The sequence below is a fragment of the Nitrosomonas aestuarii genome (assembly GCF_003046585.1).
GTDB classification, from domain to species: domain Bacteria; phylum Pseudomonadota; class Gammaproteobacteria; order Burkholderiales; family Nitrosomonadaceae; genus Nitrosomonas; species Nitrosomonas aestuarii.
Genome location: NZ_QAAE01000017.1, coordinates 1 through 56084, shown reverse-complemented (window position 1 = coordinate 56084; position 56084 = coordinate 1). Strand labels below are relative to the sequence as shown.

At 45.5% G+C, this 56084-nt stretch carries 68 protein-coding genes and 1 tRNA gene (1 of these 69 running past the window's edge); 39 read left to right on the top strand and 30 right to left on the bottom strand.

Annotated features, from left to right (window positions below; translation table 11 throughout):
- From tsaB to rplS, 7 genes are all read left to right on the top strand, one after another.
- Positions 1–7 carry the end of a tRNA (adenosine(37)-N6)-threonylcarbamoyltransferase complex dimerization subunit type 1 TsaB gene (tsaB, locus tag C8R11_RS12720; protein WP_107796024.1) on the top strand. It extends 665 nt beyond the left edge of the window, so only the last 7 of its 672 coding nucleotides appear in the window; the start codon falls outside the window, past its left edge; its stop codon occupies positions 5–7.
- On the top strand, positions 4–465 hold the full coding sequence (gene rimI, locus C8R11_RS12715) for a ribosomal protein S18-alanine N-acetyltransferase (protein WP_107796023.1): 462 nt from the start codon (positions 4–6) through the stop codon (positions 463–465). Before tsaB ends, rimI begins: the two co-directional genes overlap by 4 nt.
- Positions 462–1184 (top strand): uracil-DNA glycosylase, encoded by a 723-nt coding sequence (locus C8R11_RS12710; RefSeq protein ID WP_107796022.1) that lies wholly within the window; start codon positions 462–464, stop codon positions 1182–1184. The genes rimI and C8R11_RS12710 overlap by 4 nt, the downstream gene beginning before the upstream one ends.
- 121 nt (positions 1185–1305) lie before the next feature.
- Positions 1306–1578 carry a 30S ribosomal protein S16 gene (gene rpsP, locus C8R11_RS12705; RefSeq protein ID WP_090698891.1) on the top strand — a complete coding sequence of 91 codons (273 nt, stop codon included), beginning with the start codon at positions 1306–1308 and terminating at the stop codon, positions 1576–1578.
- A 19-nt stretch (positions 1579–1597) separates the two neighbouring features.
- Positions 1598–2134, top strand: a complete 537-nt coding sequence (gene rimM, locus C8R11_RS12700) for a ribosome maturation factor RimM (RefSeq protein ID WP_244907678.1) — start codon at positions 1598–1600, stop codon at positions 2132–2134.
- A gap of 11 nt (positions 2135–2145) precedes the next feature.
- Positions 2146–2922, top strand: coding sequence for a tRNA (guanosine(37)-N1)-methyltransferase TrmD (gene trmD, locus C8R11_RS12695; protein ID WP_107796021.1), 777 nt, complete (start codon positions 2146–2148; stop codon positions 2920–2922).
- A gap of 20 nt (positions 2923–2942) precedes the next feature.
- Positions 2943–3371: a 50S ribosomal protein L19 gene (gene rplS / locus C8R11_RS12690; protein WP_090698897.1), complete on the top strand. Its 429-nt coding sequence runs from the start codon at positions 2943–2945 to the stop codon at positions 3369–3371.
- A 93-nt stretch (positions 3372–3464) separates the two neighbouring features.
- Here the strand turns inward: rplS and arsC are convergent, their stop codons facing one another.
- The 8 genes from arsC to C8R11_RS12650 form a co-directional block, all read right to left on the bottom strand.
- Positions 3465–3812, bottom strand: a complete 348-nt coding sequence (arsC, locus tag C8R11_RS12685; RefSeq protein ID WP_090698900.1) for an arsenate reductase (glutaredoxin) — start codon at positions 3810–3812, stop codon at positions 3465–3467.
- A 134-nt stretch (positions 3813–3946) separates the two neighbouring features.
- Positions 3947–4474, bottom strand: a complete 528-nt coding sequence (locus tag C8R11_RS12680) for an invasion associated locus B family protein (RefSeq protein WP_090698901.1) — start codon at positions 4472–4474, stop codon at positions 3947–3949.
- 99 nt (positions 4475–4573) lie between these two features.
- Positions 4574–4831 carry a DUF2024 family protein gene (locus C8R11_RS12675; RefSeq protein WP_090698904.1) on the bottom strand — a complete coding sequence of 86 codons (258 nt, stop codon included), beginning with the start codon at positions 4829–4831 and terminating at the stop codon, positions 4574–4576.
- Positions 4832–5009: 178 nt separating this feature from the next.
- Positions 5010–5699, bottom strand: coding sequence for an O-methyltransferase (locus C8R11_RS12670; RefSeq protein ID WP_107796020.1), 690 nt, complete (start codon positions 5697–5699; stop codon positions 5010–5012).
- Positions 5700–5754: 55 nt separating this feature from the next.
- Positions 5755–6972, bottom strand: a complete 1218-nt coding sequence (locus tag C8R11_RS12665) for an O-antigen ligase family protein (protein WP_244907677.1) — start codon at positions 6970–6972, stop codon at positions 5755–5757.
- A 143-nt stretch (positions 6973–7115) separates the two neighbouring features.
- A complete protein-coding gene (locus tag C8R11_RS12660) occupies positions 7116–8384 on the bottom strand; it encodes a hypothetical protein (protein WP_107796019.1) in 1269 nt (422 codons plus the stop codon).
- A gap of 183 nt (positions 8385–8567) precedes the next feature.
- A complete protein-coding gene (locus C8R11_RS12655; protein WP_107796018.1) occupies positions 8568–9326 on the bottom strand; it encodes an FkbM family methyltransferase in 759 nt (252 codons plus the stop codon).
- A gap of 20 nt (positions 9327–9346) precedes the next feature.
- Entirely contained in the window at positions 9347–10537 is a 1191-nt protein-coding gene (locus tag C8R11_RS12650) for a hypothetical protein (protein ID WP_342352476.1), read from the bottom strand.
- A 444-nt stretch (positions 10538–10981) separates the two neighbouring features.
- On the opposite strand from C8R11_RS12650, the gene C8R11_RS12640 reads away from it, so the two are divergent.
- The 7 genes from C8R11_RS12640 (at position 10982) to C8R11_RS12610 (ending at position 17687) form a co-directional block, all read left to right on the top strand.
- Positions 10982–11731 carry a 3-deoxy-manno-octulosonate cytidylyltransferase gene (locus C8R11_RS12640; RefSeq protein ID WP_107796015.1) on the top strand — a complete coding sequence of 250 codons (750 nt, stop codon included), beginning with the start codon at positions 10982–10984 and terminating at the stop codon, positions 11729–11731.
- Positions 11732–11748: 17 nt separating this feature from the next.
- Positions 11749–12510, top strand: coding sequence for an HpcH/HpaI aldolase family protein (locus tag C8R11_RS12635; protein ID WP_107796014.1), 762 nt, complete (start codon positions 11749–11751; stop codon positions 12508–12510).
- A gap of 17 nt (positions 12511–12527) precedes the next feature.
- Positions 12528–13466, top strand: coding sequence for a phosphoglycerate dehydrogenase (locus tag C8R11_RS12630; protein WP_107796013.1), 939 nt, complete (start codon positions 12528–12530; stop codon positions 13464–13466).
- A complete protein-coding gene (locus tag C8R11_RS12625; RefSeq protein WP_107796012.1) occupies positions 13456–14409 on the top strand; it encodes an NAD-dependent epimerase/dehydratase family protein in 954 nt (317 codons plus the stop codon). The genes C8R11_RS12630 and C8R11_RS12625 overlap by 11 nt, the downstream gene beginning before the upstream one ends.
- Before the next feature lie 29 nt (positions 14410–14438).
- A complete protein-coding gene (locus tag C8R11_RS12620) occupies positions 14439–15077 on the top strand; it encodes an HAD family hydrolase (RefSeq protein ID WP_244907676.1) in 639 nt (212 codons plus the stop codon).
- 6 nt (positions 15078–15083) lie between these two features.
- On the top strand, positions 15084–15788 hold the full coding sequence (gene pgl, locus C8R11_RS12615) for a 6-phosphogluconolactonase (RefSeq protein ID WP_107796011.1): 705 nt from the start codon (positions 15084–15086) through the stop codon (positions 15786–15788).
- 441 nt (positions 15789–16229) lie between these two features.
- Positions 16230–17687 (top strand): tetratricopeptide repeat protein, encoded by a 1458-nt coding sequence (locus C8R11_RS12610; protein WP_107796010.1) that lies wholly within the window; start codon positions 16230–16232, stop codon positions 17685–17687.
- 377 nt (positions 17688–18064) lie between these two features.
- Here C8R11_RS12610 and C8R11_RS12605 read toward each other — a convergent pair whose 3' ends face one another.
- From C8R11_RS12605 to C8R11_RS12595, 3 genes are all read right to left on the bottom strand, one after another.
- Positions 18065–18883, bottom strand: a complete 819-nt coding sequence (locus tag C8R11_RS12605) for an NYN domain-containing protein (protein WP_107796009.1) — start codon at positions 18881–18883, stop codon at positions 18065–18067.
- A 213-nt stretch (positions 18884–19096) separates the two neighbouring features.
- The gene (locus C8R11_RS12600; protein ID WP_107796008.1) at positions 19097–21301 is read right to left on the bottom strand and encodes a RelA/SpoT family protein; all 2205 of its coding nucleotides are present in this window, start codon (positions 21299–21301) and stop codon (positions 19097–19099) included.
- A 266-nt stretch (positions 21302–21567) separates the two neighbouring features.
- Positions 21568–21906 (bottom strand): hypothetical protein, encoded by a 339-nt coding sequence (locus C8R11_RS12595; protein WP_107796007.1) that lies wholly within the window; start codon positions 21904–21906, stop codon positions 21568–21570.
- A 151-nt stretch (positions 21907–22057) separates the two neighbouring features.
- Between C8R11_RS12595 and C8R11_RS12590 the strand changes: the two genes are divergently transcribed.
- The 3 genes from C8R11_RS12590 (at position 22058) to C8R11_RS12580 (ending at position 23831) form a co-directional block, all read left to right on the top strand.
- The gene (locus C8R11_RS12590; protein WP_107796006.1) at positions 22058–22663 is read left to right on the top strand and encodes a hypothetical protein; all 606 of its coding nucleotides are present in this window, start codon (positions 22058–22060) and stop codon (positions 22661–22663) included.
- A gap of 124 nt (positions 22664–22787) precedes the next feature.
- Complete coding sequence (locus C8R11_RS12585) at positions 22788–22988, top strand: YjfB family protein (RefSeq protein ID WP_107796005.1); 201 nt, start codon at positions 22788–22790, stop codon at positions 22986–22988.
- Between the two features lie 183 nt (positions 22989–23171).
- On the top strand, positions 23172–23831 hold the full coding sequence (locus C8R11_RS12580) for a peroxiredoxin (RefSeq protein ID WP_107796004.1): 660 nt from the start codon (positions 23172–23174) through the stop codon (positions 23829–23831).
- A gap of 90 nt (positions 23832–23921) precedes the next feature.
- Here C8R11_RS12580 and C8R11_RS12575 read toward each other — a convergent pair whose 3' ends face one another.
- Complete coding sequence (locus tag C8R11_RS12575) at positions 23922–24851, bottom strand: malate dehydrogenase (RefSeq protein ID WP_107796003.1); 930 nt, start codon at positions 24849–24851, stop codon at positions 23922–23924.
- 72 nt (positions 24852–24923) lie between these two features.
- Here C8R11_RS12575 and C8R11_RS12570 point away from each other — a divergent pair, with 72 nt between their 5' ends.
- On the top strand, positions 24924–25502 hold the full coding sequence (locus C8R11_RS12570; protein WP_107796002.1) for a hypothetical protein: 579 nt from the start codon (positions 24924–24926) through the stop codon (positions 25500–25502).
- Positions 25495–26670, top strand: a complete 1176-nt coding sequence (locus C8R11_RS12565; RefSeq protein ID WP_107796001.1) for a calcium-binding protein — start codon at positions 25495–25497, stop codon at positions 26668–26670. The genes C8R11_RS12570 and C8R11_RS12565 overlap by 8 nt, the downstream gene beginning before the upstream one ends.
- A 37-nt stretch (positions 26671–26707) precedes the next feature.
- Here the strand turns inward: C8R11_RS12565 and guaA are convergent, their stop codons facing one another.
- On the bottom strand, positions 26708–28270 hold the full coding sequence (gene guaA / locus C8R11_RS12560; protein ID WP_107796000.1) for a glutamine-hydrolyzing GMP synthase: 1563 nt from the start codon (positions 28268–28270) through the stop codon (positions 26708–26710).
- Between the two features lie 12 nt (positions 28271–28282).
- Complete coding sequence (guaB, locus tag C8R11_RS12555; protein WP_107795999.1) at positions 28283–29746, bottom strand: IMP dehydrogenase; 1464 nt, start codon at positions 29744–29746, stop codon at positions 28283–28285.
- 193 nt (positions 29747–29939) lie between these two features.
- On the opposite strand from guaB, the gene C8R11_RS12550 reads away from it, so the two are divergent.
- A complete protein-coding gene (locus C8R11_RS12550; RefSeq protein ID WP_090698957.1) occupies positions 29940–30410 on the top strand; it encodes a DUF4124 domain-containing protein in 471 nt (156 codons plus the stop codon).
- A 27-nt stretch (positions 30411–30437) separates the two neighbouring features.
- The gene (locus tag C8R11_RS12545) at positions 30438–31076 is read left to right on the top strand and encodes a hypothetical protein (RefSeq protein ID WP_107795998.1); all 639 of its coding nucleotides are present in this window, start codon (positions 30438–30440) and stop codon (positions 31074–31076) included.
- A gap of 128 nt (positions 31077–31204) precedes the next feature.
- Here the strand turns inward: C8R11_RS12545 and C8R11_RS12540 are convergent, their stop codons facing one another.
- Positions 31205–32338 (bottom strand): PD40 domain-containing protein, encoded by a 1134-nt coding sequence (locus C8R11_RS12540; RefSeq protein WP_107796031.1) that lies wholly within the window; start codon positions 32336–32338, stop codon positions 31205–31207.
- Positions 32339–32660: 322 nt separating this feature from the next.
- Between C8R11_RS12540 and C8R11_RS12535 the strand changes: the two genes are divergently transcribed.
- Together C8R11_RS12535 and C8R11_RS12530 are read left to right on the top strand one after the other, a co-directional pair.
- Positions 32661–33098 (top strand): secondary thiamine-phosphate synthase enzyme YjbQ, encoded by a 438-nt coding sequence (locus C8R11_RS12535; protein WP_219908609.1) that lies wholly within the window; start codon positions 32661–32663, stop codon positions 33096–33098.
- Positions 33099–33262: 164 nt separating this feature from the next.
- Positions 33263–33808: a tetratricopeptide repeat protein gene (locus tag C8R11_RS12530; protein WP_107795996.1), complete on the top strand. Its 546-nt coding sequence runs from the start codon at positions 33263–33265 to the stop codon at positions 33806–33808.
- A gap of 74 nt (positions 33809–33882) precedes the next feature.
- Here the strand turns inward: C8R11_RS12530 and C8R11_RS12525 are convergent, their stop codons facing one another.
- Together C8R11_RS12525 and C8R11_RS12520 are read right to left on the bottom strand one after the other, a co-directional pair.
- Complete coding sequence (locus C8R11_RS12525) at positions 33883–36552, bottom strand: calcium-translocating P-type ATPase, PMCA-type (RefSeq protein WP_107795995.1); 2670 nt, start codon at positions 36550–36552, stop codon at positions 33883–33885.
- 39 nt (positions 36553–36591) lie between these two features.
- Entirely contained in the window at positions 36592–37773 is a 1182-nt protein-coding gene (locus C8R11_RS12520; RefSeq protein WP_244907675.1) for a glutaredoxin family protein, read from the bottom strand.
- 332 nt (positions 37774–38105) lie between these two features.
- Here C8R11_RS12520 and C8R11_RS12515 point away from each other — a divergent pair, with 332 nt between their 5' ends.
- Together C8R11_RS12515 and C8R11_RS12510 are read left to right on the top strand one after the other, a co-directional pair.
- Positions 38106–38615, top strand: coding sequence for a protein tyrosine phosphatase family protein (locus C8R11_RS12515; RefSeq protein ID WP_107795994.1), 510 nt, complete (start codon positions 38106–38108; stop codon positions 38613–38615).
- Between the two features lie 346 nt (positions 38616–38961).
- A complete protein-coding gene (locus tag C8R11_RS12510; protein WP_107795993.1) occupies positions 38962–39171 on the top strand; it encodes a hypothetical protein in 210 nt (69 codons plus the stop codon).
- Here C8R11_RS12510 and C8R11_RS12505 read toward each other — a convergent pair.
- The 3 genes from C8R11_RS12505 to rnr all read right to left on the bottom strand — a co-directional run bounded on the left by C8R11_RS12505 (position 39168) and on the right by rnr (position 42834).
- Positions 39168–39524, bottom strand: a complete 357-nt coding sequence (locus C8R11_RS12505; RefSeq protein WP_181258254.1) for a hypothetical protein — start codon at positions 39522–39524, stop codon at positions 39168–39170. The two genes, C8R11_RS12510 and C8R11_RS12505, sit on opposite strands and share 4 nt — an antisense overlap.
- A gap of 249 nt (positions 39525–39773) precedes the next feature.
- Positions 39774–40547: a 23S rRNA (guanosine(2251)-2'-O)-methyltransferase RlmB gene (rlmB, locus tag C8R11_RS12500; RefSeq protein WP_107795992.1), complete on the bottom strand. Its 774-nt coding sequence runs from the start codon at positions 40545–40547 to the stop codon at positions 39774–39776.
- Positions 40548–40599: 52 nt separating this feature from the next.
- Positions 40600–42834, bottom strand: coding sequence for a ribonuclease R (rnr, locus tag C8R11_RS12495; RefSeq protein ID WP_107795991.1), 2235 nt, complete (start codon positions 42832–42834; stop codon positions 40600–40602).
- Between the two features lie 63 nt (positions 42835–42897).
- Here rnr and C8R11_RS12490 point away from each other — a divergent pair.
- Positions 42898–42982: transfer RNA gene (locus C8R11_RS12490), tRNA-Leu, on the top strand.
- A gap of 484 nt (positions 42983–43466) precedes the next feature.
- Positions 43467–44219 (top strand): sulfotransferase, encoded by a 753-nt coding sequence (locus C8R11_RS12485; RefSeq protein ID WP_107795990.1) that lies wholly within the window; start codon positions 43467–43469, stop codon positions 44217–44219.
- A gap of 184 nt (positions 44220–44403) precedes the next feature.
- On the opposite strand, the gene C8R11_RS16790 is transcribed toward C8R11_RS12485, so the two are convergent.
- From C8R11_RS16790 to C8R11_RS16535, 5 genes are all read right to left on the bottom strand, one after another.
- Positions 44404–44541, bottom strand: a complete 138-nt coding sequence (locus tag C8R11_RS16790; RefSeq protein WP_244907674.1) for a hypothetical protein — start codon at positions 44539–44541, stop codon at positions 44404–44406.
- Positions 44538–45044, bottom strand: a complete 507-nt coding sequence (locus C8R11_RS12480; protein WP_244907673.1) for an alpha/beta fold hydrolase — start codon at positions 45042–45044, stop codon at positions 44538–44540. Before C8R11_RS12480 ends, C8R11_RS16790 begins: the two co-directional genes overlap by 4 nt.
- 176 nt (positions 45045–45220) lie before the next feature.
- Positions 45221–45394 carry a M14 family metallopeptidase gene (locus C8R11_RS16545; protein WP_219908608.1) on the bottom strand — a complete coding sequence of 58 codons (174 nt, stop codon included), beginning with the start codon at positions 45392–45394 and terminating at the stop codon, positions 45221–45223.
- Between the two features lie 78 nt (positions 45395–45472).
- Positions 45473–45640 carry a M14 family metallopeptidase gene (locus tag C8R11_RS16540; protein ID WP_219908607.1) on the bottom strand — a complete coding sequence of 56 codons (168 nt, stop codon included), beginning with the start codon at positions 45638–45640 and terminating at the stop codon, positions 45473–45475.
- A gap of 20 nt (positions 45641–45660) precedes the next feature.
- Complete coding sequence (locus C8R11_RS16535; RefSeq protein WP_219908606.1) at positions 45661–45900, bottom strand: M14 family zinc carboxypeptidase; 240 nt, start codon at positions 45898–45900, stop codon at positions 45661–45663.
- A gap of 394 nt (positions 45901–46294) precedes the next feature.
- Here C8R11_RS16535 and C8R11_RS12470 point away from each other — a divergent pair, with 394 nt between their 5' ends.
- Genes C8R11_RS12470 through C8R11_RS12460 form a run of 6 tightly spaced genes read left to right on the top strand, consistent with a single transcriptional unit; the run spans position 46295 to position 48334 of the window.
- Positions 46295–47098: a UDP-2,3-diacylglucosamine diphosphatase gene (locus C8R11_RS12470; RefSeq protein ID WP_107795989.1), complete on the top strand. Its 804-nt coding sequence runs from the start codon at positions 46295–46297 to the stop codon at positions 47096–47098.
- A 28-nt stretch (positions 47099–47126) separates the two neighbouring features.
- Entirely contained in the window at positions 47127–47324 is a 198-nt protein-coding gene (locus tag C8R11_RS16785; RefSeq protein ID WP_244907672.1) for a patatin-like phospholipase family protein, read from the top strand.
- Positions 47325–47564, top strand: coding sequence for a hypothetical protein (locus C8R11_RS16780; protein WP_244907671.1), 240 nt, complete (start codon positions 47325–47327; stop codon positions 47562–47564).
- Between the two features lie 5 nt (positions 47565–47569).
- Positions 47570–47698 (top strand): hypothetical protein, encoded by a 129-nt coding sequence (locus C8R11_RS16775; RefSeq protein ID WP_244907679.1) that lies wholly within the window; start codon positions 47570–47572, stop codon positions 47696–47698.
- A gap of 18 nt (positions 47699–47716) precedes the next feature.
- Entirely contained in the window at positions 47717–48100 is a 384-nt protein-coding gene (locus C8R11_RS16770) for a hypothetical protein (RefSeq protein WP_244907670.1), read from the top strand.
- The gene (locus C8R11_RS12460; RefSeq protein WP_107795988.1) at positions 48101–48334 is read left to right on the top strand and encodes a hypothetical protein; all 234 of its coding nucleotides are present in this window, start codon (positions 48101–48103) and stop codon (positions 48332–48334) included.
- 35 nt (positions 48335–48369) lie between these two features.
- Here C8R11_RS12460 and C8R11_RS16530 read toward each other — a convergent pair whose 3' ends face one another.
- The 4 genes from C8R11_RS16530 to C8R11_RS12445 form a co-directional block, all read right to left on the bottom strand.
- Positions 48370–49053 (bottom strand): PhoH family protein, encoded by a 684-nt coding sequence (locus tag C8R11_RS16530; RefSeq protein ID WP_219908605.1) that lies wholly within the window; start codon positions 49051–49053, stop codon positions 48370–48372.
- 38 nt (positions 49054–49091) lie between these two features.
- Entirely contained in the window at positions 49092–49436 is a 345-nt protein-coding gene (locus tag C8R11_RS16525; protein WP_219908604.1) for a PIN domain-containing protein, read from the bottom strand.
- Positions 49437–49757: 321 nt separating this feature from the next.
- A complete protein-coding gene (locus tag C8R11_RS12450) occupies positions 49758–50162 on the bottom strand; it encodes a nitrogen regulation protein NR(II) (RefSeq protein ID WP_107795987.1) in 405 nt (134 codons plus the stop codon).
- A gap of 468 nt (positions 50163–50630) precedes the next feature.
- Positions 50631–50789 carry a hypothetical protein gene (locus tag C8R11_RS12445; RefSeq protein ID WP_219908603.1) on the bottom strand — a complete coding sequence of 53 codons (159 nt, stop codon included), beginning with the start codon at positions 50787–50789 and terminating at the stop codon, positions 50631–50633.
- 126 nt (positions 50790–50915) lie between these two features.
- Between C8R11_RS12445 and C8R11_RS12440 the strand changes: the two genes are divergently transcribed.
- Both C8R11_RS12440 and C8R11_RS12435 read left to right on the top strand, forming a co-directional pair.
- Complete coding sequence (locus C8R11_RS12440; RefSeq protein ID WP_107795986.1) at positions 50916–51401, top strand: transposase; 486 nt, start codon at positions 50916–50918, stop codon at positions 51399–51401.
- 87 nt (positions 51402–51488) lie between these two features.
- Positions 51489–51911, top strand: a complete 423-nt coding sequence (locus C8R11_RS12435; RefSeq protein ID WP_342352475.1) for a transposase — start codon at positions 51489–51491, stop codon at positions 51909–51911.
- Positions 51912–52000: 89 nt separating this feature from the next.
- Here the strand turns inward: C8R11_RS12435 and C8R11_RS16235 are convergent, their stop codons facing one another.
- On the bottom strand, positions 52001–52177 hold the full coding sequence (locus C8R11_RS16235; protein WP_219908602.1) for a hypothetical protein: 177 nt from the start codon (positions 52175–52177) through the stop codon (positions 52001–52003).
- Positions 52178–52358: 181 nt separating this feature from the next.
- Between C8R11_RS16235 and C8R11_RS12430 the strand changes: the two genes are divergently transcribed.
- From C8R11_RS12430 to C8R11_RS12410, 4 genes are all read left to right on the top strand, one after another.
- A complete protein-coding gene (locus C8R11_RS12430) occupies positions 52359–53195 on the top strand; it encodes a PEP-CTERM sorting domain-containing protein (RefSeq protein WP_181258251.1) in 837 nt (278 codons plus the stop codon).
- A gap of 584 nt (positions 53196–53779) precedes the next feature.
- Positions 53780–54145, top strand: coding sequence for a hypothetical protein (locus C8R11_RS12425; protein ID WP_107795983.1), 366 nt, complete (start codon positions 53780–53782; stop codon positions 54143–54145).
- A gap of 535 nt (positions 54146–54680) precedes the next feature.
- The gene (locus C8R11_RS12415; RefSeq protein WP_090699020.1) at positions 54681–54944 is read left to right on the top strand and encodes an RNA recognition motif domain-containing protein; all 264 of its coding nucleotides are present in this window, start codon (positions 54681–54683) and stop codon (positions 54942–54944) included.
- Between the two features lie 979 nt (positions 54945–55923).
- On the top strand, positions 55924–56084 hold a 161-nt coding region (locus C8R11_RS12410), incomplete at its 3' end, for a methane monooxygenase/ammonia monooxygenase subunit C (protein ID WP_280523906.1).

Sequence of the window (56084 nt, the reverse complement as noted above, 5' to 3'; positions counted from 1 at the left end):
ACGATGAACTCCGACACACAACTTAATCCCGACATCAGAGTGATGCGTGAATCCGACTTAAGTCAAATTATACTGCTTGAACGTGAAATTTTCCTGTTTCCATGGTCTCTGGAAAATTTTGCAAGCTCGATAAGAGCAGGTTATCTTTGTCGGGTAATGGAAGAAAAAAGTGCCATTCTTGGTTACAGTATTATGATGGTGGGACCGGACGAGGCACATATTCTGACGTTTGGCATAGGCGCTCAATGGCAGAAAAAGGGATTGGGGGAAAAGTTACTAAAATACCTGATTCAACTCGCCGACGAGGAACATGCAAAATCAGTGCTTCTGGATGTTCGCGAGTCAAACCATGGGGCCGCCAAACTCTATAAACAATTAGGCTTCCAACAAATAGCTACTCGCAAAGGTTATTATCCGGCGATGTGCGGACGTGAAGACGCTCTGGTAATGCGGTTAGTGCTATGAATGCACACCGGAGAATCGTTCTTAAAGAACTTGGTTTAACCCCACTATGGCGTTTAAGGCCAGAAGCAGCAGCGCATCAAGCGCCGACAAAGGTGGCCGTTACCGAGCAAGCGCAAACAGATGCGCCAGTACACGTTGACAGACAGAAGCCGGAAATCGGACAAATGGACTGGGAACAATTGGCTTCAACTGTCGCCAATTGCACTGCCTGTCCGCTCAGACAGGGTTGCACACAAACCGTTTTTGGCGTGGGCGACAGAAATGCAGATTGGATATATATTGGCGAAGGACCCGGCGCCAGAGAAGATGCCGTTGGAGAGCCTTTCGTCGGACAAGCCGGAAAATTACTGGACAACATGCTGGCAGCCATCCAGCTTAAACGCGGACATAACGTATATATTACCAATATCGTCAAATGCCGCCCGCCCAATAACAGAAATCCTGGCGAGGATGAAGCACGGCAATGCGCCCCTTATCTTGCCAGACAAATTGAATTGATCAAACCAAAGCTGATTGTAGCACTTGGAAAAGTGGCCGCACAAAACCTCTTGGGAAGCCAGGACAGCATTGCCAATTTACGGGGCAAGATTCACAGTTTTTCAGGCATCCCATTGATCGTCACTTACCACCCCGCGTATTTATTACGTGCGCTGCCAGAAAAAGCCAAAGCCTGGCAAGATTTATGTACCGCCCGCGAATTAATGCGTTCGCTGTCATAGACACTTCTACTTGGCATTGTCAGAACAAGACAAAAACTTGCTTTCACTTTGAAATTGCATGTAGAATTGAGGGTTACACAAATTCAGTATATTTGTTTTCATAAGGCAAACAGACAAAATTATGGTCATAATTAGATTGGCACGCGGTGGTGCAAAAAAACGCCCGTTTTTTAATATGGTTGTTGCGAATTCCCGTGACGCACGAGATGGTAGATTTATTGAACGTGTTGGTTTTTACAACCCTAGAGCAATTGGTGGCGAAGAGACTTTGCGTATACACCTTGAACGGGTCAATTACTGGCAATCACAAGGTGCGCAAGTGTCCAGCACTGTCAACAGACTGTTAAAGCAATTTGCGGCAACGAACAAGGCGGCACCTGCAAATAACGCGTAACAAAAATCCTGCAGAACACATGACTGCCATGATTATCATGGGACATGTGGCCAATGCTTTTGGGATACATGGCTGGATAAGAGTTTATCCATATACGGAAGAATCCGATGGATTGCTGGGTTACGAATCATGGTGGTTAGGTAAAAACAATAATCACTGGCATGAAATGCAGCTAATTACCGGCCGCGCGAATGGCAACCTGCTGGATGTAAAATTAAAAGAATGCGATAACCGGGAACAGGCACTACAATTGAAAGGAATGCAGATTGCAATTCCTCGAAATACGCTTCCCGGATTATCGGAAAATGGAGAGGAAGGCTACTACTGGTCTGACCTAATTGGCACCGAAGTCATTAATTTATATAACGAAAAGCTTGGGACAGTAATTGGATTATTTGAAACAGGCGCAAATGACGTGTTACGTGTACAAAACGGTGAATCTGACTCACAAGAATTACTGATTCCGTTCATTGAGCAAACATTCATAAAAAAAGTAGATTTGAAATGCGGTCGCATCATTGTTGACTGGAGTCCGGACTGGAGTCCGGATTATTGAGGTTTAGTGCAATGCCCTATGAGTGCGATGCCATTACATTGTTTCCGGATATGTTTGACGCCATTACAGAACATGGAGTAACAGGAAAAGCTAACAAAAACAATCTATTCCATCTTAATATATGGAATCCGCGCGATTTTACCGCAGATAACTATCGCACAGTTGATGACAGCCCGTATGGCGGCGGGCCTGGCATGGTCATGATGGCTAAACCACTGGAAGATGCCATCGTCAATGCCAGAAAGCGGCAACAAGCGCTTGGCATCGATAATACGGAAGTCATTTACATGTCTCCGCAGGGCCAGCGACTTGATCATAAAATGGTGGAGCGATTAAGCCAATCGCCAGGCATCATATTACTCTGCGGGCGATATGAAGGAATTGACGAGCGTTTGATTAGTCGTCAAGTGGATACTGAGATTTCAATTGGCGACTATGTATTATCAGGTGGCGAACTTGCAGCCATGGTATTAATTGACAGTATAATAAGATTGATTCCGGGAACACTGGGCGACCCTGAATCAGCAACTCAGGATTCATTTGTGAACGGGCTTTTGGACTATCCGCACTACACCCGTCCTGAAAATTATTATGACAGTCGCGTTCCGGAAGTATTGTTATCGGGCAACCATGCTAATATACGCCGCTGGCGTTTACAACAGGCTTTGGGCAAAACCTGGTTGAAACGCCCGGATTTAATTAAACTAAAAGAAACACAAGGCATTACAAAAGAAGAAGAAAATCTTCTTGAAGAATTTAAAAAATCCTGCAAGGACCAGACAAAATAAACAGTAAATAGGAAAATGTTATGAACTTGATTAGTCAATTAGAAGCGGAAGAAATCAGTCGCTTAAACAAAGAAATACCCGTCTTTGCGCCGGGGGACACGGTTATAGTCAACGTCAATGTTGTTGAAGGAGACCGCAAACGGGTGCAAGCTTATGAAGGCGTTGTCATTGCAAAACGCAATCGCGGCTTAAATTCGGCATTCACAGTTCGCAAGATATCCAGTGGAGAAGGTGTAGAACGTACTTTCCAGACTTATTCGCCACTCATTGCAAGCATAGAAATTAAACGCCGCGGTGATGTTCGCCGGGCAAAGCTTTACTATCTGAGAGACCGTTCAGGAAAATCTGCGCGCATTCGAGAAAAACTGCCAGCACGTGTAAACAAGCAAATTACAACGAGTGCGCCAGTAAAGCAGAAGCCGCAATCACAGGAAGAAACTGCAGAATAAAAGTAACCATAAAAGGACTGACGGATTAAGGATAAGTACTTAGTCCAAAAAAACCGCATATGACGTGTCTGTCATATGCGGTTTTTTCATCAATTACAGCAAGTCCTTGACATTTTCAGGCGGGCGGCATATTCGCGCTTCATCACCGCGCACAACGATCGGACGTTGCATCAAATCCGGATTATCGACCATCAGTTTAATCAAATCATCATCCGGGATTGCATTTAAATCCAAATCACGCGCTGCAGCCTCATCTGCACGTAACACCTCTCGCGCAGATAGATTTAGTTTTTGAATCAATTCGCGCAGCTTATTGACGGTTAGAGGTGTTTCGTAATAATTGACGGATTCGTAGTCTTGACCACTTTCATCCAGTATTGCCAGTGTGCCGCGACATTTACTGCAAGTCGGCTTCTGATAAATTGTTATTTTATCACCCATGTAACACATTGCTCCTTTCACTTCCACCCGCAATTATCATCCTGACGTTGACTCGAAACAATATCATGACAGCGGATAAATATCGATTACTCAACAAGCATGCTGCGCCTTTACTTTTGTACTAACTTACCATTTTATTTAACGCCGCATTCCTCAGAAATCGCTTTATATGCAGCTGAAGAACCTTTTAATCCGAAAGTATCCGTTGTCAACGTCCCGCGCGAGGAAGTACCTTTAACCACCAATGTATTTCCGCGCTTAATCGCGTCAGCCAGTTTGTTATCAGTACCTTGATCCGGTGCCCAGGCAGAATCATCCTGTGTAAAAAGAGTGAAATTCTGATTATTGACACTGACAGCAACTTCACTGCCTGCTTTATAGGTATAACCTGCGATATAACTGAATACATTTTTACTGCCTTCTGCCGGCCGATGTGTTATTAAAGCAAAGATATCGCCGCGTTTTGTGTAGTCACCCAGGTCTTTTGTGGGCTGACTGACCATATAGCAAACTTTGCCATTGTTCTCCATGAATTTATAAGCCGTCCAATCACCATGCTGTCCCAGCAGTTCGGGCTCAGATGCTTGAAGTGAGCTCATCGCGCCACATAAAAGAATAATAGTGCCTGTCAAAAAAAGCCTGTTCAATTGTCGATACTTCATAATGGAAACCTTGAGATTGATTAGATCACTGAGCTTTCTAAATTAAACTCAATTTTCAGAAAATGAACTGGCCAGGTTAGACCAGTTCAGAAGAATAAATTATGCACACCCTTCCATCTTGTAGATGTAGTAACCGTCTTTGTTGATCGCATCAACTACTTCCGGCGGCGCACTCTGGCTATGACAAAAACTGCACTCCTTACTGGTCACGACAGCATCAGCCTCATCAATGGAAGTCAGCCATTCTTTCGCATATTCAACGGCTTTTTGATCATCTTTAACCGCTGTAAAAACATCAAAGTGCATGATATGTCCATCTTTGGCTTTCACATAAGTATCATAAACATGAATCTGCATATTTTTCCTTATTTCTAAATTTTCAACTGATTAAAACTCTGAAGCATCTTAGCGCAACACCACCTCAAATAGAGACTGCCTTGCTTCTCCAGAAGGTGGTTACTATATCAATTAATACAGCAAACCGCCACGATATTAAATCGATTACAAGAAAAGAATTTAATTTAAAAACATTATACTATCCATCTTTCCTGCGCGCGACAATAACACCGTCACGCACCGGATTGATGAAAGCATCAAAATCCGGATCATTAAAAATCATCTGATTATGCGCAACAATTGCTTCTGTCCAGCCCAGCACAATATCCGTATAACTCTCAACAGCCACACGACCATGCCACAACACATTGTCGGCAATATAAAGTCCTCCGGGACGAATTCTCTCCCTTGCCATTTTCCAGATTTCCGGATACTCTCCTTTGTCGACATCGTTATAACAGATATCAAAGGAGCCGTCGGTCTGGGCAAAAATATCGCCAGCCATGCCCACATTGAATTCTATTCGATCCCATAAACCGGCTGATGCGAGGAACCGTTCGGCACGGCCCTTGTTTTCACCGTTGCCATCACTGCAGATGACCCGCCCATCCGTTCCAACCGCACGTGCAAACCAATAAGCAGAATAGCCATAACCACTGCCGAATTCAAAAACATGTTTGGCACCGATCATTTTTGCCTGTGTCTCCAGAAAGACTCCAACCAGTCTATTAACAATTGGAAAGCTTTTTTGTACGGCCAGTTCTTCCATTTCCAACAAAACAGGGTGGTCTGTGTTCTCGACCAAACCGCGCATATACTCTTCTATGGCAGGGTGCACAGGCACAATGACGCTCGGGTTTTCTGAAGTGGGGGGTTTTATATCAACCATTTGATTCTCCCGGAAAAAACATTCATACTCGCTGATTGAATAATCGAGGGTTCTTTCAAACGATAAGCGTAGTATGTACTGTCGATTTTAGCTTGTCAGCGTCAATTTTCATTTTGTTCTGCCAGCTCACAAACATCGCCGTAACAACCAACAACAAAACCGGCGCTCTATTATAAAGCATAAAGGTATCTGTCAATCCTGCCAAGAACACAAACACCATCAATGCAGCTCCAAAAATTGAAAGTCCGGATATTTTAAAGGAACGATACCAACTCCACAAAAGGAATGCAAACACAAGCAATCCAAGCAATCCAAGGTGCATTCCCATTTCTATCCAATCATTATGAAAATGCGACGTATCCTGAAATTCCGGCAATTCTTTATAAACACCCCCCTTATATGTCAAGATGTTACTTTCAAAGTAACTTGCCGGCGAACCTGTTCCGTGCCCCAGTAACGGTTGTCTGCTGATCCCATCAAGCCCGACATCCCATATTGCCAACCGGTATCCGACACTGGTTTTATAATTTCCTTGCTGCAATTGCACGATATCTTGTTTAAATTGTGCGATCCTGTGTTGAAATACACTGCTGTTTACAGCAAAAATAATACAAACAAGCATGATCGACGTCATCAACATCAGATATTTTTTTACGTTTATCCGGTATTGCAGAAATATCAAAAAAGAAACTGTAATCAATGTTGCAATCAGAAGACCGCGCGCACTCTGATTGAATTGTATAAAAAAAAGTAAAAAAGCAATCACCCAGAATAGCACCCGGAACAGAACCGCACGACTAGCCCCTGCAAAATAAACAGCCACCACGACGCCGATTCCAAGTATTGCCGAAAAACCCAGGTAAGAAATATTTAACAGTGTAATTCCCTGCGCACCTGTGAGCAGCCATTGGTGAACCCCTATTGATACAACGCATGCATAACCAGTCAGCAGGGTGACGAAAACAAATTGCAGCCGTGCTGCATTCAAAAGTGAAAAAAAGGGGATATAAATTAGCAGTACAAAATATTTCATCCACTTCAGACGGTTATCTCCTGAAAAATCACTCCAAAGCAACCCGGCTGCAAGTGCAAGACATAATATCAGGATCGCCTGAACGAGCGGCTCATGTAATAGTCGTTTGAATTTTTTCAGACCGCCGTCCAGAAACCATGCCAGAACGAGTATGGGAAATGAGAGATACGTAAAATTCTTTACCCAAAGCATCAAACAAAAAAATAGCAGCGCAAAACGGATAAAAATTTCACGTTGCATACTGTTCAGAGGAATTAAAGTGGACAATCGATTGTATATTTTTTGCATGGATAGCCGATTGAAGTTAGATTCCCAGACCATAATTTAAATGTAGATTGCATAAAATCCGGCAATCCACGGAGCATTATCAACGACCATCGGGATCAAAAACGCTGCGCCTGACGCTCCAGCAAAGCCACATAATTGGACAGCACGTCTTTTCCACCCGCATCAATCATTTCTTGCATAAAGAGCTGACGGTGTGGCTCTTTATAAAAGGTGCACGTACCCGTCGTCAGAAATGTATCAATCATTTTATACACATCGTCACGGCAGCGTAGCTCCGTTTCCGGCATATAAACAGCTGCAGCCGACCGGCTTGCATGTAAATAATCGGCTGACAAAACTGGTTTGCCGGCTTTGATCGCCTCATAAACTACCGAAGTTGCCAAATCAATAATAACGTCGGCCCAGTTCATCAGATGTATCGAGTGCGTCCCACCATCCGCCACAGTGACATTCGAAAGCTTTTTTAACGCCGTATTTTTAATCAGGGGTTGTTTCCAGCCGCCGCGTGTATGCGGCTTAATAATCACCTCAATATTCGGAAAAGCAGCAATTAACTGTACAACTTCTGCAACTTCCTCCCAGAAGGTCGTATAACGCGCCTTTCTGAGAAAAATGACAATTTTTAGCTGACTGTCAGAACGCATTAACGAGGACGGCGGCATAATCTCTTTGAGCTTAGTCAGCCATTCATCGCAGTAACGTGGAGAACCCAATACTTCAATCTGATCATCGCGTAGTAGTGTACGAAATCGTTTAGAACACAGTTCATTCGGCACGACAACTTTATCGAACATGCCTGCAGCCGAAAACGAAACATCAGGTTTTAAAAACCACTCGCCGTGACGGATGAGTTGGCTGGCATGGGGACTGTCGCCATGTGGCAGCGACACAGTTCCCAGTTTTTTATTTCGTGCCTGTGCAATGACAACAGCAACCCATTCGACACAAATCGCTGAATTGCGCTCAATCCAGTCAAAAACAACGACACCCTGCTCACCCGCAGCGAAGCCATAATCTAAAATATGCCTGACAGTGCGCAGCCAAACGGACTGCCGCTTTTCAAAATTATATATGCCGGCCAACACTCTGATAGCAGGCCCAAAAAATGATACATGCGAACTGCGAACCAATAACAGCGTCTGAAATCGCCACATCACAAAGTCGAAACGGGACAGCAATTTCCTGATATGAATTATCTTCACGCCCTTGAGTTGTTTCAGAAAAACCAGGCGAAAGTCACTTTCCAATGAAGATTTACCGATTAAAATCACATTACAACTATGGCCTGCATTAACCCACTTAAAGATTACCGGCGTAATATGATCTATATCATTATTGTGACGAAGAAAAAAAAGTGCTTTCATATGAACGAGTGGATTAATTGGCTTGGTCGAACTTAACAGGTTGTTGAAAACCTATCTGCGTTCCCCGTTACAATGCAAGAAAACAGGCTCAAAAATACATATTTCGATCGATACAAACGCCATTTTCCGCTTTTTTCGTCTTGTAGATTTTATATTCAACGACCTGCTGAAATTTGTGCATTGTTATCTTTCAAAAATAAAACAGGTTTCTCCCCAGTTTCGGGTCGTTTTATGTTTTACCTGAAAACCCGCTGCATTCATCAACTGCACTGCTTCATTCTGTTCTTCTGTCGTACCCAGCTCGATGATGACAGAAACCAATTGCGGATTCCTAAGTACATTCTCAGCACCTTTTAAAATGGAAACCTCAATGCCATCCACATCAATCTTTATATAATTCGGATAGGGAAAACCCCATTTACTGCATAAATCATCCAATGTCGCACCAAACATACCCTGAACATGGGTTGCAGGCTTTTTCAAATAACGGACATCCTCTTTGCCAAACTGGGACCGATTCCCACCCGGTATGAATTTAGGAATATATAATTTAGAAAATTCAGTTTTTCCAGAAACCGCAATACAATAGGCAGAAATAAAAGCCGCGAGATTGTTGATAAAAATATTTTTATTCAGTGAATAATAGTTGTTACTTTGCGGCTCGAATGCGTAGACCTGAACAGATTTGCCATATTTTTTCGCCGGATACAGAGAATACTGGCCGATATTGGCACCGATATCAAAATAACAGCAATCCGGCTTAAATTGATCCAGCCAGTCCAGCGTATCGGGTTCCTTAATGGAATAAGTTCTGGCCCGTTTGAGAACACGCCAGTGGTCAACGGCAATACTTATCGGCAGACCTCTTACCCTGATACGGGTAAAACCTCCGATTAATTGATAAACTGCAACCACGCAATTTTTAAAGAAATTCGCGAACATCTGTACCGTCTCAGTTTAGCTTATTGATCCTCATCTCGATCAATTTTTCCGGCTGATTCATGCAATAACGCTACATAGCGCTGCAAAACGTTTCCGTTCGGTACATCCAGAATTTCGTTCAAGAAGTGTTGACGATGCGTCTCATCATAAAAATGATCGCAACCATGCGTTAAAAAATGATTGATCTTTTCGTACACATCATCCCGGCAACGCAGTTCCGTTTCGGGCATGTAATGCGCTACGGTCGAGCTTCCCGCAATCAGATAATCCGCAGCCAATACGGGTTTTTTCGTTCTGACTGCTTCAAAAATTACAGAAGTAGCCAGATCAATAATAACATCCGCCCAGTTCATCAAATGTGTCGAATGCGCTTGATCATCGGCAATACTGACATTCGACAAGCGTTTAATCGTCTCATCTTTTGTCAGAGACTGCTTCCATCCGCTGCGTGTATGCGGCTTGATGACTATTTCTGTTCCAGGGAATTCCGCAATCATGTGAACAACTTCAGCGACTTCTTCCCAGAAAGTGGTAAAATTCGCTTTCCTTAGAAAGATGACAACTTTAAGCCGACTGTCTGAACGTGCTATGGGTGACGGCGGTAATATCTCAGGCAGTTTGGCCAGCCATTCTTCACAAAAACGCGGCGAGCCCAGTACAGCAATCTTTTTTTCATCGAGAAACGGACGAAAGCGTTTTGCACATAACTCATTAGGCACGACCAGACGATCAAAAATATTTGCGTTCGAGAACACGGTATCAGGCCCAATATGCCGTTCACCCCGGCGAATCAGCTGATTAATATGCGGACTGTCTCCATGCGGCAACGATATTACGCTAAGTTTCCGGGCATGCGCCATTTCTATCAGAATCTTTATCCATTCAACACTGATAACCGAATTTCTTTCAACCCAGTCAAAAGTGATGACGCCGCCACTGGTATTTTCAAAACACCGGGTTAACAATACCTCGGTTGTTTGCCGCCACAACCGCTCACGCCGCTTTTGATCATAACGCTCGGACAAGCGCTGTGCCAATACACCTAATAAGGGTAGGCGCCTGACGTTCCCGGTTAGCATGTACATCTGCAGACGCCACTTGATAAAGCGCCGCCAGCCCAGTACTTCTCTGATATGCGCGACATGCACACCGGGCAGTTGTTTTAAAAATTGAATGCGATAATCACGTCGAAATTTAATTGAACCAATCAAAACAACATTGCATTGATGTCCCGATTTCGCCCATTTGTAAATCACAGGTGTGATATGGTCTATATCATTATAATGACGAAGAAAAAATAGGGCTCTCATTCCCTGGACATGAATGTAAATGAATTAAAGATGGAGAACATTTTAAAATTTTGCTGATAATTGCAGCATAAACCACACCACGGAAATGCCCACAAAACAAACCGCGTCAATTCTACACGTGTGGTCATTACTTTGCCAGCTAACCACCAAAAGCAAGCTGTTACAGTCAATTCTTGACTCAAAACTGCAGCCATCCGGCAACTAAAAAAATGATTTCTTAATCTCATCAGTTTTCCTTCGAATAAATTTGCCCTATCCGGCAGATAAATCGGATAATAGCCCGTTATGTGAAAAAAACACGCAGGTTTAAATTCAATCAACACTTTCCAAAGCTATAATGAATCAATGAAAACAATCGCTGTTATTCCCGCGCGCATGGGCTCCACGCGTTATCCAGGCAAGCCGATCGCGCCACTTCTGGGCCGGCCCATGATAGAACATATTTATAAACGTGTGGCTTTAAGCAAAGCGCTGGACGCTGTCTACATTGCAACCTGTGACGAAGCCATTCGTTCAGCAGCAGAAAAATTCGGCGCACCCGTCATTATGACAGCTGACACACATGAGCGCGCAAGCGACCGGGTTGCCGAAGCGGTCGCTGACCTGGATGCCGATTTAATTGTCATGGTACAGGGCGATGAGCCGATGACACACCCGGACATGATTGATGCTGCAGTTGCGCCTTTTAAAGATGATCCGGAGCTTGGTTGCGTCAATCTGGTACGCCAGATTGATCAGGAAACGGATTTTCATGATCCCAACACCATTAAGGTTGTTATGGACCAGTCCAATAATGCCATTTATATGTCCCGTCAGCCCATACCGACACTTGCTAAAACCGGCTTCGGACAAACAGTCGCGCATAAACAAGTATGCATTATCCCATTTCGCCGTGAATTACTTTTCAAATATACCCATCTGCAACCCACTCCGCTGGAGCAGCTGGAATCTGTTGACATGCTGCGTCTGCTGGAACATGGCTACAAAGTCAAGATGGTACCGACTACATTCAACACTCAGGCAGTTGATACTGAGGCAGATCTGGCACGCGTTGCTAAACTGATGGAAAATGATCCATTGTTGTCCAGCTATTAATTCATATATTTAAGAAAATGCAGTTAAAATCAAAACTCACCCAATCCGCAGTCACCATCGGTTCCTGGATAACGCTGGGACACACAGCCATTGCAGAAATTATGGCCACGGCCGGTTTCGACTGGTTGGTGCTGGATATGGAACACAGCGTCCTGGAACTCAACGAAGTACAAAGCATCATTCAGGTGCTGGATGCCAGACAATGTCCGGCGATAGTACGACTAACTTCCAATCATCCTGATCAGATCAAACGTGTCATGGATGCAGGCGCCACGGGCATCATGGTACCGATGATCAAATCAGCCGCGGATGCCAAGGCGGCAATAGATGCAGTTTACTACCCGCCGCGTGGTGCGCGTGGTGTCGGCCTCGCCCGGGCACAGGGTTTTGGTGCCAGCTTTCCGGCTTATCAGCAATGGCTGGAACATAACGCGGTTATTGTCGCCATGATCGAACATATCGACGCGGTTAATGCGATTGATTCGATTCTGTCCGTTCCTGGCATTGACGCCTATATTATCGGTCCTTACGATCTGTCGGGCTCAATGGGTCGCCCTGGGGAAATCGATCATCCTGATGTGCAGACTGCCATTACCCGCATACTGGAAGCGGGACAACGCGCCCAAAAACCCGGCGGCATTCATGTAATCGAACCCAATCCGGAAGCATTGCAGCAGCGCATTGAATCTGGTTTTAATTTCCTTGGGTACAGTCTGGATATCCGCATTCTGGATTCCATCTGTCGCAATCACCTGCAATTGATACGTACAAAATTATAAATAATCCCACAGCTAACATGCATAAATTCGTCATATCCACATCCTCCTTCGATACCGATAACAATCCGATCGTCCAGCGCCTCATTCATGCAGGCTTACAACTCGTCACCAATCCTTATGGCCGCAGGCTGACCGAAGACGAAGCCGAAAATCTGCTGAGAGAAGATGTTATCGGCATGATTGCAGGTGTCGAACCACTCACTGAACGCGTCATTCAATCGGCAAAAAGCCTTAAAGTCATTTCTCGCTGCGGCACAGGCATGGACAGTGTTGATCTGGCTGCCGCAAAAAACAAAGGCGTCACTGTACTCAACACACCAGAAGCACCAGCGCAAGCCGTCGCCGAGCTCACTATGGGACTCATACTGGCCTGTCTGCGTCAAATCTGCAAGACTGATCAGCAAATCCGTAAAGGCGAATGGCCACGCACTCAGGGTAGCTTACTCGCCGCACAGACTGTTGGTCTGATCGGTTTGGGTCATATCGGCAAACGCGTGGCGAAACTATGCCGGGCTTTCGAAGCCAATGTTATTGCGCATGACCCCCATATCGACCAAGTGCCAGCCGGTGTAAAGCTCGTCACGATGGAACATCTTTTTGAAACCGCAGACATTATCAGTCTGCACACACCTTACAGCGCCGAATTGCATCATCTGCTGAACGCACAGGCTTTTGCACGTATGAAATCCGGCACACTGGTTATCAACGCGGCCCGTGGTGGACTGATTGATGAGCAGGCGCTTAAAATCGCGCTGGATAATGGCAAACTGGGTGCAGCAGCACTCGACGCTTTTGAACAGGAGCCATACCAGGGCGCGTTGTTCGAGTGCGACAATCTTATTCTGTCTTCGCATGTCGGTTCGCTGGCCAAAGAAGCACGTCAGCGTATGGAACTGGAAGCTGCAGAAAACTTACTTCACGGACTTGTCAAAAATGGCCTGATCAATGACGGATAGCGCGATATTCTCCCCGTCCAAACAAACAGTCATCGTTTTCGGTGCGAGCGGCTTTCTCGGCAGCCATGTCGCCGATGCACTCTCCGCTGCGGGCTATAAAGTACGCTTATTCGACCGCAGCCCCTCCCCTTTCCTGAAAGGGGATCAGGAAATGATCGTCGGCAATATCATGGATATTCAACAGGTGATTGATGCCGTTAAGGGTGCGGATATTGTCTACAACTTCGCCGCCATCGCCGATATCGATGAAGCGCATAACAAACCTGTTGAAACCGCCGCAATCAATGTGCTCGGCAACACCCACGTGCTCGAAGCCGCCCGACTGGCTAATGCACGCCGTTTTGTGTTCGCCAGCAGCGTGTATGTTTATTCGGAATCCGGTTCATTCTATCGGGCCAGCAAGCAGGCGTCCGAACGCTTCACCGAAACCTATCATGAACGCTATGGACTCGAATACAACATCCTGCGTTACGGCTCGCTGTACGGGCGACGCAGCGACCGACGCAACGGCATCTATCGCATGCTGCATGAAGCCATCACCCATCGCACCATCACCTACCAAGGCGGCGGCAACGCCATGCGCGAATATATTCATGTTGAAGATGCAGCACGCATGAGTGTACAGGTGCTTGCACCGGAATACGCCAACCGGCATTTAATTCTGACCGGACAGGAAAAACTGCGCATCCGCGATGTTATGACGATGATTTCTGAAATCATGCCGTGGCCGGTAGCACTTCACTTCGATGAAGCCAACACCGTGCACCATTATGAGATTACGCCTTACGCATTCCAGCCACGCATCGGCCGTAAACTGGTGCTCAACGAACATGTCGATCTCGGGCAGGGCTTGCTCGATTGCATCCGTGAAATTCATCAGGATTTGGAGCATGCAGATGAAAATGACGATGCCACACCGTCAACATCCGACAACCGGGCTTAAATATCATGACAGAAACTGCAAATATACTAATGACAGACTGGCAAGCGATTATTTTTGACTTTGACGGTGTTGTTGCAGAATCCGGCGAAATCAAGACACAGGCATTTGCAGAACTTTACCGTCCCTATGGTGAAGACGTGGTCGCTGAAGTCGTCAAATACCATACGCAAAATGGCGGCCTGTCACGCTACAACAAATTCCGTTATTTTCAACAACACTTGCTGAATGGACCGTCACTGACACCGGAAAAAGAAAAAGAACTGGATCGTCGTTTTTCCGAACTCGTGGTAGAAGCTGTTGTCGCCTGTGACGCGGTGCCCGGCGCTTATGAACTTATCCACCAGCAGGCCGAGAAAATGCCGCTTTTTGTCGCTTCCGGCACGCCGGAGGTTGAACTTAAGATTATCGTCGAACGACGCGGATTGTCACCCTATTTTAAACAAGTACGCGGCGCGCCCAAACTCAAAAAAACGCTGATCGCGGAAATCCTGTCCGATCATGCATTAAAAGCCGAATCAGTCTTGATGATTGGCGATGCCATGGCCGATTATGAAGGTGCACAGGCCAATGGGACCGCTTTCTTGGGCCGTGTGCGCCCCGGTGATGACAATCCGTTTCCGCCTGAAACAAAGGTAGTCCCTGATTTATGTTCTCTCGTCAGTCCATAGTCTGTTATGGAAAGAAATTATTGCACGGACATTGCGGAACTCGCCTACAGCTTCGCCGATTATGCTGCAGCCGTTTTGTCCAATGCACTTAAAAGTCAAAAAGCAGTCAGCCTCGTCGTCCCCGGCGGCAATACTCCTCGTTTTTATCTGCCCGCACTGGCGGCAAAATCACTCCCCTGGAACCGCATTACCGTTACCTTGAGTGACGAGCGCTGGGTGGATACCAAGTCAGAAGGCTCGAACGAATATCTGGTCAGAAAACATTTGCTGGCACATTTACCCGAACACGTAGAGGGTCAAGCGCAATTCATCGGACTCAAAACCAGGCATGACACTCCTGCCGAAGCTATCCCAGAGATCCAGCAGCGCCTGAAACAAATACCGCAGCCTTTTACTCTCACAGTACTCGGCCTTGGTGAAGACGGCCATATTGCATCACTGTTTCCTGGTTTGAAATTGCATGAAAAATATGAAGAAAGAAATGAACAACTCAGTTTTGCTGTTTATCCTCCCCTTGCTCCTTCCTCTCGTGTAAGTCTGTCACTCGAGGCACTGGCCAGCAGCGGGCATGTTATTCTCGTGGTAACCGGAAAAAACAAACGGCATTTATTGGACAACCTCACTGAACATCCTGATCCAAAGATACCTTTGGTTTGGTTACTACAGCACACTCAAGCACCAGTTGTAGTTTTTGAAACTGACCAGCCATAGTAGATTTGCTTAAACTCGACCGGTAATGATTCCATTGATACTATTGATATTCTTGGTACTTTTTTCTGAAACCATTCAGACACAGTCATAAAAACTCATACCGGGCTCTTTGTCCGGCAAACTCCAAGCCCCCAAACCCAATTGTTTCTCTCGCCTCTATCAATTCTGGCAATATATTCTGATACAATCTTTGAAATCTTCGTTAGTTCAGAATGAAGAGCCCTGCCAGACAAGAATAATTGATTATGCAAGGCTGGTGCAGATCACTGACACACAAACAGAGCATTAATCCTGTTCATTTTGATGATTGGAACCGTAAAAGTGTTAAATATTACAAACAGTACACCATCAGAAACACGACAAGCCACACATTACGACGACAATCAATACCAATAGAACCATAATCATCGATATTATCCATCCAAATCCAATTGAAAACTCATGACTACCTGTCGATTTATTTTTTTGCTCTTGTGTTATGTGTTAACAACAACCGTTGATGCCAGCCCGGAAGACCAGAAAACGGAAGAATGGTGCAGCCCGGCAGTCAACGTTACAAAAGAAAATATCACCATCAATTGTAATGGCATATCTCCAAAGGTTATAACACAACTGGAGAGATTGATCGTGCAAAAGAATGCAGATCTGGTCGGAGCAAAAACAGAAATCGATTATTGGTTAAAAAAATACAATGAATTAATAACTGATTTGACCAAGCGCCCGGCAACAGACAAATTGGCTGCCAAAGCGCGAGAATTGTTAGCAGAAGGTGAACTGAATGCAACTGAAGCATTATTGAAAGAGTCGTTTTCACAGAAATTAAAAGAACAAGATCAATTTTCTGAAGTCGCTGCCAGAAATGCTTACGATTTGGGCTCGATCAAAGAATTGCAACTAGCCTACCGTGAAGCACTTGATTATTATGAAAAGGCCATCTCCATTCAAGCTGATAATGCGCTGTACTTGAATGAAATCGGCTTGTTACATTTTAGGCTCGCTCATTACAAGCAAGCCATTGAATACCTTGAGCCTGCATTGGCAGGCAATCTTAAGTCCTACGGAGAAGATCACCCCAAAGTGGCAACAACCCGAAATAATCTGGGTTTAGCATGGCATTCTTTAGGCGAATTCCACAAGGCCATCAATTACTATGAGCTTGCACTGGCAAGCGATCTTAAGACCTATGGAGAGAATTACCCTAATGTAGCATCCATTCGAAACAACCTGGGTTCGGCTTGGTTTTCATTGGGTAAATTCCACAAGGCGATTGAGTATTATGAACAGGCGCTGACACAGGGCATTAAGACCCATGGAGAAAATCATCCTGATGTCGCAATAACACGGAACAACCTGGCTTCTGCATGGAATTCACTAAAAGAACACCGCAAGGCAATTGAATATTATGAGCTTGCGCTGGCAAGCGAACTCAAATCCTACGGAGAGAATCACCCTAATGTGGCATCAACCCGCAACAATTTGGGTTCGGTGTGGAATTCACTAGGTGAACACCGCAAGGCGATTGAGTATTATGAAATTGCACTGGCAAGCAATCTTAAAACCTATGGAGAAAACCATCCCAGTGTCGCTAGAAATCGAAACAATCTGGGCTTAGCGTGGAATTCACTAGACGAGCACCACAAGGCAATTGAATATTTTGAACTTGCGCTGGCAAGCGACCTTAAGACCTATGGAGAGAATCATCCCAGTGTAGCAACACGCCGAAATAACCTGGGCTTGGTATGGTATTCATTGGGAGAATACTACAAGGCAATTGAGTATTATGAACTTGCACTGTCTACACTAGAAAAATCCCTAGGAAAAAATCATCCAAATACAATAAAAACACTAAGAAATCTGGATACTGCTCGAACTGCCTTGCACGAACCATTTAGAGATTGACTACAAGTTTCAGACAATAAAAATCATACAGAATTATTAATTTCAGAGCGATTGTTATTTGTATTAGCCCAAATCTGAATCCCGGGCAACAATCAGCACGTATTTAACACTTATGGAGTTATCATTCTTATTTTTACTTTTACCCATTTAATCTAATGGTTACCGTCTTTTTCAATCTAAAAAAACAAGGATACTTTTGCGATTTCATTTTTGGCAAATCAAGTTCAACCTTCCCAATCAGGCATTTTTGAAAAGTTCTGTATATTATTAGTAGACTTTTCAGCGTCTATATTTTAATTCTGTTCCCTTATTTACGTTCATTGACAAAAAGAACAGGCCTTGAATCGGAAATGTCTGTTACCAACCACAACACCGCTCTATTCCTCTTGAACAATACTTTTAATTATATAACCGCCTGATTTATCATCATATTCAAGATTAAGCAGTTTATTTTCCTGTGCGGCTTCCAGCAATTTCCCAAAGGTACGAAATCCATGATAGGTTTCGTTAAAACCTGGTTTACGCCGTTTCAGCGTTTGTTTGACCATTGAACCCCATACTTTTTCCTCTTCGCCGCGTTCTTCAAACAAGTCTTCGACCGTCTCCATAACCAGATCCAGTGCCTCCTGCTGCTTATCCGCTTCCGACTTCGGCACTGTTGGTGCTACTGCTTTTTTAACTGCTGGTGTTTTGCGCTTGGCTTTGCGTTGTTTTCCTGCTTCTCTAATTAAATCATCATAATAGATAAATTCATCGCAATTGGCGATCAACAAATCGGAAGTGGACTTTTTGACGCCGACACCGATAACCACCTTATTGTTTTCTCGCAGTTTACTCACTAAGGCCGAAAAGTCGGAGTCTCCACTGATAATCACAAAAATATCGACGTGCGATTTTGTGTAGCAAAGATCAAGTGCATCCACGACCATCCGGATATCGGCTGAATTTTTGCCTGATTGACGCACATGTGGTATCTCGATCAGCTCAAAAGCCGCCTCATGCATGCCCGCTTTAAACTCCTTGTAGCGCTCCCAGTCGCAATAGGCTTTTTTGACAACGATATTGCCTTTAAGCAACAAACGCACCAGCACCAGCTTGATATCAAATGCCGCATACTTTGCGTCACGTACACCCAATGCGATATTTTCAAAATCACAAAACAAGGCCATATTCCGGGTCTTGGGATCTGCGTTCATACCATGCTCCCAACTGAAAAATTTATCACAGTCTATTTATCACTCCGGTCCGTTAAGCAGTCACCGTTGATGCCAAAATAAAAATCCAGCACATGGCAATAACAATTATCAAAAGTCGTAAACGCGGAAAACTAAACGGCTAAAACTGTTTTTAAGCGTCACGACAACACTCACTGTATCATCTATTTCATTTCGCTTCCGCAGCTTTGCCTTTTACCGGTTTCTCCGCCCCGTCACCGTCACACCGGGAAGTTCCTTTAGCAGCGCCAGCACCCGGCTCAGTTGTTTTATTTCATTGACTTCTAGCGTTAACTGTATATTTGTCATACTCCGTCGGGTTTGTGTATTCATCGCAACAGCATTTACTTTCTCCCGAGACAAGATTTCGGAAATATCGCGCAGTAACCATTGCCTATCATGAGCCCTGATTTCCACATCCACCGGAAAAGCTTTGTCATTAATTGTCCCCCAGTCCGCTTCAACAATACGGTCAGCATTTTTACGCAATAACTGCGGCATATTAAGACAATTCTGGCGATGGATAGAAATACCGCGTCCGTGCCGGGTTACAAAACCAACGATAGGATCGGGCGGAACGGGTTTACAACATTTGGCCAGTACTGAAAGTAGCCCACCGACACCATTGACCAAAATTTCTTCGCCTGTTTGTTGTGAAACCGGGCGCTTAGTCGATTTTCTGTCCATAAGCATGTCCGGCTGCGCTGCAGCAGACACTATTTGTCCGGTCAGAATCTTTTCCAGTTGGTGCTGACTGATCTCACCTTTGGCGACAGCCATGAAAAAATCGTTCGGTCTCGGAAAATTAAATTGAGCAGCAAGTTTATCCAGGCTCATTGCCGTTGCACCATGGCGCTGCAGTAATTTTTCCACAATTGTCCGGCCTTGCACCAACGTTGTTTTGAGTACCTGATGATTAAACCACTGCCTGACCTTGGATCGCGCGCGAGGGCTTTTCAGATAGCCCAACGCATCATTTAACCAGTCGCGGCTTGGTCCACCCGCTTTGGCCGGCAGAATTTCCACTTTCTGTGCGTTTTGTAATTGATAATCCAGCGCAACCATCACCCCATCAACTTTTGCGCCACGACAGCGGTGTCCAAGGTCGGTATGTACATGATAAGCAAAATCCAATGGTGTCGCACCCTTCGGCAAAGCGATCACGTTGCCTTGCGGAGTCAGCACATATACCGAATCTTCAAATAACGCCGTTTTAAAATGCTCAGCCAATTCTCCATCATCCGAGACATCGTCTTTCCATTCAAGAATCTGGCGTAACCAGGTGATTTTCTCCTCGTAACGCGCGTCACGCGTTGATCCTTCCTTGTAACGCCAGTGCGCAGCAACACCCAGTTCGGAATGACGATGCATTTCATGCGTACGGATCTGAATTTCCACCGCTTTATTTTCCAAGCCGGTAACCGCAGTATGCAATGAACGGTATCCATTGCTTTTGGGTTTGGCAATGTAATCATCAAATTCTTTCGGAATGGGTATCCACATGCTGTGCACAATTCCCAGTGCAGCATAGCAATCTGATATATCATCCACCAGAATGCGCACCGCGCGTGCATCATAAATCTCACCGAAATCCAGATCCTTGCGTTTCATCTTCTTGTGGATACTGTAAATATGCTTGGGTCGACCGTTAACAGCCGCACGGATACCGGCCTGTTGCAACGCACGCTGTAATTCCGCAACGACTAAGGCAATATACTGTTCCCGGCTGACGCGTGTTTCCTCCAGCAAACGGGCGATTTTTTTATATCGTGCCGGCTCGAGTATGCGAAAGGACAAATCTTCCAGTTCCCATTTGACTTGCCATAAGCCTAACCGATTGGCCAACGGTGCGAAGATATCCATGGTTTCAAATGCAATATCCATACGCTCAGGAATATCAGTTGATACAACATACCGCATGGTTTGTGCACGGCTTGCGAGCGTGATGACGACAACACGAATATCTTCTGCCATCGCCAGCAGCATTTTACGCAACGCCTCTACCTGCGTAACATGTCCAGCCAGATTGTTTCTGAAACCCAGAGCTTTAATACGCGCCATGCGCGCCACACCCTCAACCAGATGCACAACCGTTGGATTAAAATCGGTGTGCAGCTGATTTGCATAGTCATCCAGATAATCCGGCATGGCATGCAGGATACCGGCCGCCAGCGTATCGGTATCGACCTTCAGTGAGGCCAGGATCGTAACCGTTCCCAGCATATGATGAATTACTTGCTCACCCGATGACAGACGTTGACCGTCATAGTATTGCCAAACATAATCCAGCGTGTTCCTAAGCAGCGCATTGTCACTGGATGAAAGCCGGGCTGCTATTGATTCAAGCCATGTAGCAATTTCCATATTACTGGCACAAGAAGCATGCGTCGAAGTGATCATTCAATTTGAGTTATGTTGTTATTCATATATTTTTGTAAATAAGGGCGTATTGCCGCTGTGCAAGTAATATTTATAATTTTATCAGACAGGGCGGCAAAGCGAAAAAATACGCCGTCAAAAGACGGCGTTTAATTTCAGACAGGAGGAGAAATTGCCTGAGAAGAGCTGTGAACAAGTACTTTTTGCTTAACAAACCAACTAAACCAATCCGACAACAGAGTACGCTTGCAATCAACCGTTACCAGACTTGATTATCAGCTTGCTTATCAGTGACGGAACATAAAATGTCCTATATCCGTAGAAATATCGAACATCACATTTGGCGGATAAGCATAAACAGGCGGCGGTGCATAAACGGGCGCAGGCGCCGGATAATATATTGGCTGAGGATAATAAGCCTGATTGTAATAGCCACGCGGTTGATTATAAATCACTGTATATCCGTCATGATAGTGATGATGATGATGGTGCCCATGATGATGGTGACGATGTTTATGATGACCGCGACCAGCTTCGGCCAACGTGGATACGCTTAGCGTCAACCCCAATACCATCACCCATAACAAACTGGCTGGCATAAAACTTTTTGTTATTGTTTCTTTCATCATACACCTCCATTACAGTTAATTTATCGAGTCCGTTGCTACTATGGCGTCATTCTATAAAGACCTACCTGAATGCTAACTGAATAAAACGCCGAATCAGTTCTGCCTGATATAAAATCATCTTTTTTGCATGTATTGAAAAAGGATTTTTATGCTACCCACGACCAGAGTGTCATCCCGCAGATTTCAGCTGATAATCGGAATCAGCATTTTCGCCGCTTTCATCATGTTCGGTGCGCTTTTACAGGTCAGCTCGCAGGGAGATTCATCTGAAACCTACCCCAAAGGTTTTCGTGGTACTACCTGCACCATTGAAACCGAAACTTTGACAATCGGTTATTCCAGCTATTATCTTTCCGATGACTACGAAGTCTCTGAAGATGAGCCAAGAACACCTTACATACCCGTTCAATGCGGCAAAATACCGCAGCCCGGCACGTTGAATATATCGATTGATCTGCTGCATCCGGATGCGATACGTGATGTTTCGCTGGCGCTGCGTCTGGTTAAATTAACATTGCTTGAAGATCAAAACCATGAAGAGCATGAGATCTTTTCCATCCCGGCACGAACACACCCGTCAGGAGTAATCACACAGGTTTTCAGACTTGATGAAATTGGAAATTATTATGTCTACCTGGATGGTAAAAGCACCGACAACATTCATTATTTAGCCAGGGTTCCGATTACAGTTGGACATGACTGGCGTGATAATGTAAGAAACTTTTTACCGCCGCTTTTTAGAAAATATTTATAAGAGGTTGGGTACTAACCTACACCACAATTCAAAAACAAACCATCATCGGATCAGTCACTCAATTAACTTACTTTAAATGCCGTTAACAGTGGCATGTAAAACATATCACTTAAAAGGAGGTTTTATGAATGTTACCGGTATAGCCAGCACGGCAACCGCGATGAGTGAGGCCTATATCCAACAGGCTTCCGGCACGGCAGTTTTTAAAAAAGCGCTTGATATCAGTTCTGAAAATGCCATGGCTTTAATTGAAGCAATTCCAGATAACACACCCGCGCAGAATTTACCCTCACATCTGGGACAAAACATTAATACCATCGCTTAGATTTACAATCTGTTTGCCATGACAGCGCTGCTAGAGAGCAGTGCTGTTTTTAGTTAAAAGTACGCCACAACCCCTTTCCATTTGTTCAACTGTTACAGTCGCGTTAAACTGTCGGTTCAATTTACTGAACAATATTTCATGATTTCATCTGTCAAAATATCACCGTAAACAAAGGAGTTTATTATGGCGTTACGCATTAACGATCAGGCACCTAATTTCCAAGCAGCAACTACACAGGGCAAAATCGATTTCCATGAGTGGATTGGAGATGGCTGGGCGGTATTATTTTCACACCCGAAGGATTTCACGCCTGTCTGCACCACTGAATTAGGTTATATGGCCAGTATTCAGTCTGAGTTTGATAAACGAAATACCAAAATTATCGGCCTCAGTATTGACCCGCTCAATGATCACGAAAAATGGTTGAAGGATGTTGAAGATGTCGGTGGATCATCGATTCAATATCCGGTTATTGCTGATACCGACCTGCATATTGCCAAGCTATATAACATGTTTCCTGCAGATGAGACCGGTTCTGCTGAAGGCCGCACAGCATTGACAAATGCAACTGTACGCTCGGTCTTTGTCATTGGTCCTGATAAAAACATCAAACTGATGATGACATACCCCATGACGACGGGACGGAACTTTAACGAAATTTTACGCGTAATTGACTCCATGCAATTAACAGCCAGGCACAAAGTTGCTACCCCTGTAAACTGGCAACGAGGTGAAGATGTGATTATCGTGCCTGCAGTTAGCAATGAAGAAGCTGAGAAGGTTTATCCTGATGGTTGGGAAACTGTGAAACCTTACCTCAGAAAAGTAAAACAACCCAAGTAGTCTTACTGTAGTGACTTAAGAAAGCATTGTCGTGCAGGTAAGATTTGAGAAAATTTTTATCCTGCACGACAGTAGGCCTGTGACTTGCCACTATACCGATTTATTATTTTCAGCATTAATCAGGTTGTTAATATTGTCTTTGATTAATTTCGCAGATTTCCCTAAAGCGTTTTTTTCAATCTGATTCAGATTAGGGTGTAAGTGTCTGATAATACCGGCACGACCAACGACCACAGGAATGCTGAAACAGTTATCTTCAATGCCCTGCCATTCTTTGAAATAGGTACTTAGTGGCATGGTTCTATGGTCGTCATACGCAATGGTTTTAAGCACTTCACAAGCAGCGGTTGCAATCGCAAAGTTAGTGTAGCCTTTCAAATTATAAACATCAAAACCGGCTTCGGTGACTTCATGAAAAATTCGGCGATGCGCAGGATTATCGGCGATGCGTTCGCTGCCTGCGAAAGCATTACTGAAAACCGGAAACTGATTTGGCCCATGCTCCCCCAGAATATAAGTACGCAAGTCATCAGGATGGATCCGTTCTTCAATTGACAACAACACTCTAAAGCGGGCTGAATCAACCAGTGTGCCCACCCCCATTATTCTTGAAGACGGCAATCCAGCCAACTGTGTAGCTAGATAAGTCAACACATCGACGGGGTTGGAGATGATAACTAAAAGCGCCTGAGGATTGTTCCTCACCAGGAGCGGAATCAATTTTTTGAATATTTCGACATTAGCCACCCCCAATTCCATTCGGCTAGCCATTTTCCCCTGTCCTTTCGCGGAGGCCGTAATTACCAGAATGTCACTGTCTTTGACATCTTCAATCGCACTGCTTTCAATAGTCATCGGGCGTTCACAAAACGACAGGGTATGCTGTAAATCCAGCACATCGCCTTGTGCTTTGGTAAGATTCCGGCCGGCCAGAACCAGGTGGTTACATAAACCTTGCAGCACCACGGCATACGCAATTGTCGAACCAACCTGTCCGGTCCCAATAATAGTGATCTTCATGTTGCAATAACCTCGTCGATATTGATATATAATTGATGCAGTATTTTCATGCGTATATATTAATGCACCCAGATGAAGCTGTTTAATATATTGTTGTTGATTGTCATAACCACCATAGCAGCAACTGTTTACGCTGAAAAAAAAGACCCTGTCAAGTTGAAGTTTGAACAAATAAGCAAACAAGCGGTCGACTCGCTACTGAATGCCCATGGCACACCGGGCATCATCACTTCCAGCTGGAAAAAAGCGCATGATAAATTTCCATCGAAATTACCCAAAGGTGAAATTGCAAAATATGATCTGAATGATGATGGTATCGATGAAGTTTTTTTATATCTCTCCGGTTCCGGCCTCTGCGGCAGCGCCGGTTGTCATCTGATCATTTTTCAACACAATGCCACGCTTAAAAGACTTGCGTATAAAACAACGCGCAGCGGGACTAACGATATTTTCATACTCGAAGGTTTGAGTGACGGTCATCGCAATATTGCAATCCGGTTAACACATTATGAAAAAGACAATACTATCGAGAAAAACGGCAGCAATCTTTCCGGGGTGAAGAAATACACCCTATATTACTGGAAAAACGGCAACTTACGACAAACAAACCAGACAATACTACTGCAATCTTTGGAAGATCACCGTGATTAATACATATCAGGATTATTTTGACACGCTCGGCTTCAGGGAGTCATCAAGCATACCAGGCGGCGTCCAGAACTATGACACCGAAAACGCATTCGGCTTTATCGGTAAGTATCAATTCGGTGAAGCCGCACTTTTTGATCTGGGATACTACGGTATCGACCAGAGTGATAGTAATTTATTCAGAAATAACTGGACAGGTAATTGGTCCGGCAAAAACGGTATCAACAGCAAGCAGGACTATTTCAATAATGGCACAGTCCAGGAAATCATCGTGCGCGACTGGCATAATATGTTGTGGAGCAGAATAAAATTCCTGGAACTCGATAAATACGAGGGGCAGATTCTCAATGATCAACCCATAACAGCGTCCGGCATGCTGGCCGCCGCACATCTGATTGGCGCTGGCAGCCGTTCATCGGATACCGCTGGTTTGAAAGGATACCTGTTATCCGGCGCGGTTTTCAGTCCTGAAGATGCCAATGGCACCAGTGCCAATGATTACATGCAGGTATTCTCAGGCTTCCAGACTCCTTTTGCTGTTGACCATAACATCGCCGAGATCATTGAAGGCGGCTCCGGAAGGGATATACTCTCGGGTTTTGGCGGAGATGACACGCTCATTGGTAACGACGCGATCGACGCAGCTATCTATACCCGTCAATCTGCCGATTACATACTGGAAAAACATACTGATGACGTCTGGACTATTAACCATAAGAATAGTGGCACAGATGGCACCGATACAATCGTGAATATTGAACGTATCCAGTTTTCGGACAACTCGGTTGCGCTTGATCTGGATGGTCATGCAGGCCAGACAGCCAAATTGATCGGCGCAGTTTTCGGCGCGGAATCCGTATTAAACAAACAATTTGTCGGTATCGGATTACGCTTTCTCGATGACGGCACAAGCTATGAAACATTAATGCAACTCGCAATTACTGCAGCACTGGGCGCTGATGCAGTCAACCACACGGCAGTTGTCAACCTGTTATATGAGAACATCGCCGGTTTTACACCTTCCGCTGCTGAAGAAACCCGCTTTGTTGCGTTACTGGATTCGGGCACGCATACGGTCGCATCCCTGGGTATTTTGGCTGCTGAAACAGGATTAAATCAAGACAACATCAATCTTGTTGGACTGTCACAAACTGGTCTAGAGTACTTCTAGAGTACTTTTAGTGCCCGCCCCACAAAATCGATTTCAATTATTCCCACTCGATCGTAGCCGGGGGTTTTCCGGAAATGTCGTACACCACCCGGTTAATACCGCGAATCTCATTAATAATGCGGTTGGACACCTTACCAAGTAACGAATAAGGCAACTCAGCCCAGTTAGCGGTCATAAAATCCTGGGTTTCTACTGCGCGCAATGCGATGACATATTCATAGGTACGGCCATCACCCATCACACCCACCGATTTAACCGGCAGAAAAACAGCAAATGCCTGCGATGTCTTTTCATACCAGCCGGAACGTTGCAGTTCTTCTATAAAAATCTGATCGGCCTGTCTGAGTAATTCTGCATACTCATATTTCACTTCACCCAGAATTCGCACGCCGAGTCCAGGGCCAGGGAACGGATGACGAAAGACCATTTCACGTGGCAGGCCCAGTGCCAGCCCAAGTTCGCGCACTTCATCCTTGAAAAGTTCACGCAAGGGTTCAAGTAATTTCAAATGCAGCGTTTCCGGCAAGCCACCAACGTTATGATGCGATTTAATGGTATTAGCCTTTTTAGTCTTTCCTCCTGCTGATTCAATCACATCCGGATAAATAGTACCTTGTGCCAGCCACCTGACATCAGTAATCTTCGCCGATTCAGCCTGGAAAATCTCCACAAATTCACGGCCAATGATACGGCGTTTATCTTCCGGGTCGGCAACGCCTTTTAGTCGGTCGAAAAAAATCCGACTGGCATCGACATGAATTACTTTTACCGCCAGGTGGCTGGCAAATGTACCCATAACCTGCCTGGCTTCGTGCGCGCGTAGTAACCCATTGTCGACAAAAACACAGGTCAGCTGATCACCAATCGCGCGATGGATCAATGCTGCTGCAACCGAGGAATCCACACCGCCCGACAAACCCAGAATAACCTGGTCATTCCCCACGTTTGCGCGGATTCTACCAATTGATTCCTCGACATAATCGGGCATATTCCAATCATGACCAAGGTTACATATTTCATGTACAAAACGGGCAATAATGGCTTTGCCTTGCAGAGTGTGCGTGACTTCAGGATGAAACTGTATACCGTAAAAGTGGCGCGTTTCATCGGCCATTGCCGCGATCGGTGCGGCAGCATTAAACGCCATCACCTGAAAACCCGGCGGCAATGCTTCCACTTTGTCGCCATGACTCATCCAGACATCCAGAATATTTCGACCGTCAGGCTCATAGTGATCCACAATATCTCTTAACAACACACCGTGTTCGGTGGATGCAATTTCCGCATATCCGAATTCTCGTATCACGGCACTCTCAACGCAGCCACCCAACTGAGCTGCCATAGTCTGCATGCCATAACAGATACCCAACACGGGAATACCGAGCTCAAAGACAATCTGCGGCGCTCTCGGGGTTTCTTTTTCAATAACGGAAGCCGGCCCACCCGATAATATAATGCCCTGCGGAGCAAAATCTTTGATGAACGCCGGCGTTACATCATATGGATGCAGCTCGCAGTAAACATTTGCTTCACGTACACGGCGGGCGATAAGCTGCGTATACTGGGATCCGAAGTCCAGGATGAGTATTTTCTGGTGCATGGTAAAAAATTTTTATTTGACGTGATAATTGGGCGCTTCTTTCGTGATTTGCACATCATGAACATGCGATTCACGCACTCCCGCAGCAGTAATTTCGACAAATTCCGCTTTTTCATGAGCTTCCGAAATACTGGCACATCCGAGGTAGCCCATGCTTGAACGCACACCACCCATAAGTTGATGAATAACCAGGGCAGTACTGCCTTTAAAAGGCACGCGCCCTTCCACGCCCTCAGGCACTAGCTTATCATTGTTTTTTTGCTCTTTTTCCTGGAAATAACGATCGCTGGAACCTTGTTGCATGGCTGATAACGAACCCATGCCACGATAAGTTTTATAAGACCTACCCTGGTACAATTCGATTTCACCAGGCGACTCGGTAGTGCCTGCCAGCAAGCCACCCAGCATCACCAGATCAGCACCCGCCGCCAGCGCTTTGGCAATGTCGCCCGAATATCGAATCCCCCCATCCGCAATAACCGACACACCTGTTCCTTTGAGTGCTTCCGAAACATTATGAATCGCTGTAATCTGCGGCACACCAACCCCTGCAACAACACGTGTGGTGCAAATCGAGCCAGGACCTATACCCACCTTGACGGCATCTGCGCCGCAGTCAACCAACGCTCTCGCGGCATCTGCAGTGGCCACATTGCCGCCGATAACCTGAATATCCGGGTAGCGTTTCTTAACCCAGCTAATACGGTCAAGCACACTCTGGGAATGCCCATGCGCGGTATCTACAACGATCACATCCACTCCGGCTGTTACCAGGGCTTCGGTACGCTCATCGCTGCCTTCTCCGACACCTATAGCTGCGCCCACACGCAGACGTTCCTGATCATCCTTGCAGGCCAGCGGATATTCTGAAGTTTTGGTGATATCCTTAACGGTAATCAGGCCTTTCAATTCAAACTGCTCGTTGACCACCAGCACCCGTTCCAGACGATGCTTATGCAGCAGGTCCATCGCTTCTTCGCGCGTGGTATTTTCACCGACTGTCACCAGCCTTTTTTTCGGCGTCATGATATTTTTGATGGGCTGATCGAGATTCGTTTCGAAACGAAGATCCCGATTGGTTACAATCCCGACTACTTTTTTCCCGTGCACAACAGGCAGACCGGAAATTTTGTGAGCACGAATCAACTCCAGCACTTCGCGCACCGTCATATTCTGCGGTATAGTGATCGGGTCTTTGACGACACCGCTTTCAAAACGTTTGACTTTGGCTACCTGGGCGGCCTGGGATTCAATTGACATATTCTTGTGCAAAATGCCAATACCCCCTTCCTGCGCAATAGCAATAGCCAGTTCCGCCTCTGTAACAGTATCCATAGCAGCGGATACCAATGGAATATTCAGTGAAATAGATCGTGTAAGTTGTGTTGCCAGGCTGACTTCTCTTGGTAAAACAGATGAATACGCGGGAACCAGCAAGACATCATCAAAAGTGAGCGCTTTTTGAATTAACTGCATATTGAATAACAATCCTTTGCAAAGCAGTATTATATCTAAATCGCATGTTATTTTTACAGCAATTCACACAATGAATGACATATTTCTCGAATTATTCGCGCTTTAACGTTTATCTTATGATCGTTTAATCCGTAAGCAATACTGTTAATGTTCATAATGTTGCCATTTATTGATTTGCTTTTTTGGAGAAAAAATGCGTTATTTAATACCCATCCTCTCATTAATATTTTTTAGCATGTTAACGCATGCCCAGGTTTACAAGTGGGTTGATTCAAATGGGAAAACCCAATATTCCGATCAACCACAACTGACAAATACCGGGCAAAAAAAACAGGAATTAAAAATTCAATCGGCACCCACGCCCTTACCCACAACGAATACTGAAAACAAAGAAGACGCCGGAAACGCCAAGACACTTGCTGATGAAAAGCTGGAATTCGAGAAGCGCCGCGAGGAAAGACTCAAAATGGAAGTACAACTCAAGGAAAAAAAAGCGGAAAATAAGCAGAAATGTATTGACTCCCAAAGCAGATTAAGAGTATTTTTGGAATCACCACGTCTGCGAATGCCTGATGGTAAGGGCGGCATTATTTATGCTGACGATACGCTACGGCAACAAAAAATTGATGAAGCAAACGAGGCAATCAATACTTTTTGCCAGTAATTCATTACAGCAATATACCGTGCATAAATGCAACGCGCTTTATTAAAAATAATTCCAATCTTATTTTCTGTGTTGTTATTTTCAAGCGCTGTATCGGGAGATACAGCGCTGCAAACGCATGATGATAACCAAATCAGCAATCGGCAATTACTGCAGGCCGTTCATACGCTGGAACAGAAAGCTGCAAGAGAATCGCAGACCATCCAGATACTGAATGAGCGGATTAAACAATTGGAATTAAAAGTCGCCACACTTAATTCAATTCTTCTTGGACAGCAATTACCGAATCAGGGCAACACCCAATCCCAAGCGCCGGGCAAACCTGTTCAGGCCACAGACAGCCCGGCAACAAACATACCCCCGGACAACAGCGAGTCTGCCAATAAGCTATTCAGCATTAAGGACTTGCAAGATAGCATTACCAATCATTTGGCACCTGTTTTAGGCGGATTAATGGCCATTCTTATATTGTTAATCGTGCTGCGTTTCTATCAAAGAAAACGTAGTATGCAATCCGCATCGAATGACGAAGCAATCTTCGCCACAACGACATCTGACATTCAAAATCCGATCCGGACCAACGAAAAAAACGCACTGGTCGCCCAAAAACTGGCTGCTTTAAGAACGGCAGTTAAAAAAGGTAAACAGCGGCGGCATCAAAAATAATCTGCGCCGATTGATGGAAACCTGGCGATTACTGATCCAGCGAAGACCAAACACAGAAAACACCCTGACAACTCTGAAACAGGATAAGCAGAGTGTTTTCTATCTACAAAGATCGTTAGAAAAATTGTTTATTTCAGAGAAAGACTCTGCATCGCTTTATCATGATTCCACTTCCCGTGAAACAAGTGGCCCTTCTTAGCCGGCACACGATCACTGGTCCAGGTCAGATAGTTCCCGTCGGGAGTAAATACAGGCAGACCATCGAATCCTTCTTTGTCGGTAACGCGCACCGGCTCCTGTTTGCCATCGACATCAACAATATATAATTCAAAATTGCGGTGTCCGTGAATATTCGTCGAAAAGATAATATATTCATTGGAAGGATGATAAAAAGGCGCCCATGACAGCGCTTTCAAACGTGTAATCTTTTTCTGATCGGAGCCGTCGATATTCATGGTAAATACTTCAGCTTCACGTCCGCCGGGTGAAAAACGCCGCCATACAATACGTTTGCCATCTGGACTGAAAAACGGGCCGCCATCGTACGAATTCGTATGCGTTAACCGTTTTACATTCGATCCATCGGCATTCATAATATAAATATCAATCATTGACGATGGATCTTTTTTGAACAATGCCGCTTCTTCTTCGGATAATTCACCCGTATATGCCCTGCGGTTCGATGCAAATGCAATATATTTGCCGTCCGGCGACCAGGATGCTTCCGCATCATAGCCCAGCACATTGGTCAGATTCCTGATTTTGTTGCCTTCCAGGTCAGTTTCATAAATATCGTAATGTTCATCGTAGTCCCAGGCATAAGATTTGCGCTCACCGGATTTTCTACGCTCCAGTTCCGCTGCCATCTTGGATTTCGCCTCGGGATCGTCATGCGTGGATGAGAACAGTACTTTTTCTTCCGAAGGATGAATCCACGAACAGGTTGTTTTGCCGACACCGGGCGACACCTGTTGTATCTTGCCGTTACTCAGGTTTTTAAGATAAATCTGATAAAAAGGATTCTCATCAGCCACCTCTGCCTGATAGACCATCCACTTTTGATCGGCACGGTAATATGCCTCGCCGACACGTTTCTCCCTGTCGGTATTCGAAAGCAGGAAATCTTCAGTGATAAAATCAGTGGCACCAGCACTAGCACTGACTGTCCAGGTAAAAAGTATTGCCGGCAATAACATCGACGCCAACAGAGACCATCCTGAAATTGAAACGGGTGTCTTAATATTTTGAGTTGTATGAGTCATTGGATTTTCAAATTGTGTTAAAGAAATCAAATAAGACCAAACATTAACATATCGTTCACAAAAATTTATAAACAATTGCATGGAAAACATTGCAACTGTCTTCTGAACACAACATTCACAATCATTATCCATTCCGGACAAGGTGCGACATCTCAGCCATACAGGTGACTCGATGACATTCACAGACTGCTAACAGGCTGTTGAACGCATTGGCCTTTGAATTTGACATCAACCAGATTTTCATTCATCTTTAACAGCCTGATAATGGCCTATGTCACTTAGTTATTGCGCCTTACTGCAGATTACTCACAGGCAAACCATTTTGAAAATTATCCCCACATTCATCGAACTTAAAACCGGACAGGGCATTACTCTGCACGATCTGATGCCTGAACTGCACAATGCGGTTGCCCGGTCCGGTATTCAAAACGGCTTTGTGACCGTCACCTCGCAACATACGACTACCGCTATCGCCATTAACGAAAACGAAGAACGCCTGGTGGAAGATGTCAAAACCTTTTTGACGCGCCTTATTCCTCCCAACGGACGCTATCTGCATAACGATATTGCACTGCGCGACTGTCCACCCGATGAGCCGGAAAATGCCCATTCACACCTGGCGGCCATGCTGCTTGGGAGTTCTGAAGTAATTGCCCTGGTTGATGGCAGGCTGGTACTGGGGCAATACCAGTCAGTCATGCTGTACGAACTCGATGGCCCGCGCACGCGCCGGGTCAGTGTGCAGATTTATGGAGAATAACGAGTAGTATGACAGTTCATGCCGCACGTAATCTTGTCGCAACCAAAAACAGTGTTTGTTGCGTTTTAATTTTGCTGAATACCGTTCTTACATGCTTACTCAGTTTCATATTTACATGATATGAATCCGAGTGTTTTGATCAAATTATCCGCGGCAGTCAATACATGAACATCAACGACGCGCTTGAACAGGGCCCGAGCATTACAGAGATCAACCGTGCGCTCGAACTTTTCACCGACCGCATTCCGGAGCGGCGGCTGTTTGCAAGTTACCTGAACGATCCGGCGCGCAAATCCATTCTGTTTTTTCATGGCGATGGCGGCAATGGCAAATCCTGGCTGCTGCGCATGCTGCAGGCGCGTTATTGCCGGCACCTGTCAGCGAAGTCCTGGGATTTTGTTAAATCACAGGCAACCGATGATGACTTTGTACTGCACTTTGAGGGTGCCGCCGATTTTAAACCGGTGCCATACGCTTATCTCGATTTTGTCGACGCACATAACAACCTGGGTAATACCCTGCAAAGCCTGGCGGATTTGCAGGCGAAGCTGTCACAGCGCGACAAAGCACAGGATAACTACCGGCAATCGATAGATTGCTATGACCGGGCGCTTAAATGGGCGCCAGATCATCCTGTTATCCTTAGAAACCGGGAAATTGCGCTGCAACAATTATCCGATCTTCAGGGAAATAGTGCTGATAAAAAATGAGATCAATCGAATGAATCATAATTTTCGAGCAGACAGTCAGCAAAACAATGCGTCAGGTCTTGCATGAATACGCATCACGATCCCTGTCCCCGATTTCCATACAGCCACCCGCTTCGCACCATCCACTTCTCAACTTCCACCACGACAAACACCACAGAAGCCAGTAGGACGCAAATCAGCAGTTCATCAAGCGGCAGCGGCGCGGTTTTGAAGATGTCATTGAGGAACGGCGTGTAAATCACCGCCAGTTGCAGCATCACCGTCAACACCACCGCGCCAATCAGTTGCGGATTGCTGAACAGTCCTATGCTGAACAATGAATCGCGGTCTGAGCGAATCGCCATGACGTGAAACAGCTGCGCGAACGTCAGCGTAGTGAAGACAATCGTCTGCCAATGGTCGACACCCTGGTCGATCGCCCAGATTTGCGCGCCGATTGAAAGCGCGCCAATTAAAATACCGACAAAAATAATATGCTGCCACATGCCGTGCGAGAAAATGTTTTCCTGCGGCGGCCGCGGGTCGCGCTGCATGACTTTTCGCTCGGCCGGTTCGGAAGCCAGCGCCAGGCCGGGCAGGCCGTCGGTGACGAGATTGATCCACAGGATATGAATCGGCAATAGCGGCAGCGGCAGGCCGAGCAGCATCGCCAGCACCAGCGTCCAGATTTCTCCGGAATTGCTGGTCATGGTGTATTTGATGAATTTGCGGATGTCGTCAAAAATGCGCCGCCCTTCCTTCACCGCGGCCACAATGGTGGCGAAGTTGTCATCGAGCAGCACCATATCGGCCGCTTCGCGCGCCACGTCGGTGCCTTTCTTGCCCATGGCAACGCCGATACCGGCCCGTTTCAATGCCGGTGCATCATTGACGCCGTCCCCGGTCATGGCGACGAATTCTCCCTGCTGCTGCAATGCACTGACAATACGAATTTTTTGTTTGGGATCGACACGTGCGTAAATACGCAAATCCCGCACCCGCTGCGCCAGTTCGTCGTCGGAAAGTTTTTTGAGTTCCTGCCCGGTCATGACCGGATCATTTTCATTCGCAATACCGAGCCGTATGGCGATACTGCTTGCGGTGGCTGGATGGTCTCCGGTGATCATCACCGGCACGATTCCGGCTGCACGGCAATCCGCGACGGCCTGCGGCACTTCTTCTCTGGGCGGATCAATCATCGCTACCAATCCAAGAAAGGTCAGATCTGTCTCGATCTGTTCCGGTGTGTGTTTTTCCGGCAATGACGTAAACTCCCGGTATCCAACAGCCAGTACACGATAGCCTTCAGCAGCCAGTGCGTCCACTTGTTGCTGAATCCGCTTTTGATCCAGTGCCAGATTACCCTGGCTGGTCAGTGTATCCCTGCAGGCTGTTAAAATCGCTTCGGGCGCTCCTTTGGTAAAACTCACTATACCCGCGTCAGACTGATGTAAAGTCGACATGCATTTGCGATTTTCATCAAATGCCAGCTCGCCCACTTGCGGCAACTGTCTGGACAGTGCCGCTTTATCGAAACCCGCCTGCTTTGCCGCCAGATAAAGCGCAACCTCGGTAGGATCGCCGGTAATCGATGCATCTCCGCGCGCTTCGTCATCCGTTGCCTGGTCATGCACCGTGTTATTGAGCGCCAGGGCCTGGCCAAGGCGCTGCCAGAGTTCATTCTGATTGCCCACCGCTGGCAGTTCAGCAAGCTGCGAATCATCGGCGAACAACGCTTCCACATGCATCTGGTTCCGGGTAAGTGTGCCCGTTTTATCCGAACAGATATACGTAACCGAACCCAGCGTTTCCACCGCTGGCAGGCGGCGCACCAGCGCATTGCGGCGACCGAGTTTACGCGCACCGAGTGCCAGAGAAATAGTCACAACCGCCGGCAGCGCCTCGGGTATCGCTGCGACTGCGAGGCTGACTGCCGTCAGGAACATGAGCAGGACAGGCTGCTGCTGCAATAAGCCGGCACCAAAAATGAAAGCACACACTACAAGAATAGCCAGTGCCAGGTGTTTTCCAAACTGGGCCAGCCTTATCTGCAAAGGCGTTTTCACGCTTTCTTCCTGCTGAAGCAGCGTTGCGATGTTGCCAATCTCACTGGCCATACCGGTGGCGATCACCAGGCCCCTGCCATTTCCACGCGTGACCATAGTCCCGTTAAAGGCCATATTGCGTCGATCCCCAAGTGGCAAATCCGCTTCTGCCAACGCATCCGCATGTTTAGACACTGTATGGGATTCGCCGGTCAAAGCAGATTCATCCACCTGCAGCTGGTTTGTTTCGAGTAAGCGAAAATCCGCCGGCACAACATTACCGGCTTCCAGCAGCACCAGATCGCCCGGCACCAGGTTTGCCGCAGAAATGGTTTCCCTTTTTCCTTCACGGATAACAGTCGCTTCAGGCGCGGCCATCTTCTGCAGCACGGCGATTGCGCGTTGCGCCCGGTATTCCTGAACAGTGCCGATAATGGCGTTCAACACCACAATGACAATAATGGCGACCGAATCCTTTAATTCACCGACCATTCCCGACACAATCGCGGCAACCAGCAGCACCAGAATCATGAAATCAGCAAACTGGGATACAAAAATGTGCAGAGGCGTTCGCCGTGCGCCGCGCTCGATACGGTTGGGGCCATATTTCTCAAGGCGCTTGGCTGCTTCATTGGCTATAAGCCCTTGCTTTAAATCGCTGTCAAGTTCATTCGCAGTTTTATCAACCGGCCAGCAATGCCAGGGATTGTTTTGATTCATAGTTTTGGAAAAATCAATGTATGGTTTTACAGTAGAAAATTATATCAACAACTCCGGTCGCAAAATCAGGACACAGCCCAGACCCAGCATCACAGTGCCGCTCACCAGCTTGAGCCAGCGCCCTGTCCGCTCTGTAAGCTTGCGATTACTGAGCGCAACCACCGCAATTGCGACCATAAGTGCATCGTCTGCCACGTACCCCAGTATATAAAGCCCCAAGTACGCATAGTAGCTTACCGGATTTAAATCCTGTTGCGCCAGTATTGCGGTGTATATTGCCGGAAAACCTGCGGTACAGAGTAATTCGATGAAATTGACCAGAACCGCAAGCATGACAACCCCCATCATGGAAGGCAACAATCTGTCGACAGCAAGCACCGCACGCATGCGTTGATATAAACCGGGCTTGGCGGACGCCGGTATGGAGAGCGAAAAACCCTGTTGCCAGGCGAAAAAATCTTTCACATTGAGTCCACCGATGGCTAAAGCAAGACCACCCAGCGTCCATCTTAAGGCGGCTGAAAAACCGATGACCAGAAAGATATTCAGCCAGGCCGCCATAAATGCATAGTAAACGACACCGCTGGCGAGCACAAAAGTACCGGCGATCAACGCCATTCTTTTACGATCCTGCAAATGAACAAGCAGCGACAGCAAGAACAACAGCACCCACATCGCGCAGGGATTAAATCCGTCAAGCAAACCGATGGCCAGCGTAAATACCGGCAAACCCAGTCTTTCGACATTCAGTATTTCAAACAGCGGCATTTCGGCGTCACTTGATTCAATCGCCGTTTGATCTATTAATGCCACCAGCACCGCCCCCGTTTGGTCAGGAGTATCAAAGCCCACGACAAGCTGGCCGTTAAAACGGAAAGTCGGCACGCCCGGTGGCCAGACACCGGCAGCCTGCGTGTATTGCAACAGGTCGTTACGCGCGTTCAGATCATGATCAACTGAATAATACACAATACGCAGCCAGGGTCGCTCATGATGCAGTTTTGAAAGAAATTCTTTAGCTTTGGCACAGTGCGGACAACCGTCACGTACAAAAACCTCAAGCACATGCTCATGGGTAACGAAGTCAGTTTCATTATCGATATTGTCTGCCGTTAGCGTTTGAGCAGACAACAGCAACGCCAGCAGACAACTCCACAGGGTCAGAAAAAATAGAAAACGGCGTCTGGCAGCATGAAACATATTGAAATTACTACTCACCATTTATCATCATTTTACAGTTGACTTCAATTAACACACCCAAACGTTTATTGAGTCAGCACGCTGTAAAAAAGTTTTTTGCGAACGGATATTCAGGAGAATACTGACCCATTCAACGCTTAAGATAAGCGCAAAAATAAATCACTTACAAAAGAGGGTCCTGATAAAAAGAAAAAACAGTTATAACTTTACACAATGCAGTTTTGCCGCCCAACCTCACGAATCACACTATTTCCAGACTACAAAAAACTACAAAGTGTAAAGATTTTATCTTATCATCCAATATCTCTTGACTCACATAGCTTTTCACGAATCATCAAAAAATGAGGTTTATTATGAAATACACAATCACAATTTTTACCGCATGGCTGGTGCTGTTCTCCTGTGCAGCATTTGCCGAAAGAATCCCCTTTGGCCATCAGGTCAGCACTGTTCAGAACTACAATCGCGCCTCACCGCAAATTGCCACATCCGGATTGATCGGCGATGGTGGAGCACCTTTACTCGCAGCACATGGATTTAAAACGGTCATTGACATGCGCACCACGAATGAGGGCACACGTGAAGAAAAAGCACTGGTCGAGGGCGCAGGCATGGTTTATGTCAATATTCCAATGACAGTCGCCAATATCAGCGATGAACATCTGGAAGCTTTCACAAAAGCCGTTAAGCAGTCTCCTAAACCAATTCTGGTACATTGCGGTTCGGGCAACCGGGCAGGCGCAATATGGGCCGGCTATCGTATCAGCCAGGGTATTGACCCCGAGGAGGCATTAAGAGAAGGACGTAAAGCCGGCATGCGGCCGCCTCTGGAAGAAAAAGTCAGGGAAATTTTTGTAAAATAAAACCTGGCTTCCTGCCCGCGGTCTGCCGCATTCCCCGACAGACCGCTGTAATAACACATAGCCGCAACAGCACCTTTTATTCGTCGCTGAGTGTGCAGACACGCTGACCTGTTCATGATTGTCTACCGGCTACTGCTGTCGATATAAAAAATCACATTTGGGTGGTTTTTATCATTTCTGTGCTACCGGCGACACCATTGAGTTGTCCTGGTCGCTTTGCCCGGCCGGAAAATAAAGCCGAGATTGGCGCTGAAGATATTGAGGGTAATATCCCGGTCAAGCACCTCATTCTGCAGCCATAAACCACCATGACCGCCTATCCATAAGTGATTTCATTGCGCTTTTAATGCGACTTGCGAAAGGCGATCTTAACGCGCCCCTGCTGATACCGTCTGATACCAGCCTGCATCAACCTGAAAATGGTGGTTCTCAAATTGAGATCGCATCGTCTGGTTGTTTATCGTCTATGCATCACAATCGCGGCATATCAGTAACAACAATAAGGGAAGCACTGATTCAACCAACCAGCGCTTTCCTTGAATTAAATACTTTTTAATGATGACCGCCACGACCTCTGTGACCACCTCCCCGGTGACCACCGCCGATATGACTCTGTCTACCACCGATGTGTCGATGTCCGCCACCGGAATGTCGGTGTCCGCCATGGAAATGCCTATGTCCGCCACCAAAGTGTCTATGACCACCATGACTGTGTCTGTACCCACCAAAAAATAATTGATTACCGTACAGCGATCGTTGATACCCATAACCGGCCCTGGCCCCAACACCGCCATAATAACCTGTTCCGCCGTAGTATCCTGATCCGCCATAGTAAGGTGTTGCCACACAGCCGCCAAGAAAAAACAGTGCAATTACCGCTAACAAGGCAATCAGTCTTTTTGTATTCATGGCGCACCTCCCGAAATATTCTATATGTTGCAAATATTGTATGACCTTAACTCTGAATGGTAGCTGAACGTAAAATGAGCATCTGCAAAGGTGAATTTGTTCCAGCAAATAGAACAGCATGCCAGACCCTGCTATGGACAAGAATGCCCAGCAAAACATGGAACCGAGGACGGGGAAAAGCAAACGCGCGCACGATCGAAGCCGCATTCCCTTTGGCGCGATGATTGCCGCCAGTGTCAGTAAATGCGCTTATTTACTATTTGAAACGCTGTCTGTAACAGTTGTTTTGCAGGCCTGCTGACGAAAGGTTTCAAACAGGCAAATTCCAGCACTGACAGACACATTAAGACTTTCTACACTGCCCTGCATGGGAATACGCACCAGTTGGTCGCAGATTTCTCGTGTTAAACGACGCATGCCTTTTTCTTCAGACCCAAGTACCCAGGCAACCGAACCGCTGATTTGAAAATCATTGAGATCATGATCAGCATCATCCGAAGTACCGATAATCCAGATATCTCGTTCTTTCAACTGTCGCAATGTGCGCGCCAGATTGGTAACAGCAATATAAGGTACGGTATCTGCAGCGCCACTGGATACCTTATGCACGGTCGCTGTCAAACCGACCGCACGATCTTTGGGTGCAATAACTGCATGAACGCCAAAAGCATCCGCCACTCGCAAACATGCCCCCAGATTATGCGGGTCCTGTATTCCGTCGAGTACCAGAAGCCTTGCCGGTTCGGTCAACGTATCCAGCACATCATCGATAGCCACATAGGATAACGTCGTATTAATATTGGCCGCCACGCCCTGATGACGCCGGCTGCCCGCCATTTTTTCAATCCGGTTATTCTCACAGCTAATTAATTGAATCTTATGGGATTCTGCTAGTGTCATCAAGCCACGAACACGCTGATCATTTCGCTCAGCGTCTACATAAATTTCTTTAATGCTGGCAGGATTCTGTCTTAAACGACTGATAACTGCATGGAAACCGAAAATTAGACGCGTAGTTGACATGGTTTTCACTAAAAACAGTAAATGGAGAGGTTCTTCACAATCAGCAAGAAACCTATTGTAATTTTTTCTTTTTAATTTTTTTAACGAACCGGGATTTTTTGGTCTGTTTGCCGGATTCGGCAGCTTCGTTCAGGACAAAATCTATTTTACTGGTTTCCAGATTAACATGGGCCAGTTTGACGCTTAACCGGTCACCGATGCGGTACTGTTTTCCGCTGCGTTCTCCAAGCAAGCGCTGTTGGGCCGCGTCAAAATGAAAATAGTCACTGGGAAGCTCTGAAATATGAATGAGTCCCTCGACATAAACTTGATCCAATGCAACGAACAAGCCGAAACCGGTGACACTGCTGATAATTCCTTCAAAACATTCACCAATTTTATCCTGCATAAAAAAACACTTCAACCAGGTCTCCACGTCGCGGGTCGCCTCATCGGCGCGCCGTTCTGTTTGCGAGCAATGGCGTCCCAGTTCATGCCAATCCCCCGGCAGATATTTTTTACCCTGCAACACTGCTTTGATGGCGCGATGCGTCAATAAATCAGGATAACGCCGGATGGGAGATGTAAAGTGTGTATAGGCATCATAAGCCAGACCGAAATGGCCGTTATTTTCGGGACTGTAAATCGCCTGCGGCAGTGAGCGCAACATAACAGTCTGCAAAAGATGCTTATCCGGTCTGTCCTTTATTTTAAGTAACGTTTTGGCATAATCGCCAGCACCTGGCTTACTTCTCCCGCCCAATTGCACGCCCACTTCCTTGAGAAAATGACGCAATGCTTCCAGTTTGTCTGCAGCAGGCCTTTCATGCACTCGATATAGAACAGAATGCTGATGTTTTTGCAAAAAATCGGCAGCACAGACATTCGCCGCAAGCATACACTCTTCGATTAACCGGTGCGCATCATTACGCTGTACCGGTTCAATTTTTTCAATCTTGCCGTGGTTATTAAAAAACATCTGCGTTTCAGTGGTTTCAAAATCAATTGCGCCGCGCTTCTTACGCGCCTTGAGCAATACTTTGAATAATCTATTAATATTCTGCAAATGTGGAAAAATCTTTGCATACTTATCGGCTTCCTTGCCTGTTGGATCGGCCAGCATAGCCGCAACAATATGATAAGTCAGCCGCGCATGCGAACGCATCAGTGCCGGATAAAATGCATAATCCAACCTTTCGCCATGCGCGTCAAAGCGGATTTCACAAACCATACACAGGCGATTGCGGTTGGGATTGAGCGAACAGAGTTCGTTTGAAAGCACCTCAGGCAGCATCGGTATCACTCTCTGTGGAAAGTAAACTGAATTTCCACGATTGAACGCTTCCCGATCGAAAGCATCACCCGGCTGCACATATTGACTCACATCTGCAATTGCAACATATAACGTAAATCCGTCAGTATGTTGCTCACAGTAAACAGCATCATCAAAATCACGTGCCGTTTCACTGTCTATTGTAACCAAAGGCAGATGGCGGATATCCCGTCGGTCCATATAATGTTTTTGCAGAACCCGGGTAGGCAGTTTTTTGGCAAGGCTATCAATTTCAGATGAAAAAACATAGGGCAGATCATGTTTACGCAATGCAATATCAATTTCCATTCCCGGGTCTGCATAATCACCCATAATTTCAACAATATGACCAATCGGTTGTGTATGCTTGTTGGGTTGTTGAATAATCTCGACCATCACAACCTGCCCGTCATCGGCATTCAGTGAATGGTCAATTGGTATCAGAATATCCTGGTTGATACGCCTGTTCTCCGCCACCACATACAAAATACCGTGATCAATATATAATCGCCCAACAATATGTCTATTGGTATGCTCGAGAATTTCTACAATAACGCCTTCACGCCGGCCACGCCGGTCAAGTCCCTTTTCACGCACAAGCACCAGATCACCATGCAACGCTTTATGCATTTCTTTTTCTGGCAAAAACAAATCTGCAGTACCATCATCGGGAATTAAAAAACCAAAACCATCTGCATGCCCCTGTATTTTTCCTTTAATCAAATCCAGTTTTTCCATCACGCAAATAGCGCCTTTGCGATTACGGAATATCTGCCCTTCACGAATCATTGCGCTCAATCTGCGCGCAAAATTTTCCTGTTCTTCGACACCAATATCCAACAACGTCTGCAACTCAGTTTCGGCCATTGGAACACCTCGATCTTTCAAAATCTGCAGAATGTATTCCCGGCTTGGCAAAGGTTGTTCATAACGCGTTTTCTCTCGCGCCAGATAAGGATCCTGATCCCTGAGCTTACGATGCTTCTTAATTGACAAAATAACGATTTCCTATAGAATGTGCCACACTTTATGTATCTGATAAATCAGATATCAATCGTTGCCCAGATGGCGGAATTGGTAGACGCGCATGGTTCAGGTCCATGTGCCTTCGGGTGTGGAGGTTCGAGTCCTCTTCTGGGCACCATAAGATTTACAACATACTGAACAATAATAAATTATTCCATAATCCAAAATTACAACCCTCAAAGCTTTATCAAAAAAGAAATACTGTCAGTTTTTTGCTGGGCATTCAATTAAGCAATGCGCACACCCATTCGTTTCTTATAACATATCCGCAACAGAAACACATACACCGTTTGCACCCACATCAATACAACCGCATACATTCGCTGCGCCGATTCAATCATGCCATATTTACTCTGAAGCATTGAACCGACACTTTTACACAAAATCGCCTAAAGTTTCTTACGCGCCGCAGCCACCTGCTGACCTCACACTTCGCCAATCGTTTTTGCATATTGATTTACAACAGGCATGCGAGATCGGGTCGCAATCCTATAAAGAAAATTAATACAAAAACCTGGAAAAGACCATTCATTGCATTTTCATAAAATTGAAGTATAGTTTAGAAAAAATATGTATTCATTTAAATAAATTTGAGCATAAAAATGAAAAAAAATGTGATTATTCTTACACATGGGTGGACAGGCAGTTCTGCTTTTGCTGCATTACTGGGCGAAGCCGGTTATTGGCATGGCGATAATACTTTTAAAAAACCTGATTATGATACATACGAAAACATCAAACTGGTTGAACTCAACAATCAACTATTGACCGAATTAAACTTCGCAGGTGATCGCGAACATGAAATCATCTCATCCGAAATTGTAGATGATCTAGCGCGTAAGGCTGCCACACTAGATCTCACGCCATACAGGGCATTTTTAGAAAATTGTCAGCAACATAAGCCGTGGATCTGGAAAGACCCAAGGCTCGCATTGACCATACGGATATGGGCGAAGCTATTACCGATGGAAGAAGTCGCATTTATCATTCTTACGCGAGACAGTGAACAGGCATGGATCACTTCCAACCTGCGCCGGCATATTCAGAGTTATGCCTTTACACAGCACTACAACGCTGCCATCACCGACAACCTGAAAAAATTCCTAAATGAGAATCAGCAGGATTATATTGAATTTGAATTTGAAGATTTGCAACTGACGCCGGAAGACACTATTGCAAAATTAAACAATTTTCTGAATATTGATCTGACAATGGACAACCTGAGGTCAGTTTACAAATTCCCGCTCTATAAAAAATCAAAAGGTCTGAAAGACAAATTGCTCGCCTGGCTTATTTATCTGAAAAATTATCGATATCGATATGACATACCCGGCCAGAAACAAAAAAACAATTGAACCACAATCGGCTAATACTGGGAAGTTCAGTTTCATTGCACAGATACTTTCAGCAAAAATCAACTGAACTTCTTAGTTAACACACCTGATCAGACGGCAAGCCATTGCTTGATAATGTCGGCCACTCAGGTTCATCCAGCGGCAGGTCGTGACCGGCTCTGTCATGCTCCACATAATCAGCATGTCATGTTTGCGCCAGTTCCCGGCTGCAGCGGTAATCTACCATACGGTCGTCAAGACTGGACACAATGAGCACGGGTTGGCGCGGTTGTGAGGCAATCGAGAATCTGACTGCGGCCAGCAACTGGTTTCCGATGCTCACAATTGATACCGATTCTGTTGTTGCCATTGCTGCCAGGATTTCAGTACATGGATGTCACGATCAAAACGATTAGATGTCAGCTCAAGAATATCCGTCTCCCTGTTCAAAGCGGTGCTCATTATCATTTTTACTACGCAAGGATAAATCCGCCAACGCATACAATGATAAAACGGTGACAGTGTTCTGGCACTGGTATTAATCAAAACAACCGCATTCACCTCACCCGGGTATCGGCTCATCCAGTCAATCGCGATCATCCTTCCCATAGAAATGGCAATTAATGTAAGTTGCTGCCGTTTGCCGACCTGCCTGCGTAATGCCTCGGTCATGTCTGCAACGGTATTCGGACTGGTTAAATAATTCAGGCAGCCGTTACCGGGAATATTCGGCGTTTCAGTGGATTCGCCAGGAAAATTCTGTTGCAAATATCCGGCAAACTCACCCCAGTGTCTTGCTTCACGCAGCAAGCCGCGTATCAGCACAAAGTGGTAGTCTTGGGTCATGTATACCAGAGTGTTCTCGACTGTTTCTCAAATTCAGGCGCCTGACTCTTACGCAGCCATTTGTTGTACGACAAAGTCGCATGCAACAAAAACTCCATAAGAATCATATGACTTCTCAATATCCGTTTGAGACGATGCGGTTTGATAGGATGATAAAGGCCGAGCAATTGCCGTAACTAAAGCGGGTTTTTCCGGGCCCATCGCCAGGAACCCATTTCCAAAGTCAACGGGAGAAAAACATTACCGTCCCTCAATGACTGCAGATACAGATAATCCCATAAGTCACCATGAACCAGATAGTGCTGCGATTGCGGCTCAAAAACATAGTCCTGATTAGGGTAGGTATGCATAAAAAGATTGCGCAGGTAATAAATTTCTTTTAGATGTTTGATGGACTCTCGCTGACTTCTGGCATATGGAAACCAGATCTAGTTGCGATAGCCAAAACCAGAATGACGATCCAGCACAAGACTGAATGGTGCGGTAAAAATTTCTTGCCTAACGAAATAACAAAGTGCCTGCGCTTCCGGCTGCATGGCTTCACCCGCCTTTCCCCGATACCACGGCAACAACGGCGAAATCTGATGCCTTCTCAACCTAACCAGATGGTCTTTTCCTAGCTGTCAATCGGTGCATTACGCATCAGGTCAACGCCGTTTCCATCTGAGCGCGCATTATTGAACATGCCTACCGGATTAATCAGTGGCAACACATGTATACGCACCCTTTGTAACAGATCAACCAGAACCTGATCCCACTCCAATCGCTCCAGCAGTCTTTCCAGAAAAGTGATTACAACCTGCGTACCGATTCGTTCCAGACCATGCATACCGGCGACAAAGGTAATACAGGGCACATCTTGCGGACGATTGCCCCATGTAAGTGCATAAACGGCAGCAAATCATCTTCGCACGGCACGTGACAAAGCACTCTGGTGGACAAGTGCGCCTTATTACTCCATTTAATTATCGCCTCAATTTTGTGCAGTTCAGGTATCTGCATCAGTGTGGATATTTCATGCATCGTGTTTAGAAATCATGTAGCAACCTCGGTTATATTCCGGCATACGCCAGATTATTTAATTCTGTGTAATCAGCTTTACTTCGCCAGTAAAAAAACATCATATCACTCGTAACACACCTGATTCATTTTTAATAAAACTTTCATCAATTCTTAACAAATACTTCAAGCTGGCTTAACAAAGCCTCTTTAAGCTGTGTTGCCATACTCAGCGCATACAGGAAGGGGTCATGACTACGAAAAAAACACCTATGAAAGTTAGAAGTGTCTGGATTTCAGACGTTCATCTCGGTTTTCGCGGATGTCAGGCGGAAGCACTGCTTCATTTTCTGCACTCGGTTGAAACCGATTACCTGTTTCTTGTCGGTGATATCGTTGATTTCTGGAGTCTCAAAAAGAATCCCTATTGGCCACAGGAGCATACCAACGTAATCCGTTCGATTCTTGGGAAAGCCAAGCACGGTACCAAAGTAATCTATATACCCGGCAATCATGACGAGGCTATGCGCGATTGCGCCGGTCACATATTCGGCAATCTTGAAATTCACCTGGATTACGTCCATATAACGCGCGACGGCAAAAAGCTGCTGATTCTGCATGGCGATGAATTCGATGTCATTGTCAAGCACAGTCGTATGATCGCCAAGCTAGGCAATGCCGCCTACGACACGCTGCTGTGGCTCAATCGCTATGTGAATGGTCTGCGCAAGTTCTTCGGTTATTCTTACTGGTCATTGGCGGCATACCTTAAACTGAAAGTTAAAAATGCAATCAGTTTTATCAGCAGTTTCGAGAATGCGCTGGCACATCTGGCCAAGGATCGCGGCGTTGATGGCGTCGTATGCGGGCATATTCACCATGCCGAAATCAAAGAAATCAATTCGATACTGTACTGCAATGATGGTGACTGGGTGGAAAGCTGCACCACGTTACTTGAACATGCCGACGGTTCGCTGGAACTGATGAATTGGTCTGAAAAATTCGAGCAGTACAAAAATATTGAAGCCATGATCGCCGCTAGAAAGGCTGCTTGAAGCCTGCATAAACATATGGAGATTGCCGTTGCAACCTAAATATGTGCTGAGCCTGGATGGCGGCGGCAGTCATCTGCTCATTCAATTAAGCGCGCTGGCCTGCCTTGAAGAAGAAAGTGGTATTTCGACTTACGACAGATTTGACATGGTAGCAGGATCCTCGTCAGGTGGAATGGTCGCCTGCCTGATTTTGGGTCGTGCCACGAGTGCGGCTGCAGTGATTTAGTTGATTTTACGAGACAAACTACTGGAAGGCATGATGGCCGAACGCTGGATGAACTGGCTACTGAACAGATTTCAAATTCGGCCAAAATATACCGGCAATTCAAAAAGCAGAGCATTACAAAAAGAACTCGGCAATCTGAGGCTATCTTCACTCGATAAGCAGATTATTATTCCTTGCTTTAATCTTGACCGTGATCAACTGGAAATTTTCACGCGCAACAATCGGTCAGTTTTCTCTTAAGCGAAATTGCTGATGCCTGCACCGCTGCACCTGCCTATTTTCCACCCGTGCAAATGGAAGATGGCGACTGGCGCATTGATGGTGGCGTCGGTATGAATAATCCGGGACTTGGCGCATACCTGCATGCCAGGTAGATATGGCAGGGCCATGATATGAAAGTGCTTTCCATTGGATCAGGCTGGCGCAGTTTCGCATTCGACGGCTTTAAAGCACGTGCATATGGTGGCGTGCAATGGTCTGCCAAAGGCATCGCTTCCGTAATTCTACGGGAAAAAATGATGGCAGATGCCAAAATGACCGAGGCAGTATTTGGTGAGCATGTACTGTATATCAATCATCACTTGAAAAACTATGACATGCCCGATTACATGGATTCGGCAAACAATCCCGTTCACCGGAAAAAAGCACTGGAGATTGACAGATTATGGTACGCACAGAACAGACAGCGAATCAGTCATTGGATACCGGAATCGCCAATATTAACCGTCAATCAGTTCATCGAGTCGTTGTCGCCTCATGAACAGAATGATTTGTGAATGTTCAAACGCACCCTCCTTATGGCGGTCGGAATAATCATTTTTGTCATGGGTATCATACTTTTCCCGATGCCGGGACCATTCGGCATACCGACTATGGCTGTCGGTTTTTCGATCATGCTGAAGACATCTGACCGGATCAAACGCACAACTATTAGCCTCGTTCACAAAAACCGTCATAGTAGTCGTTTATGGCACAGGATGCGCGGCCTGTATAAACGCATCCGCTGCTAACAGCAACAGGCAGAAAACACCATCCCTTCCAGCTGCTAAGGCAACTCGTTTGCCAGGTTAGTCAGATGCGACCGCTCCCCCCTCTCGAGCCGTACATGTGCGTAAATCTCATGATATTTAATTTTATCGATGAGATAAGATAAACCATTACTCTGAGAATCGAGGTAAGGCGTATCAATCTGGTAGATATCCCCGGTAAAAATGATTTTGGTATTTTCACCAGCACGCGTAATAATGGTTTTTACTTCATGCAGCGTCAGGTTTTGCGCTTCATCGACGATAAAACAGACATTTGAGATATTTCTGCCCCGGATATACGCAAGTGGCGTGATCGTCAGTTTTTCCTGCTCAAGTGCATCAGTTATCTGTTTATACTCCTTGTCCCGCTCATTGTACTGATTTTTAATAAATTTCAGGTTATTCCAGAGTGGTTCCAAATAGGAATTCAGCTTAGACACGATGTCACCCGGCAAATACCCGATATCTTTATGGCTGAGCGGCACAATCGGCCTGGCCAGGTAAATCTGTATAAAATACCTTTTTTGATCAAGCGCACCAGCCAAAGCAAGCAATGTTTTCCCGGTTCCGGCTACACCCCGCAATGTAACCAGTTTGATATTGGGATGCGTAATCGCATGCAAGGCAAAAACCTGCTCGGCATTTCTCGGCGTGATCCGGAAAGCGGATTTCTTTTGAATCCGCTCGATTCTTTGTGACACAGGATTATAAAAAACCAGCACAGAAGCGCGGCCGTTCTTTAGAATAAATAATGATTGGGAATGGACTCTTTGCTACCGATATCCTCAGGCAAACAATAGTCATGCTCATAAATAGTGTCGACAATCGCTTTGGATACACCTTGAATCCCCGTACTGCCAGTGTATAAGGCATCCAGATCCTTTATTTTGCCGGCTTGAAAGTTCTCCGACAGGATATTCAGCGATTTGGCCTTGAGTCGCAGATTAATATCTTTGGTAACCAGAATAATTTTTTTGCGCGGATATGCCTCGCTCAAAGAAATTGCCGCATTCAGAATGCGATGATCTGCATTATTTTCTCCAAATATCTTGGTTGCATCCAGTCCAATCGTCTGTTGGTACATGACAACCTTGAAATGACCATGCTATGGATTTTATATTACTGCATTGTGACACAATGTAATTTGGGCTACAGAAAAAGCTGATAAATCAGCACCTACTGTTTTAATTATAGTATGGTTTTAGTTGGAGAGCGTAAACGCATACGCAAAGCATGCTGACCATGCCTCGAATAGCAAAGAATCAAAAAACCAGTTGATCTGATGCAAATATACGTCACCATACAGGCGATTGAATTTGGAAAGATATATGGTTCACATTTTCTTTTTGCCTGATTTGATCTTATAAATCCGGCAAACACAGTGACAAAAAAATATCGGTCACAGTCAGAACAACCTGTTTTCTTTATGAACAGGGCGGATTAAAACGAGAATCAGGTGCTGATCAATCTTTTTAAGATCATTGAAATACAATTCACCTGTAAACTGCTCCCCGTTAGTGGCGAAAATTTTAAAATTATGTCCTATACGTGAAAGATAGCGCAAATATGGGTTAACACGTTCATTGCCTTCTTCGAGGAGGTCAATTTCTGCTAATTTTGGCACCAGACTTGAAATATGACACTGTACTGAATGCTTGGAATTATACCCCAATAGCCTCGACCCCTCTTCGTTGGTATCCAGTATCGTGCCGTTACCAGAAAGTAAGAGAACCGCCGCTTTGCACCAATTGTCGCGGATTTGTAACTGACCACGAAATTCTGCTGGCAATTCATTTGGCTGCGTGTTCATGGTTTTTTCCCGTTACTGTGATTAATAGAAAATTGCATGTTGGAAGTTTTCATTAGGATTTGCTCGTTATCACCGTTAATTAAAATGCATTGAAAAGGGTATTTAACGTAAATAGCCAAGCTGCACTTGAGCAAAACATTTTGCAGGTACATAGGTCAGCTACATGTATCGGTTGTCTAATAAAAACTGACTGACTTTTTTCTGTATTTTGACATGTTCATGTGACGCTTTTCGGACGGGTACATGACAAAACAAAAGTAAATACAGACTGGTATCCCATCAACCTGGAAAAGCGGACCTTCGAGCCAGCTCAGGGAGCTACGCCATCATACTGCTAAACTTGCCAAAGGCGACGCGGTCATTGCCTTCGAGTTACGTCTTACGACGAAAATCCTGTGAACACCGTACCGTCATTTCCCGGAAGCTGGTGTACTCGTTAGCCAAAACGACCGGTGATATAATCCTCGGTCAACTAATGTAACGGTCTTGTAAACAGCTGCTCGGTTTTACCGACTTCAATCTTAAATCACCGAGATAAAAATAGGCGGTACGATGCGACACACGTGCTGCCTGCTGCATGGAATGCGTCACAATCACAATCGAATAATCAGCACATAATTCATTCATTAAACCCAGATTTTCCATTAGCCTTGGTTTCTAATGGAAGCCATTAGAATAAGTTGTTAAGAATAAGGATATTTTGTTAAATTATCGTTGTTTAATACATGCATATTTTTCTTCCGGAGGATTTTCATGGGTTTTGAGCTTCGGTTTACCGATAAAGAGATCACTGCCTTGGGTGGCATGGGATTGATGAAGCGGATGCTAGATCGGATAGGTTTTCAGTCGGCAGTTAAATCATGTGAATTACCGCAACCGGGGAGTAACCGGGGTTATGCACCGATTCAGTTGCTATTGCAGTTCATGTTGCCGGTATGGTGTGGCGCGAACCGGTTTGAGCAGACAGCGGTTACACGGCATGATCCGGTACTCCAGAAGCTGTTTGGCTTCAAACGCATGGTGAATTTTAAAGCGATCATGCGATTGTTTAGAAAGTTTGACCAGGCGACAACGGCGGAGGTATTTGGTCGATTATACCGTTGGTTTTTCGGCAATCTTCACGTTGATCACTTAACACTGGATCTGGATTCAACGATGATGACGCGCTATGGGCAACAGGAAGGTGCGGCACGTGGTTACAATCCGAGCAAGCCAGGGCGGGTTGCGGGTATTCGATAAAAGATTGATAAGCGCCCTGACGCCAAAGGCAAGCAACTCTCTTTATTTAAAGATGATTCTGTTTTTTCCTGTTACCGCTATAGTGCGTTGGTCACAGACATGGATTTATCAGCTTTGGAACGCTGGCGCTTATATCGTGGCCGTGCAGATTGTGAGAACCGCATCAAGGAACTGAAATACGACTTTGGTGGGGAAAGTTTTAATCTCAAGGATTTCTGGTCCACTGAAGCTGCTTTGTTAACTATCATGCTGGCTTACAATTTAATGAGCCTGTTTCGCCAAGGCATACTGAGAAGCGATGCAGTATCAGGTAAACCTGACGTACAGCACACGCTCAAAACATTACGTTATAAACTTTTTGCCAAAGCCGGTTACATTACCGATGATGGTCGAAAAAAAATTATTAACCTGGCCGTTGCCATACGGCAACGTGAATGGATCGAAGAGCTCTGGAATAAATCCAGATCATTTGATTTGCCCGTGAAATTTACACCCTTTTTTTCAACATAAAAAGTCCTAATAGAAAATCTGGGTTATTTCTTCTTTTGTTGCATTTTCAACCAATAGGTCTATGGCGATTCGAATTTGGATTTTCTGTACTAACGGACTGCCAGATCATCGATAAATCCTTGTTGCGAAAACAGTAATTTTGTTGCTATTCTCCAGTCTTTCGCATGCAAAGAAAGAAAGAAAGGAAGTACCGCTGTTCGAGTAAACACGTCGACTTGCCTAGTATTGTCGGGATCAGGCATAAGTAAAGAATTGATCTGGGCCAATGATACCAGTGCGTTACAGAATTTCTTTTTCTTTGCGTAACAGGATTCACATGTTTGATGTCATCCGTGCATTTATGGGTGTTGTCAAATTGTGGATGAAAAAGTCCGCATAGAGCTGTGATGATATGTCATGTGCTTAATCGGTTTTAAATCAGTAAGAAATTCAAAAAAAGGAATAATAATGAAAAAAAATATTGTAATCAGGAGAGCCTCTATCGGGTTTGCTGCCTTGTTAATGATGTTCACGGGAGTGGCCTCAGCAGCATTTATAGATTTTGTTATACGTGATGGCGCAGGTGGTTCACCCACCATACAGCCGAACGCCACCTATGTACCCAATGGACTGGAATTTGTGATCAGCCAAGGCGGTATGAAGGCCGCGCTGGGCTCCAACGACATTAATGGTTCTACCATCTCACAAATCGACAGTCTTACTATTACCCGGCATGACGATACCACACGTTTTGCGCCAGGCAGCGGACCGGCCGTTGCGCCATACTTCAACATCTGGGTGACAGATGGTGCTGGTCACTATGCTGTAATTGCCAATGAACCATCGAACGGTGCATTTCAACCTTTGTTCACGATTAATGGCGATGGTAGCAAAACATATGATTTAAGTTACAGTGATCTTGCGGACAAGGTAGCCAAGGTATACGAGACGCCAGGTGCAGGTACGGGTACTTCCTGGGTACACACACTTCTGGGCAAGACCGCGCTGACCTTCGCTGATGTTGCATCGCTGTCTATTGCGCCACCATCTGCTGCTTATATTACGAATCCTGCGAATGCGGTGGGTTCTGGTGCCCCTGACGTGTTAGGGAGCAATGTGGCTTACGGTTTCAATTGGGTTTTTGGTGACACCTTGTCAAACTACGTTTCTGGCGATGAAGGCTATGTGGTATCCAGTGCAAACGCCTCAGCAGTCATTACGTCTATTCCGGAGCCTGCCACAATGAGTTTACTGATTCTGGGTTTAGGTAGTCTGGCCATGCGTCAGCGTCGCAAACGTTCATAATAGATATTTATCGCATAGAAATACTTATCAATTCTCGACTCCTCTTGGTCTCAACGCGAATCGCAAGGAGTCGAGACATATATGAAAGTAGCTTTGCCGAATCACCGAGCATACTGTGCTCACTGTGAAGCCCTGACCGCCACTGTTGCGGTTGAATAAAGCCGGATTTTTCATGACTGGTTTGCGAAACAGTTTATACCCACCAGCAAAAATTTAAACGCAAGCTGCGTACGACTCTTACACATCCCGTCGAACAATACATTTTCTTTACGTCGTGGCGTTGGCGCAGTTATTCGGCATACGGTGCACGCCTGTTTTTTACGTGAATTTTTTCTCACATAGCAGGAATTGGCAGACCTGGTCGGTACCAGCCACTCCGTCACCAGTGCGATCATGAACGACCCGCAAACCCACGGCATGCTTGACTACATCCACGAACAAATCTGCACCAATAACGCCGCATTTGTCGGCAAATGATTCTGTATCAAATATTTTAAAAACAGTGTTGTCCAGCTAACAGACGCAGTAGACTACCCTTACTACAATGACACTCCTGATTAACTGCGCAATAAAGGAGCAAACCAATGAAAATTATTTCTGCACGCAACCATGGTTATCTGGATTTCCTGACGGTCGGTATTTTTCTGCTCGCACCAACGTTACTTGAATTGAGCCAGATTCCCGCCATGCTGGCATACGGTCTGGCTGTCGTCCACCTGATCGTTACCCTGACTTCCGATTTTCCATTTGGCATATTCAAGATAATTCCATTTACCATTCATGGCTGGATCGAACGCGCCGTCGGGCCGACGCTTGTAGCCATACCCTTTATTCTGAACTTTGCCGAAGAACCGGTAGCACGTAACTTTTATATCGCTATGGGCGTGATTATCATCATGGTGGGATTACTCACAAACTACCAGGAAGAGAATCCCGGTGCCGGCAAATAGCATTTTTCCAGTTGCAAGCTACCAAAAATTTCTTCTCTAATAACCCTTAGCAATCCTTCCCTTGCTTCATGCAGTCACTTACGCGCCGCATGAAGCAAGGCTGATGTCTCACTCCATTTTTATCAAGCTGACATCAATGCAGAAAATAACAATGTCCCGAAATTAAATACTCTGTAAGAAATAACCAGGCAAAACCTGTTCAGCGTATATGTCTTTATAACTTTACAAACATACGCCTGTCATATAGGATGAGTCGGGTAACTGCGGCTATAAATTGACTTGATCTGTAAGTGCTGCCAGTCAAAAAGTTTCAAAGTCTCCGCACACCTAATCTGCAGCAAGCAGATGTAAAACAAGTTTTTGCCGCACAAGAATTCATGCTGTATTTGCCGCATGGGTCGCGAACAGAGCCGAATGGAACTGTTTTTTTCATATCGACAAATCAATCAGCATCGTGCTGTTTGTTGTACGCTCAGCTTAACAAGTAGCAACCAGGCACAACCAGCCTTCTTCACATACTCAGTAAGGACATTTTTTGAAAAAATTATTTGTCGGAAATCTACCCAGTGATGCAACCGAAACCAGTGTATTGGCTTTATTCTCGGAGTATGGCAAGGTACATTCTATAAAACTCGTTAATGATATGTTCAGCGGCAAATGTAAAGGCTTTGGCTTTGTCGGCATGGAAGGACATGAAGCCAAAGTCGCCATCGAAAAGCTCAGCGGCAGCATATATGGCGGCAATTCGCTCAAAGTCAGATACGAAGACACTTCTACTAGAAAAGGCAAACGCCGCTAGTACTCCAACATCTTTTTGGAGACTGTCTCATCACGTTGATTTTAAATGTCGATTGCCCAATATCTTGAAACAATTACTCTGCACGCTATTATTTTGTGAACGTGCCATCGGCTAAAAGCCGGTGGCTTCAGGTTACGGCTTTTAGCCGGATTAATCGGCCGCTCGGCCAATAACTTCGTCATACCACCTTATCCATCCGGTTCCGGCGATTTCTGATGCTCCATGTATCCCTTCCTGTTTCGTCCGTGACATGATCACTCGATACCAGCCAATATCTCTTACGCAATTAACTATACTCAGTAGCAACTCATGCGAGTTTTTCCCTTCTGATACTGATAACTATGGCGGAATACCTGTCAGCGTATACCTGCCTCTCCAACCAACACCTCATATTGATGTTTCGTCGCAGACGATCAAATGATAATTGCAGTCTCAGGCAGTATTCGAAGGGTTCACGACACCGCAAATCCACCAGAAGCTGTTTGTAAGTAAAAAAATAATCGAGCACCAACGATCAATTTCTCACGAAAACTTAATCTTAGCAGACTAAACAACTTGATCAGTTTTACACTGCGGCTAAAGGCGCAGCAATCGGATCCTCTGTTACAGGATGCCTTGTTTTTCACTACATCAAATTGATTAATTTGTTCTCCAGCCTACTAATATAGAATAATTTTTCTTTTTTCCTGTGCTCACAGAATTGATTGCACATGATCGGTCATTAACCAGAGAACCGCTTTGCAAACCTTAAATGAGGACATTCACTCATGATAAAAAATTGGCGGCACGTTATGCTTTAACGAACCGAATAGAATGTAAAAAGATAACCATCTGATCTTTAATATTTTCAGAAATTAAAATTTTTTGAAACCTTTTCCAACAAATGGCCATCTTAATTATATGGTTTCTCTTAAAGAAGCCAGGTGTTTATTTATGACAACAACTAATTCAAATTTTAAAATCTAAAGGAGAGACTATCATGGCAACAACAATGGGAACGAGCAGTGCGGCCAGCGCCGGCTACGACATGTCATTGTGGTACGATTCCAAGTACTACAAACTGGGCATGGGTATCATGCTGGCGGTCGCGATATTCTGGATCTGGTATCAGCGCACGTTTGCGTACTCACATGGCATGGA

What these genes read in the sequence shown, in the direction of transcription:
- C8R11_RS16770 (WP_244907670.1), top strand. Translation starts at nt 47,717, where the DNA reads ATGAAAGTGCTTTCCATTGGATCAGGCTGGCGCAGTTTCGCATTCGAC.
- C8R11_RS12595 (WP_107796007.1), bottom strand. Translation starts at nt 21,906, where the DNA reads ATGAAAGAAACAATAACAAAAAGTTTTATGCCAGCCAGTTTGTTATGG.
- C8R11_RS12440 (WP_107795986.1), top strand. Translation starts at nt 50,916, where the DNA reads ATGGGTTTTGAGCTTCGGTTTACCGATAAAGAGATCACTGCCTTGGGT.
- C8R11_RS12635 (WP_107796014.1), top strand. Translation starts at nt 11,749, where the DNA reads ATGCAGTTAAAATCAAAACTCACCCAATCCGCAGTCACCATCGGTTCC.
- C8R11_RS12525 (WP_107795995.1), bottom strand. Translation starts at nt 36,552, where the DNA reads ATGAATCAAAACAATCCCTGGCATTGCTGGCCGGTTGATAAAACTGCG.
- rlmB (WP_107795992.1), bottom strand. Translation starts at nt 40,547, where the DNA reads ATGTCAACTACGCGTCTAATTTTCGGTTTCCATGCAGTTATCAGTCGT.
- C8R11_RS12590 (WP_107796006.1), top strand. Translation starts at nt 22,058, where the DNA reads ATGCTACCCACGACCAGAGTGTCATCCCGCAGATTTCAGCTGATAATC.
- C8R11_RS12660 (WP_107796019.1), bottom strand. Translation starts at nt 8,384, where the DNA reads ATGAAAGCACTTTTTTTTCTTCGTCACAATAATGATATAGATCATATT.
- C8R11_RS12640 (WP_107796015.1), top strand. Translation starts at nt 10,982, where the DNA reads ATGAAAACAATCGCTGTTATTCCCGCGCGCATGGGCTCCACGCGTTAT.
- C8R11_RS12570 (WP_107796002.1), top strand. Translation starts at nt 24,924, where the DNA reads ATGAAGCTGTTTAATATATTGTTGTTGATTGTCATAACCACCATAGCA.
- C8R11_RS12575 (WP_107796003.1), bottom strand. Translation starts at nt 24,851, where the DNA reads ATGAAGATCACTATTATTGGGACCGGACAGGTTGGTTCGACAATTGCG.
- rpsP (WP_090698891.1), top strand. Translation starts at nt 1,306, where the DNA reads ATGGTCATAATTAGATTGGCACGCGGTGGTGCAAAAAAACGCCCGTTT.
- C8R11_RS12540 (WP_107796031.1), bottom strand. Translation starts at nt 32,338, where the DNA reads ATGACTCATACAACTCAAAATATTAAGACACCCGTTTCAATTTCAGGA.
- C8R11_RS12530 (WP_107795996.1), top strand. Translation starts at nt 33,263, where the DNA reads ATGAACATCAACGACGCGCTTGAACAGGGCCCGAGCATTACAGAGATC.
- C8R11_RS12630 (WP_107796013.1), top strand. Translation starts at nt 12,528, where the DNA reads ATGCATAAATTCGTCATATCCACATCCTCCTTCGATACCGATAACAAT.
- trmD (WP_107796021.1), top strand. Translation starts at nt 2,146, where the DNA reads ATGCCCTATGAGTGCGATGCCATTACATTGTTTCCGGATATGTTTGAC.
- C8R11_RS12655 (WP_107796018.1), bottom strand. Translation starts at nt 9,326, where the DNA reads ATGTTCGCGAATTTCTTTAAAAATTGCGTGGTTGCAGTTTATCAATTA.
- C8R11_RS12430 (WP_181258251.1), top strand. Translation starts at nt 52,359, where the DNA reads ATGAAAAAAAATATTGTAATCAGGAGAGCCTCTATCGGGTTTGCTGCC.
- arsC (WP_090698900.1), bottom strand. Translation starts at nt 3,812, where the DNA reads ATGGGTGATAAAATAACAATTTATCAGAAGCCGACTTGCAGTAAATGT.
- C8R11_RS12545 (WP_107795998.1), top strand. Translation starts at nt 30,438, where the DNA reads ATGCAACGCGCTTTATTAAAAATAATTCCAATCTTATTTTCTGTGTTG.
- C8R11_RS12485 (WP_107795990.1), top strand. Translation starts at nt 43,467, where the DNA reads ATGAAAAAAAATGTGATTATTCTTACACATGGGTGGACAGGCAGTTCT.
- rimM (WP_244907678.1), top strand. Translation starts at nt 1,598, where the DNA reads ATGACTGCCATGATTATCATGGGACATGTGGCCAATGCTTTTGGGATA.
- C8R11_RS12680 (WP_090698901.1), bottom strand. Translation starts at nt 4,474, where the DNA reads ATGAAGTATCGACAATTGAACAGGCTTTTTTTGACAGGCACTATTATT.
- C8R11_RS12510 (WP_107795993.1), top strand. Translation starts at nt 38,962, where the DNA reads ATGCGACTTGCGAAAGGCGATCTTAACGCGCCCCTGCTGATACCGTCT.
- C8R11_RS16525 (WP_219908604.1), bottom strand. Translation starts at nt 49,436, where the DNA reads ATGTACCAACAGACGATTGGACTGGATGCAACCAAGATATTTGGAGAA.
- pgl (WP_107796011.1), top strand. Translation starts at nt 15,084, where the DNA reads ATGGAAAGAAATTATTGCACGGACATTGCGGAACTCGCCTACAGCTTC.
- C8R11_RS12460 (WP_107795988.1), top strand. Translation starts at nt 48,101, where the DNA reads ATGTTCAAACGCACCCTCCTTATGGCGGTCGGAATAATCATTTTTGTC.
- C8R11_RS16545 (WP_219908608.1), bottom strand. Translation starts at nt 45,394, where the DNA reads ATGCATACCTACCCTAATCAGGACTATGTTTTTGAGCCGCAATCGCAG.
- C8R11_RS12710 (WP_107796022.1), top strand. Translation starts at nt 462, where the DNA reads ATGAATGCACACCGGAGAATCGTTCTTAAAGAACTTGGTTTAACCCCA.
- C8R11_RS12445 (WP_219908603.1), bottom strand. Translation starts at nt 50,789, where the DNA reads ATGAATGAATTATGTGCTGATTATTCGATTGTGATTGTGACGCATTCC.
- C8R11_RS12675 (WP_090698904.1), bottom strand. Translation starts at nt 4,831, where the DNA reads ATGCAGATTCATGTTTATGATACTTATGTGAAAGCCAAAGATGGACAT.
- C8R11_RS12450 (WP_107795987.1), bottom strand. Translation starts at nt 50,162, where the DNA reads ATGAACACGCAGCCAAATGAATTGCCAGCAGAATTTCGTGGTCAGTTA.
- C8R11_RS12585 (WP_107796005.1), top strand. Translation starts at nt 22,788, where the DNA reads ATGAATGTTACCGGTATAGCCAGCACGGCAACCGCGATGAGTGAGGCC.
- C8R11_RS12580 (WP_107796004.1), top strand. Translation starts at nt 23,172, where the DNA reads ATGGCGTTACGCATTAACGATCAGGCACCTAATTTCCAAGCAGCAACT.
- C8R11_RS12610 (WP_107796010.1), top strand. Translation starts at nt 16,230, where the DNA reads ATGACTACCTGTCGATTTATTTTTTTGCTCTTGTGTTATGTGTTAACA.
- C8R11_RS12625 (WP_107796012.1), top strand. Translation starts at nt 13,456, where the DNA reads ATGACGGATAGCGCGATATTCTCCCCGTCCAAACAAACAGTCATCGTT.
- C8R11_RS12665 (WP_244907677.1), bottom strand. Translation starts at nt 6,972, where the DNA reads ATGCAACGTGAAATTTTTATCCGTTTTGCGCTGCTATTTTTTTGTTTG.
- C8R11_RS12605 (WP_107796009.1), bottom strand. Translation starts at nt 18,883, where the DNA reads ATGAACGCAGATCCCAAGACCCGGAATATGGCCTTGTTTTGTGATTTT.
- C8R11_RS12515 (WP_107795994.1), top strand. Translation starts at nt 38,106, where the DNA reads ATGAAATACACAATCACAATTTTTACCGCATGGCTGGTGCTGTTCTCC.
- C8R11_RS12480 (WP_244907673.1), bottom strand. Translation starts at nt 45,044, where the DNA reads ATGACCCAAGACTACCACTTTGTGCTGATACGCGGCTTGCTGCGTGAA.
- C8R11_RS12600 (WP_107796008.1), bottom strand. Translation starts at nt 21,301, where the DNA reads ATGATCACTTCGACGCATGCTTCTTGTGCCAGTAATATGGAAATTGCT.
- rplS (WP_090698897.1), top strand. Translation starts at nt 2,943, where the DNA reads ATGAACTTGATTAGTCAATTAGAAGCGGAAGAAATCAGTCGCTTAAAC.
- guaA (WP_107796000.1), bottom strand. Translation starts at nt 28,270, where the DNA reads ATGCACCAGAAAATACTCATCCTGGACTTCGGATCCCAGTATACGCAG.
- C8R11_RS12520 (WP_244907675.1), bottom strand. Translation starts at nt 37,773, where the DNA reads ATGGTGAGTAGTAATTTCAATATGTTTCATGCTGCCAGACGCCGTTTT.
- C8R11_RS12425 (WP_107795983.1), top strand. Translation starts at nt 53,780, where the DNA reads ATGAAAATTATTTCTGCACGCAACCATGGTTATCTGGATTTCCTGACG.
- C8R11_RS12470 (WP_107795989.1), top strand. Translation starts at nt 46,295, where the DNA reads ATGACTACGAAAAAAACACCTATGAAAGTTAGAAGTGTCTGGATTTCA.
- C8R11_RS12505 (WP_181258254.1), bottom strand. Translation starts at nt 39,524, where the DNA reads ATGAATACAAAAAGACTGATTGCCTTGTTAGCGGTAATTGCACTGTTT.
- C8R11_RS12550 (WP_090698957.1), top strand. Translation starts at nt 29,940, where the DNA reads ATGCGTTATTTAATACCCATCCTCTCATTAATATTTTTTAGCATGTTA.
- guaB (WP_107795999.1), bottom strand. Translation starts at nt 29,746, where the DNA reads ATGCAGTTAATTCAAAAAGCGCTCACTTTTGATGATGTCTTGCTGGTT.
- C8R11_RS12620 (WP_244907676.1), top strand. Translation starts at nt 14,439, where the DNA reads ATGACAGACTGGCAAGCGATTATTTTTGACTTTGACGGTGTTGTTGCA.
- C8R11_RS12670 (WP_107796020.1), bottom strand. Translation starts at nt 5,699, where the DNA reads ATGGTTGATATAAAACCCCCCACTTCAGAAAACCCGAGCGTCATTGTG.
- rimI (WP_107796023.1), top strand. Translation starts at nt 4, where the DNA reads ATGAACTCCGACACACAACTTAATCCCGACATCAGAGTGATGCGTGAA.